Origin of the sequence: Corynebacterium sp. HMSC14B06, from assembly GCF_001807075.1 — a bacterium.
GTDB classification, from domain to species: Bacteria; Actinomycetota; Actinomycetes; order Mycobacteriales; family Mycobacteriaceae; genus Corynebacterium; species Corynebacterium jeikeium_D.
On sequence record NZ_KV787371.1, the window covers coordinates 1,467 to 58,655 of the forward strand.

Here is a 57,189-nt window from a genome sequence, read left to right on the forward strand (position 1 = left end):
TGGAAATGTTCACGCAGATAAGCCATACCGGGCACGGTGACCGCGCCCCGTGAGGGGGACACCATCACGGTAACGGATCGAACGGCGTCCGTGAATTCGCACCTCAACAACGCCTGCAACTTAGACACTTTTTCACCGGCTCCTTGTGCGGGATTGGCTTACTTTTCTTGAAGTTTTAAACCTAAATCGGCACTCTTCAGAAGTTGTAACTAAACCGAACGTTCGTTACAGTTACTGGAATGACAGGTACCGACCACGCCGCTTCCACGAGGGCTAATCCGCCCACTTCAGTCACCCACAGGTGGATCTTCCTCGCTATCATCAGCGCCGGCCTACTACTCATCGGCATAGATAACTCGGTGCTCTACACTGCTCTGCCGGTTCTGCGCGAGCAGCTCCACACAACCGAGTTGGAGGGCCTGTGGATCATCAACGCCTACCCACTGGTAATCTCCGCACTCCTCCTCGGCACAGGCACCCTGGGCGACCGCATCGGTCACCGCAAGATGTTTCTTGTGGGCCTGACAATTTTTGGCTTCTCATCCCTGGCCGCAGCCTTTGCGCCGCACGCCTGGGCGCTGGTCATCGCTCGCGGCTGTCTAGGACTGGGCGCCGCGACCATGATGCCGGCAACCCTCGCTTTGCTACGTGAGACCTTCCACCACCCTCGTGAACTTGCCACGGCTATTGGCATTTGGTCAGCCACAGCAACACTGGGTGCCGCTGCTGGCCCCGTCGTCGGCGGTTTCCTGTTGGAGCACTTTTGGTGGGGCTCAATCTTCCTTATCAACATCCCTGTCGTAGTTTTCGCAATCATTGGCACGCTGATTTTCGCTCCACCAAATCAGCCCAACCCAGCCAAACACTGGGACTTCCTCACCAGCCTCTACGCGATGCTGGCCATGCTGGGCCTGGTTTCACTCATCAAGGAACTCGCCGGCCATCGCTCCTCCACCGTCATCGTCGCAGCTATCGCCTGTGGGCTAGTGGGCGCGGCACTGTTTCAGCGTCGTCAGGCACGTCTTACCGAACCCCTCATCGACTTTTCGGTCTTCCGTTCGCCGATGTTTTCCGGTGGCGTGCTGGCAGCAGCGCTTGCCATGTTTGTCCTGGCAGGCGCCGAATTGATGACGACGCAGCGCTTCCAGATTTCCGTCGGATACACACCACTCGACGCGGGCTTGCTAGTTGCCACCGCGGCACTGGCATCCTTGCCAGTTGGTGTCATCGGCGGCATGGTGCTCCATCGAGTGGGTTTCCGCACACTCATCACCGGCGGCTTCCTCCTCAACGCCGTCGGACTGGCAGGCATGTACTACGGCGTTTCCTCGGGCAATTTCTCGCTCATGATCGCGGGATTGATACTGCTCGGCGCGGGCGCAGGTTCTGTGATGTCGGTGTCGTCGACTGCGATAATCGGCTCAGCGCCGAGGTCAAAGGCAGGTATGGCGGCGGCGATGGAATCCGTGTCCTACGAATTCGGCACACTGATTACCGTCGCAATCACAGGCAGTCTCCTGCCTATGTTCTACACCCTGTTTACGCCTGTCGACGCCAGCATCTCACTCACCGATGCACTTCACACGCCAGCGCTTAACGACGGCGCCCGCGCCGGCCTCGACAGTTCCTACCTGGCCATTTTGATTATCCTGGCTGTCGTTGCTGTCATTGCAGCGATTGCGACTGCGGTGGCATTCCGCGGCAACCCGAAGGAGACTGAATATGCGCACGAGTAAGCGCACTGCCATCCTCGACACAATCGTTGAGATTATCGAGACAAGCGGTTTTTCCGAGGTCACCTACGAAAATGTTGCAACTCAATGCGGAATGAGTAAATCAGGATTGATTTACCACTTCCCCTCCCGCGAAGACATGATCCGCAGCGTCCATGAGCACATGGCGCAGTTATGGGAGGAGGAGCTTATCGAAGCCGCAGGTGGGCCCGCAGAGGAGGTATCCCCCGCCAACCGCCTACGCGCAAACCTCCAGGTCTCGCTGGATACGGCAACGAGGGCCGAGCTACTCATGTCCATCGACTCTGCCGCCGACCCGGAGCTGCGCGAGATTTGGACGCGCCTTTTGCGCCGGTGGAATCCGCCGGTAGAACGGATTGCCACCGACCAGGATGCCTGCATGGCCTACGTTGTCCAAATGATTTCCGATGGCCTCTGGGCTAACGACTACCTCAACGGCAATCAGCTCACGAAAGCGCAGCGCAAGGCAATCGCCGAAGCCGCGGCAAAGCTAATTCCAGAGTCGATGGAGTAGCCAGCTCTAGACGCCCTTGCGCTGAACGTCCTTGAGCTCGGAGTCAGTGGCCAGGCCGTAGTTAGCACCCGCATAGACGGCCTTTGCTCGACTCGTTCCGGCGAGCACATACTCGCTAAAGGACAGCACCATCGAGCCGAGCACATTCTTGGACGGATCATCCAGGTAGGTGCCGTGGTAGGAACCGGTGACTACCGCTTCCCAGGCAGGCCCTGCAGCATCGCGGTAACCACGTCGATCTGCATCAAAAGGAACGATGTCCTCGTGTTCCGCAATGGCAACTAGGCTCGGAATCTCCGGCGGGGTGGAGATTAACCCAGCGTCGGAAGGCCCTGGGTTGATGGCAACCAGACCGCGGGTGACCATATCGATACCCGCAGCCTGGAAGGCCTTATCCATCCTGTTGTTCAGGAAGATTGCGGAGCCACCACCTGCAGAGTGCCCGACCAGCATCGTGCGGGAGAAATCGATCTTGCCTGCAAGTGGCGTGGACTCGTCCTCATTGGCCGCTGCGGCCACGGAGGCTGCCAGCACCATCTGCGGCGCGAACCAGTTAGTGAAGTTGTAGCCAAGAGCCACGACATATCCGTGGCTTGCATAGAGTCGCGCTTGCGCGTCGTACATACCTGGCTCAGTACCAATGCCAGGGCTCAGAACCATCAGCGGCGCGGACTCCATGGAGTCGATATCCGCCGGGTAAATGAGCTGCGCGCCAACTGGGGAGGCGTTAGCCGATTCCGGCAACACGTCATAGCAGCCGGTGGTGCCGTGGAGACCGTGGAGGTCCCGCAGTACGCGGTTGTAGATGGTGTAGACGACACCATCACATGGCATTGCTTCACGGGTTGCGGCAACTGGGTGGGAGCCCATCGCTCCGAACTCCTTGCGCAGGTACCCCGCCTCTGGGGCGAACGGCTCGGTGATATAGCCACTTTCACCACCGGAGATGGCGCGGTTCACGCCACCCATAACATCCACCAGACCACCGCCAATTTTGTCCACGGTTTCCGAGTTCTGGTAGTCAACAGTGCTTTCACGTGCAGTGATGTCCGGCAGCTGGCCAATGCGCGGTGCCGCCTGCGCTGGCGCCTGTCCGCCGAGAACCACACCAGCTGCGAGCGAGAGAGCAACCACCTTCGAGAACGTGCGCGCCCGCCCTTGACGGGATGCCGACACGGGCTTTCCGTCCGTCTTTAGTGAACCAATCATCGTTTTCCTTAACTCTTGCCAAGAACCTAGGAATACGAATTTACCTAATACGTAAATACATACGTAAAGACAGAAATAGCCTCCCCCATCTTTCACCCCTCAAACAATCATTCAGAGCGCTGAAAATGTTCACTCTCGCCCAAAATTAACACCATCACCCCCATTTCCTACCCCCTTTCCAAGAGTCCGTAGATTCAGAAAACCCACCTCACCACCGTTACCCACATATTTTTATTACCTTTTTCCACAAACGCCTCCGCTGCCTCCCCACCAGCGCATACCTTATTGACACCAAGGAGAAAGTGGCCACGCCCACACTCACTGTTAACCGACAACCGAGTGCGCATGGCCCTTAATAAAACCCCCGAACAGAAAAGAACTCCCACAATGAGAATCGGCATCCCTTTAGAACCCGATCCCCAGCAAACAATTGTGGCTGCGACCCCGGAGACCGTCGGCAAACTCGTCAAGCTTGGCTACGAGGTCGCCGTGCAGGCTGACGCCGGCCTGGCTGCTAAGTTCACCGACGCGGACTACGAATCCGCCGGTGCCACCATTGTCGACGAGTCTGTCTGGCACAGCGATATCGTCGTAACGCTCGACACTCCGCCGGAGCAGTTCCGTGCACTGCTTAACGACGGTGCCATGCTGATCAGCCGACTTGCGCCAGGCCGAAACGAAGAACTGGTCGAAGAGCTCGCGCAACGCAACATCACCGCCCTTGCTATGGATGCAGTTCCCCGCATTTCCAGGGCACAGTCGATGGACGTACTGTCGTCGATGGCCAACATCGGCGGCTACCGCGCAGTAGTCGAAGCGGCTTCTGCATATGGTCGCCTTTTCACTGGTCAGGTGACTGCCGCAGGAAAGATGCCACCAGCTACCGTTTACGTCATCGGCGCTGGTGTCGGCGGACTTGCGGCGATCGGTACGGCCAACTCTATGGGCGCGGTTGTTAAGGCAACAGACCTGCGCCCTGAAGCCGGTGAACAGGTCGAATCGATGGGTGCAGAGTTCATCCCGATTCCGGCCGCCACCGAGAAGTCCGAAGATGGCTACGCCAAGGAAATGACCAATGATCAGGCTGCCGCTGCCGCGAAGCTCTACTCCGAGCAGTCCGCGCAGGCTGACATTGTCATTACCACCGCGAATATCCCTGGCCGTCGCTCTCCACTGCTGCTGACTGCTGCCGATGTTGCAGCTATGAAGCCAGGCAGCGTCATCGTCGACATGGCTGCCGCCGGTGGCGGCAACTGCGAGATGACCGTTCCAGGCAAGACCATTGTCACTGACAACGGTGTGACCGTCATCGGTTACACCGACCTTGCAGGACGTCTGCCCGCGCAGGCATCGTCGCTGTACGGCCAGAACATTTTCAACCTGTTCAAGCTGATCACGCCGGAAAAGGATGGCTCTCCAGTTCTCAATCTCGAGGACGAGATTATCCGTGGCATCACGGTGACAAAGGCTCGCTCACAAAATGGCGCCGGCGCTACCGGAGCTGAGATTCTCTGGCCACCACCGCCAATCAAGGTCGCTGTCACCCCTGCTGCCCCACTGCAGGAGCAGCAGGCTCACCAGGCCGCATTAGAAGAGAATGCGCCGGAGAAGGTTTCCTTCATGGGATCTGGCCTGGGCTCGAAGATTGCTCTGGGCCTGACGGCACTGCTGGCAATTGTGGTTATGCTCAGCGCACCGCACAGCGTGAGCGCCAACTTCATGGTTCTCACCTTGGCTATCGTGCTTGGCTTCTACGTAATCTCCGCGGTCACGCCGCGCCTACACACACCGCTGATGTCTGAGACCAACGCGATTTCCGGCATTGTTCTGGTGGGTGCGATTCTCCAGGTGGGAAGCTCCAACCTGCTGGTTTCCGGTCTCGCGTTCGCGGCCATCGTGGTTAGCTCCATCAATATCTTCGGCGGTTTCGCCGTCACCGACCGCATGCTTGGCATGTTTGTGAAAGAGGAGGCATAAAGTCTAATGGCTAGCATTGATACTGCTTCGCTTCTGGACTGGACCTACCGCCTGTCCAACGTCGGCTACATTGTCGCCGCTGTCCTGTTCCTCGCTGCCCTCTCGGGCCTGTCCAAGCCGGAGACCGCTCGCCGCGGAAACGCCTTCGGTATTGCCGGCATGGCCGTCGCCGTTGTCATTGCCATCTTTCAGGCACTCGTCACCGCTGACACCAAGCCGGATACTCACTTCTCCCCGCTGATTACCCTGATTCTCATCGCTGTCGCTATCGGCATCGGTGGTGTCATCGGTATCACCCGCGCACGCAGCGTTGCCATGACTGGCATGCCGCAGCTGATTGCACTGTTCAATGGTCTGGTCGGACTCGGCGCTATCTTCATCGGCTTCAACTCCTACATCTTCGCCGAAGATGTCGCCCCCGATGCCCTGAAGTTCCACTTCGGCGAGGTCTACATTGGCGTCTTCATCGGCGCTGTGACCTTCACTGGTTCCATCGTCGCTGGCCTGAAGCTGTCTGAGAAGATCAAGGGCTCGCCGCTGCTGCTGCCAGGCCGCAATGCTCTGAACATTGCCATTCTGGTGGTCACTCTGGTTCTCCTGGCTGTCTTCATCGCAACCGGCACCGAGGGCGGCACCATCGCATGGGCATGCATGGTTGCTGTGACTGCTTTGGGCCTGTTTTTGGGCTGGCACTTGGTCATCGCCATCGGTGGCGGCGACATGCCGGTTGTCGTGTCCATCATGAACTCGTATTCCGGTTGGGCCGCTGCTTTCACCGGTCTCATGCTTGGCAACCCGCTGCTCATCATCACCGGTGCGCTGGTTGGTTCCTCCGGCGCCTACCTGTCGTACATCATGTGTGAGGCCATGAACCGCTCCTTTGCCAACGTTATTCTGGGTGGCTTTGGCTCCGAAGCTACGTCGGCAAGCGCTGTGGAAGGCTCCCACACTGAGGTCAACCACGAGGACACTGCAGAAATCCTGCGCAACGCGGACAAGATCCTCATCGCTCCGGGCTACGGTATGGCTGTGGCACAGGCTCAGTACGCCGTCGCCGATCTGGTACGCAATTTGCGTGCCGACGGTAAGGAAGTGGTCTTCGGTATCCACCCAGTCGCTGGCCGCCTGCCGGGTCACATGAACGTGCTGCTGGCTGAGGCCAAGGTTCCCTACGACATCGTGCTGGAGCTGGACGAGGTCAACGATGATTTCGCTGATGTGGATGTCACCCTGGTCATCGGTGCAAATGACACCGTCAACCCGATGGCAGAGCAGCCGGGCTCCCCGATTGCGGGTATGCCGGTGCTGAAGGTGTGGGAATCTGAGCGCGTGATTGTTCTCAAGCGGTCGATGGGTTCGGGCTACTCGGGCGTGCAGAACCCGCTGTTCTTCAACGAAAACACCGACATGCTTATCGGCGATGCGAAGGCCAGCATCGACTCCCTGAATCGCATCCTGGCGGATTCGAAGGTCAACGCTTAAACCCGAAAGTAAGCAACGCCGTACAAACCGGAGTCTAGGCGATTAATTCCTAGGCTTCGCCACGGGCTGCATCACGAACCATGGTGATGTGCTCAATGCCGGCTTCCATGAAGGTCTCCCCGACCTCATGGAAGCCGGCTTTTTCGTACACACCTTTCGCCTGCGTCTGGGCATGCAGAATTAGCCCCGTATCCGGGTGGTCAGCGATGACCTGCTGCAGCAGTTTCGAGGACAACCCCCTACCCCGGCTCGCAGCATCGACGACAACTCGGCCGATGGTGCGCGGGTAGCTCGAAGAGTACTCATCGAGCGTGTCAATTACACGCAAGTACGCAATAATCTTGCGGGAGTCATTGTCGTCGCGGATGAAATAGTGCTCTGCGGTATCTTCCAGGTCGCGCCAATCCATTTCCGGCTCCTCACAGGACTGCTCAAGATAGAACACGTCGGTACGCAGCGCCGAGATGGCATACGCATCGGTCGCACTGAGGTCGGAAAAGAAAGCTCTCTCAATCATGGGATTCGATACTAATGCGGTGGCTCCGCAATACGCGAGAGATTCACCGCTTTTGTGTCGCCACGGTCGTCGGCCACGGCCACAAGCAGTGTCGCGAAGAAGGCCGTGCTGATGGTGAGGAAGCCAGCGGCAGCACCGACCTCCCAATTAAATGCATCCTTTACCGCAAACGTAACCGCGAGAATAACCGCCAGACCGACGGAAGTACCGATGCGCTGGCCGGTCTGCAACACTGCACCTGCGGCACCGGCGTAGGTCAATGGCACATCACGCAGGGACAGTGCCTGATTTGGCGAAATAACCAATCCGCCCGAGGCGCCAACGAAGCACAAGGTGAGAATCATCCAGTACTCGCTGACACCGAATTTGCTGTGCAGCGCGATGACCCCCACGGTCAGCAGCAGCCCGGTAATCGAGATGGCGATGCCGCCGATGACAATCCTGCGGCCTCCCTTGTCCAAGTGGTGGCCAGCCCAGTTCGCAGAAAACGAGCTGAGTACCGCTGCGGGCAGACCGATCAAACCGGACACCAATGCCGAGTGCCCCAGCGCATTTTGGTAGTACTGCGCCACGAGCACCCAGATACTGGTCGTACCGAAGAACCATAATGTGGCAATAATCGCGCCGTTGCGGAAGTGGCGGAGCCGGAAAATATCCAAATCCACCATCGGCGCGGTCGGTGTGGATTTCATGTGCTTTTCCCACTTCAACCACACCGCAAGCAGCACTGCTGCCGCAGGAAGCATGGCCCATACCCATGCGGATCCGCGCGACTCCATAAACGGCAGCATGACCATGAGGACGGTGAGCCCCAGCAACAATGAACCAACTGGGTCAAGCGCGCGAATCGTGCGCAGAAGACCAATTGGTTTGCCGTCTGCATTGCGAAGTCGCCGCAGGTAGGGGCGCGGGAAGAATATGAGCCCAAGAATAATAGTGAGGATGCCAACCGGGACGTTGACCAGCATGGTCAGCCGCCAACCCAGGTCGGGGCCGCCGAGACGGATGAGCAATCCACCCAGCGGCGGGCCGATGGCCACTGCAACACCCACGACAGTGCCGAAATAGCCGAAAGCGATGGCTCGCTCACGTCCGTTGAAATACTGCTGAATCATGCCGACACCCTGCGGGTTAAAGAATCCGGCACCGATGCCCATAACAAAGCGAGCAACGTTCAACATCTCAATACTCGGGGCAAAGCCTGCAGCGATAGCGGCGAGGGTATAGATAACCATGCCAAGGATGTAGAGCCCGCCGCGGCCGAGCAAATCACCTGCTCTCCCCGCAGCCACCAGAACTACGCCAAATGACAAGGCATAGCCGCTGAGCACCCACTGCACATCCGCGTCACGTGCCTCAAGCCCGGTCTGGATGCTGGGCAGAGCCACATTGACGATGCTCACAGCAATCAGCGCCATAAAGATACCCGTCAGTAGAACTGAGAGTATTCGCCACCTTTGGGGATCTGGAGTCGTCTGATTTTGTTGCATCATTCCACTATTTATACGCGCTGAATATGTGAACTCAATCCCGCAAGTTTCTGAAGCTGGAAAGTATGCAGAGCGTAGGCACCCTACGGGTCGCACCCCGTACGCGTCGCATGCCCCAACGCTGCCGAACTCACCTACCATCGTGGAATGGCACACAATAACTCGACGTCTTACGCAATGATCATCAATCGCTTTGGCGGCCCCGAGGAGTTCACGCAGGTTCCCCGCACCCCTGCGGAGCCCGGTCCCGGCGAAATCCTGGTCAAGACCACAGCCATCGGCGCGAATCCGCTGGACTACAAGATGCGCGATGGCTCTTCCGGTCTGTGCGCAAAGTTCGCCCCTCCCGCAGTGCTCGGACGCGAAGCTGCTGGCGAAGTCGTTGCCGTCGGCGAAGGTGTGGACAGCTTCGCCCCCGGCGACCGTGTCTTCGGTATGCGCAGCTTCGACGACTTCCGCGGCACCTACGCAACGCACAACGTCTTCCCCGCCGACGGTGTGGTCCGAACGCCCGATTCGCTTGACGACGTTACCGCTGCGGGCCTTGCCCTAGTGGGAATCACGGCGACCGTGGCTGTCGAGCAGCTTGCAAAGGTAAAAAGCGGGGACACCGTACTCATCCATGGTGCCGGTGGCGGTGTTGGCCAGCTGATGACGCAGCTGGCGGTCGCCCGTGGCGCAACTGTGTTGGCCAGTGCGTCGTCACGCCATCATGAAAAACTAGTGGGCTTTGGTGCACAGCACATTGATTACACAGCGGAAGATGTATTCGAGGCTGTGCGACAACAGTTCCCCAAGGGCGTGGACGTTGTCCTTGACGGCGTGTATTTCGACACTTTCCTGCCCTCACTGGATGTGTTGGCATCGGATGGCCGGATTGTGGCGCTGCCTTCGCTGGCCGACCTGACACCGGCGAGGGAACGTGGCATTGAAGCACACATTCCGGCTATTTCGAATGACACGACTATTTATGCCGACCTGGCCGACCGCGTAGTTGCCGGTGAGATTTCACTTCCTATCGGCCTGACTAAGAATCTCACCGAGGTCGCGGAGGTCCACCGAGTATTGGAAGACGGACACGCTGACGGCAAGATTGTGATGACCGTCGACTAATTCAAGTGCGTTACTACAGCTCGCGACGAGCGTTCTGATATGTCTTCGTCAGCGAGCACCAGAGCTCGTCGGCATCAGAGATGGCTTCCACTAGCTCCCGGTTGGTCATAGTTTCGCGCTGCTCGCGCAGTCGGTTGTTTAGCTTTCGAGCACGAGATAGCTCACCGCGTAGTTCGATGAGCTCCGGCGTAGCCTCTCCGGAGGCAAATACATCTTTGTAGATGGTGCCGACACCCATTGTGGTGTTCACGTTGTCCCAGGCAGAGAGGATTGCGGTGAGCTGGTACTCGGTGTCCATGGCAATCTGTTGCAGCTCAGCGTGATTACGCTCGGCGAGCTCGTGCGCCTCAGCGCTGCGGCGCACACCGACCCACGCCTGGTATGCGATGAGAATCGCAAGCACCAAGCCCGCAACTGGCAATGCATATTGCAGAATCCACAGCGTGACACCGAAGAGCTGAACAATCAGGCCGAAGAAGAAAAATACGACAATGACCGTCGCGCACCCGTTGTCGGAGCCTGAGCGTTTACTCATCGCGGCGTCACCTCCGCCGCAGCATTCAAAATCGCATCGGCCCCCAGGTGGCTGGCGTAGCCAAGTCCGATGGCTGCTGCCAAAAGGAGTATTGCCAGCAACGTATAGACGATTGCCTCTTCGACGGTGCTAGTGACCTCAATGCGCTGCTCTTCGTAGTCCAGCAGTGCCCGCATGTCTTTGGTCGAGGCATTCAAGCGGCGTTCGAGATTAGCCATGTGTTCCTGCTGCTCAGCAGGCGAGATAGCGATGGCATTGAGTGGCACATCGACGCTCTCGACACTGGCATATGCATGTCGACGAGCACTTTTCACGCTGTCGAACGAAACTGACGGTGCGGGTGGCACTTTAGTTGGCCCAGTGAGATTCCGCGACACCTTATAGTAAGAGCGCGCTGCGGCCCTCGTCAGTTCGTTGTTGGAGTCGCCTTGATTGCCCATAGTGCCGAGTCTGCCACATGAATTTTCTTTGGCTCGGTATCGTCCACCTCATCGAGGATGGCAAAGACATGCATGCCTGCATATGGTGCGGCTTCGGCTCGGAGCACGGTCCCCGGTCCTACCCCTGATGTCGCCAAATAGCGCAGTAGTTCAGGGTCGGAGTCGTTAATGCGATCGACTACCACCATCGCGCCGGCTTCGATATCCGTCAGGTCGGTGCGCACTGCGCTGGCGATGGTACCGCTTGCGCTGGGAATTGGATCGCCATGCGGATCGCGCTCAGGGAATCCCAGCATTGCATCAATGCGACTAATGAAATCATCCGAGACCGCATGTTCAAGCTTTTCGGCTTCCTCGTGAACCTCATCCCAGGTGTATCCGAGAGTCGAGACCAAGAAGCTTTCAATCAGCCGGTGGCGCCGCACCATGATTAGCGCAATATCCCGCCCACGGTCCGACAGGCTAATGCCCCGATACGGCTCGTGGTTGACAAGGCCACGTGCAGCTAGCTTCTTCACGGCCTCGCTGGCGGTGGGCTTCTTTTCACCCATCCGCTCAGCGACATCGCCAAGTGCCACTTTTTCACCGGTGCGCTCGTGCAAATCCCAAATGACCTTGAGGTAGTCCTGGGTCTTTGCTGGTAAATCCTCCACGTGCATTCTTTAGACTTTAGCGTTATTGCGTGTTGCCGCAATCTTGAGGGGGACATAGAAACAGCCGGCGCACACGCCAATGCAGCCGCCAACTGACAGATTCGCCGCCACCGCAATGAATAGCCCCACCAGGCCAATCGCGATACCCATCAATGGCGCCAACACGAATAGCAAACGGGTATCGTCCACTACCCCAACGAGCGCAGCTGCCGGGGCAGCTAGCAGCGCGATGGATAGAATCGTGCCGACAGCCGGAATCAGCGCCACCAGAGTCAGAACGATTAGCCCGCTGATGACCAGCTGTGCTTTTCTCCTCGAATGCGCGACTCCGAAAGACTCCGGGTCGAATGTGAAGTAAATCAGCTGCCGCCACCGAGCAAGCAGCACCAACGCCACCAGCAGCAAGAGGCCACCCGACAGCGCAATATCAATCTTGTTCACGTTGAGTACGCTGCCGACCAGGAAGCTTTCTACCTTCACCGGCAACGGGGCGAACCACTTGTTCAGGAAGTAGCCCAGTGCGAACCCAAATGTCAGCACAATTCCCGCCGCCGAGGACGTTGTTCCCACCTTTGACAGACCAAACAGTGCCCCAATCGGAATACACATCAGAAATGCTCCGATAAAGAGGAACACCGAAATCCACGAGTGGCTCAGGCCGAGCGCTGCCGCAATTACAACGCCCACAACCGCGCCGGGAAAAGTCGCATGTGTAATCGCTTCTGCGAAGAACACTTGTTTTCCCAGCACCGCGAGCACCCCAACTACTCCAGCCAGGGCTCCTACCAGTATCAGTTCGATAATTGGCAAAATCAGGATGCTAGACACGGTCTCCTCCCAGCACAACGCGCAGCCCCAGTGCCATGAAATACAGTCCCACCGAGGTCAGCGCGACGACTGCCTGAGGAGACACCGGCCCCAAAGGCACCAGCGCCAAACCAACGATTCCGCTGAGGCAACCCACTGCAATCGCAATCGGCACCATCACATGCACTCGGCGAGTCAGCAGTCTCGCCGCCGCTCCCGGCACGACCAGATATCCGACTACCAGCAGCACGCCCACAGCGCTTGCCGACGACACCACCACCGCAGCAATCGCCGCATTAATGGTGAGGTCGATGCCCCACACATTGACTCCTGCGGCTTTGGCACCGAAGCGATCAAAGGCGACAAACACCTGCTGGCGCCAGGTCACTGCGATAAGAACCAAGGCGATGGCACAGACAATCAGGGCGCTGGTGAGTCGGGAGTCAGTGACTTCCAGCAGTCGCCCGAACATGAGCGCTTCCAGCTGTCCTGACTGGTCACCTTTCTTCAGCGAGAGAATCACACCGATGGAAAAGAAGCTGGTCAGTACAACTGCCACTCCGGCTTCCGACATGTGCGAGCGCGATACCAAGGTCAGTGCTACTGCCACTACCACCGCAAATGCTGCAGCCACCGGGATAATCATGTCGATGCCGCCGAATACGGCACCGGCCACAATTCCGGGAAAAATCGAATGCACCATGGCCTCGGCATTGAACTCGAGGCCACGCAGGTTCACGATGACACCGACCAGGCCAGAGACCGCCCCGAGGGCAATCAACAGCACTAGTGGCCTGAACATGAAAGGCGCTGCCCCAAGCTCATTCGCAAGCTCAGTCCACATAGGCTGGCACCAACTTCGAGGTTGCACCAAAAGCTGGCTGCTCTGCCACAATTAATGTGTTTTCGCAGGTGTCCTCGGCAAGCACGAGATCATGGGTGGCCGCGATAATTGCCGTGCCATTTTCCTTCAGTTCGTTGAGGAGATTCAGCAGCATCGCCCGATTTTCAGTGTCGAGGCCGTTGAACGGCTCGTCGAGAAGCACGAGTTGCGGACGTGCGACGATGGCACGCGCCAACAGAACGCGTTGCTGCTGACCACCGGAAAGGTTGCCGAAACGTTCACTGGTGCGGTCGGCAAGCCCGACTTTGGCTAGCGCTGCGTGGATGCGTTCTTTGCGGTGTCCAAGCGGTTGGAAGGGGCGCAGTTCGTGCAGCACCCCCATGGCGACGACATCGAACGCCGTGACCGGAAAAGTGCGATCGAGGTCTGCCGACTGCGGGACGTAGGACACAATCTTCGCGTTGTTGTGCATCTCACCAGTGAGAAGACGAGTCCCACCCAGGATTCCGCGCAGCACAGTCGTTTTTCCAGAGCCATTGGCGCCGATGAGTGCAAGCCCGGTACCCGGCGCGACATTGGCGGTGATGTGATTGACGATGGGTACCGCCGTGTAGCCGAATGAGGCATCGCGGAGCGTGACTATGGGCTCGGCAGACATGGGGTTGGCTAAGTGGTTACGGCTCATTTGATGCCCTCTGGCAGGGGCGCGACAGTTCCGTCCCATGCCGTCACAACCTGAGTGACGTTGTGGATGATGGAACCGATGTAGGTCTCGCCATCACTGCCAGCCGGACCAAGGGAGTCGCCGTAGAGTGCGTCCTCACCAACGATGGCCTTGACACCTGCGGCCTTGGCGATCGCCTCAATTGATTTCGAGTTGTTCGAGTTCTCCGCAAACAGCGCGGTTGCACCCGCATCCTTCACGGTCTTTGCCGCCTCGGCGATATGCGCGGCCGTGGCATCCTGCTGCTCGTTGAAATCAGACAGCGCTGCGCCGATGAAGTTGATATTGAACTCGTGGGAGAAGTATCCAAAGGCATCGTGGCTGGTAAACAGCACAGGGTCCGACACGGTGGCGATGGACTTATTTACCCACTCATCCAGCTGATTCAGCTTGTCCTGGTAGGCCGCAACGTGGTCGGCGATGGTGGACTTCAGCTCATTGTCGCCACGTTCCTCAGCAACCTGTTCCAGGGCGTAGCCGATATTGGCAACCTGGATCTTGGCGTTCTTCGGCGAGGTCCATACATGCGGATCGAAGCGGAATTCCGCCTCCTCACCGGGTTCTTCCGGCGGGAATGGCCATGGGGCGACATCAATCTTTTCCACCCCTCGGTCGATGGTGTAGTTACCATTCTTCGCCTTCTCTGGTGGCAGCGGCTTGGTTTTGTCCGTGTCCTTGGCTGCCTTCATGGCATCTACGTCACCTGCAGTGAGAACGCCACTGGTTACTGCCATCGTTCCGGAAAAGCCCGAGGACTCAATCGCCTGATCCAGGAAGTGCTCCAGGTCAACGCCGTTGACGAACAAGAGATCGGCGTTACCAGTCTTGGTCAGCTGCTCGTGGGTCATTTCCAGCTCATGTGCTGTTGCATTCGGCGCCAACAGGCAGGTCAAATCAACTGCATCGATGTCCAGTTGCTTCACGTAATCACAAATCTGCGTCGTGGAAGCCACGACGTTGATTGGGTTCTCGCCGCTGGCTCCCTCACTGCCATCGCCACACGCTGCAAGGCCGGCGCCCGCTAGCAAGATCGAAAGGCCCGCACACATGGACTTAGCTGATCGCGAAAGTTTTCCGGAAATTGTCATGTTGGTGTCCGCTCTTGATTATTTGTTATTGCTTTGCGACGGCTACGCTGACCGGCCGCTTCAGTAAATCTGGTCACCTTAGGGGCGGTTGGGGCGCACTTCGCCGTTCATCTATCACGTGTGAGAGTAAACCTAACGACAACTATTTTCAACCTATTGAACTTAAGTGTTTTTGGCGTTACATTTTTAAAGATAAACAGTGAACAGGATCTAACCGCAGGCGGTTTCACCACAGCGCTAACCTTCACACCACAACATCAGCCATGATGGAGGCATGGAAGCGAAGATTTATCACAACCCCCGCTGCTCAAAGTCCCGCCAGGCTCTCGCCGTATTACGCGAAGCCGGCATCGAGCCGGAAATCATCAAGTACCTAGACACTCCTCCAACCAAGGCCGAGCTGCGCTCGCTAATCGAGGCGGCAGGCCTGAACGTCATCGATGCCGTGCGCACCAAGGAAGCAGAGTTCAAGGAACTGGAACTCTCCAAGGACTCCAGCGACGAGGAACTTCTGGACGCAATGGTTGCGCACCCACGCCTGATTGAGCGCCCGTTTGTCGTCACCAATAAGGGGGTACGGATGGCGCGCCCCACCGAGGCTATTAACGACATTCTCTAACCAATGACATGCGTTAATCGCCTTTACACCAACCCCCTCCACAGGCCTCCAAGACCGGGAAGTTAACAACCCGTTAATAGGGGATAAAGTCGCTGTAAACTCACCGCTGAAACGATAAAGCTATCCGCCTGCCACCCTAGCCACCCACACAGGTTGCACCAGAGGCAACGGCGGCCTTCAGCGAAAGGACTCTCATCATGAGCAGTCAGAGGCTCGGCTGGCTCAGCGTCCCCGGCCCAGCAGCTCCCCTTCCCGAGGAAAAGATTGCCCCGACCTACCGGACCTGGCGGTTCAACGTCTTCATGGGCATCTTCATCGGCTACGCGGGCTTCTACCTCATCAGAAATAACATCCCCCTGGTGTCCGCTGTGCTGGAAAAGCACGACCTACTGGGTGCAGCCGGAATTGGCATCGTAGCCAATGCGGTTCTCTTCTCCTACGGCCTATCCAAGTTCTTCATGGCCATGCTCTCCGACAGGGCCAATGCCAGGTACTTCCTCCCGCTTGGCCTAGCACTGTCCGCGGTCGTAAACCTCTTTGTTGCGTTCGTCCCAGCGATCAGTGCCTCTGTTGCGATTTTCGCGACAGTCATGTTCATCAATGGCTGGTTCCAAGGCATGGGCTGGCCTCCTTCTGGACGCGTTGTCGTCCACTGGTTCTCGACATCCGAGCGCGGCACTTTGATGTCGATCTGGAACACTGCCCACAATGTCGGTGCCGCCGTCGGTGGTGCTCTGGCAGCCTGGGGCTTGCATTCGTTCGCCACTTCCGATGCCGACTGGACTCCCGCATTCTGGCTACCGGCGATTGTCGCGCTCGTGATTGCTGCCATCGCATTCCTGCTGATTCGAGACAACCCGCAATCCATGGGACTGCCTCCGGTAGAGGAATACCGTAACGACCCAGACAAGGTCGAAGGAACTAATGACGAGGCACAAGAACCCTGGTTCGCAATCGTCAAGAACCATGTTCTTACCAATCCGGTTATCGTCATGTTGGCGCTGGCCAATGTGTTCGTCTACGCACTTCGTTACGGCGTTCTCAACTGGATTCCGATTTACCTGACAAACGAATTGCACAAGACCAACGTCACGGGCGGAATCATCGGATTCATGCTCTACGAGGGCGCAGCAATTGTGGGCACCCTGCTGTGCGGATGGGTCTCCGACAAGGTCTTCAAGGGTTGGCGCTCAGGCGCCGGCATGCTCTTCCTGATCGGCACCGGCATCACCATTTTCGCATACTGGCAGCTACCCGCTACGGCACCATTGTGGATGTTCTATGTGCTCATCTCCCTGATCGGCGCACTCATTTACGGCCCAATCATGCTCATCGGACTGCAGGCCATCGACCTCTCGCCTAAGTATGTTGCGGGAACCGCAGCTGGTTTCACTGGATTGTTCGGATACCTTCTCGGCGCAACACTCGCCTCCACTGGTGTCGGTCTCTTGATCGACTTCGCAGGCTGGAATGTCACATTCGCAACCCTCATTGGAGTTGTCGCTATTGCGTTTGTCCTCATGATCTTCGTCGGCAAGTACGAGCGCGAAGTCATGCACAAGGCAGATGAAGCCCGCACCAAGACAGCTCAATAGCCACTCAATAGCCGTCAGTCACGGTGCTGCTAGTCGAATCCCGGATTCGCTCCGTGAGTCCAAAACGGTCGCAACGTCGCCAATTCATCGGTACACTCTATGCCGCAAACGAAAAAACGCGAATAGACATTAAAAATGGAAGGAGTCTTCACCATGGGACTTATGGACAAGGCCAAGGAAGCACTGAGCAACGAAGAGAACACCGACAAGGTTCTGGACAAGGCTGAGCAGCTGGGCAAGGACAAGCTCGGCGAGGACAAGGCCGACCAGATCAAGAAGGTTCGCGACATGGCAGACGAGCGCCTGGGCGACAAGAAGTAAGCTACAGAGCTTCTTCACCCCGCATTAGCACCCTGTTTTCACAAGGGAGCTGGTGCGGGGTTTTGCTGTTCTTAGGGGACCCCACAGCCCCACCGACACGCCTTTATTGACAATTATTTTCAAATTGTCCATCATTAACCAAGTGAAAACTATTGTCGATAGAGCTTCTCTTCCGCACACTCGAAAACAAAAACTTCGAGCCCGGCTCTTCGGCTTTCTACTTTTCCTGGCCGTCCCCGCCACAATCCTCTTGGCGATCTCCATAGGCCCCGCGGGAACAGGTTTCAGCAACGGCATCGTCGCGCTGCTCACCCCGCTCATCAAGACGCTTTCCGACGACCTCCCGGCTCTCAACCACCTTCTGCCAGAGATATCCCCTGCCACGCAATCACTTGTCTGGAGCATCCGGCTGCCCCGTGTCCTCCTTGCTGGACTGGTCGGTGCCTCGCTCGCTGTCGCAGGTGCAACCATGCAGGCAGTTTTTCGCAATCCGCTGGCCGAACCCGGTGTTACCGGTGTCTCCTCCGGTGCAGCAGTGGTAGCCGTCATTCTCATCGTCACTGGCGTGGCCGCGAAAGCACCGTGGGTTCTTTCGGCTGGCGCATTCATAGGCGCGTTGCTGGCTGTCATATTTGTCCAAATCGTCGCCGGTCTCAATGGCGGCAGTGGAGCCACCCTGTTGCTCGTCGGTATTGCACTCAACGCGTTCCTCGGCGCAGTCATCTCCGCCACCATCGCGAACGCGCCACACAGCGATGACGCTCAACAGGCCATGTTCTGGCTCAACGGCGATTTAACTGCTTCGAATTGGCAGGACATTGCACTGGCAGTCGGCCCCATTACCGTCGGCACGGTTATCTTGATGATGCTCATTCCCGAACTCAACCTGTTCCTCCTCGGCGAAGAACAGGCCGCTGCCACTGGTATGCGCACAGTGTGGATCCGGCAACTGCTGCTCGCCCTGGCTGCGTTAGTCACGGCAGCGGGCGTCGCTGTCACTGGCGTTATTTCCTTTGTCGGATTGGTCGTCCCGCACCTGATTCGCCTTGCCATCGGCCCCGATCACCGCAGCCTGCTGCCCATTTCTATGTGCCTCGGCGCAGTGTTTCTCATTCTCGCCGACCTCGTCGCCCGCAGTCTCTTTTCCCCAGTTGCTCTGCAAACTGGCACAGTCACCGCGTTCCTTGGCGCACCGGCGCTACTCGCGTTGATTCTTCGGCAAGGTGGCCGCCAGTCATGAGTCAGCAGACACAAAACCTCAGCGACCACGTCACTAAGCCAGACGCCGATAGCACCGCGCTGCTGCGGGCTACCGACCTCAGTGTCGGTTACCGCAATCGGACCGTCGTAAGTGGCGTGAACCTCGCTATTCGACCTGGCGAGGTCCACGGCATCATCGGTTCCAATGGCACCGGAAAATCCTCCTTGCTCCGTGCTATGGCGGGCATTGTGCCACCGAGTTCGGGGCAGGTTGAGCTCCTCGGTGCGCCGCTGACGAAGCTTCGTGCCCACGAACGCGCCACCCGGTTGGCGTACCTGCCGCAGCACACACCGGCCGATGCCGCTATTGACGTTCGAACTGTCGTGGCACTCGGCAGGTACGCGCACCACCGTCGGCGTGACCGTTTCCGCAGCTCACTAAACTCCACGGATCACGATATCGTCGCTTACGCCCTCGACCGCGTTGGTGTCACCGCACTCGCCGACCGTCCCATCACGGCTCTGTCCGGCGGGCAGCGGCAATTGGTGTTCATCGCAAAACTATTGGCACAACAGGCCAAGGTCATGCTTTTCGACGAACCCACTGCGGCCTTGGACATCGGGTTTCAGCTGGAAATCCTCGAGCTCCTCGGCGAGCTTGCCGACGAGGGCCACGGTATCGGAGTCGTCCTTCATGACCTCAACCTCGCGGCCCGCAGCTGCCACCGGCTCAGTGTGATTCACAACGGCGGATTGGAAGTCACTGGTTCCGCCGAAGAAGTGCTGACGCCTCCCCGAATAGATGCGATTTATCGCATCGCCAGCGCTGTCGATACCGATCCACATACCGGTTCGGTGCGAGTGACGGCGTTGGCTCGGGCTCGCCCGGCTGACTGATTCCAGCTAGCACCAACGCAACCGAAAACTCCCCAACAATCAAAACTCAACACTCAAGGAAGTACTTTCGTGTTTTCACCAACTTCTCCTATCTCTGCCTTGAAGCGAAACTCTAAAAAGGCCGTCACTCTGCCGTTGATTGCAGCACTCCCCCTCGCTGCGGTGGTCGCTTGTTCTTCCTCGGAGGAGACGGCGCAGCAGTCGTCGTCAAGCGAAACTTCGACAAACCAGCAGGCGCAGTGGCCGCGTACTGTGACCGTCGGCGATCACGACGTTACGGTGCAGAGTCAGCCGAAGCGCATCGTTGCACTGTCGACCGAGGTTGCGGATCTGGCGTTGGAACTGGTTGGGCCAGAGCGTGTCGTAGCCGTGACGAAGAATGCGCTCGATGAGAGCTCGGGTAATCAGGTTGAGCTGGCGCGTCAGGTGCCTAACGCGATTGCCAACTCCACGAAGCCGGATCCGGAGCAGATTCTGTCCTATGAGCCGGACATGGTGTTGATGACCAGCCGCCATGATCAGGAGCAGTCGGCAAGTGAGCTGCTGGGTGCCAGCGATGTTCCGACCGCGGCGTTTGCCAGCAGTGATTTCGCCTCGCCGAAGGCGCTGGCAGAGTCGGTGACCAAACTCGGCAAGTTGCTCGGAGCCGAAGATAAGGCGGCCGAGATGGTTGCCAAGATTGAATCGGAAACCGAAGAGATTCTCTCGGAAATTGACTCCACAACTAAGCCAAAGACGCTGGTCCTGTTTGCCCGCGGTGGTCAGAAGATGATTATGGGCATGCAGTCGGCGACGCCGAATCTCGTTGAGCTGGCCGGTGGCGAGCCGATTTCGCCAAAGGGTAAGCGCCCGGGTGCCGTTCCCGCTGATCCGGAAACAATTGTGCAGCTGAATCCGGATGTCATTTTGATTCAGGATTTCCACGGCCAGGGCAAGGCTCCATTCCAGGAGTTGCTGGATAATCCGGCGCTTGCCGACGTCGCTGCGGTCAAGAATGATCGAGTGCAACTAATTGATGCGAAGACGACCTCTGGCACCGCCGGAATGCACATGCCCGATGGACTGCGTGAGATCGCTGACGCACTGGCTAAATAGAAAATAGGTTTTCACGTCGCTATGTGGATTCATGAAGCACTGACTTCCCCACCCCGCCGAATGCACTGGGTTTTGTTATCCAGCTGGGGGCGCAGCTTTTTCTTCGCTCTCAGCGCCGTGTCTCTTGGATACACGCTCGATGCTCTAAGCAGTTTGTACGGCGGTGTCGCAGACACCAGTGGCGGCAACTGGTTTGGGCAGTGGGGACTTCATGAATCCCTGTCCGCTGCAATTGTGGCGGTCATTCTGGGAAGCCTCTGTGCTTATGTCACCGAGGCATTGCCACCACGGCTTGCTGGCGAGCAGGAAAAGCTGTGGCGCTCACATGTGGTTGGCAGTGTGCTGAAGCCGGAGTTTTCCGCTCCTGAACAAGCCCCGAAGCACGCGCATGGAAGAGGGCACGGTGGCGGGAAATCCGGTCACTCACACCGAAGCGCGTCCAACACTGGCGAAGGCCTACTCTTCGATGCCGCGACCACAAGCGTCGAACAGACCGCGAACTACCGAGCGACATTTCTCGCTCCCACGTTGGCCTCGTTTAGTGCTCCACTGATCATTTTGGCGGTCTGGGCTTTGTGGGTGGATACGAAAACCGCCTTGTGGCTGGCACTATTTTTCATTTCCACGCCGCTGATCATTATTGGTGCGGGAAAGATTCTGCGGAAATCCAATGCGACGTATCGCCGAAAGCAAGCGAAGGCCACGCATGCCTACTTGGAGATGCTCGAAGGGCTGGGAACATTCAAAGTTCTTGGAGCAATTGATCGGGTCATGACGCGTTTTGCCAGCCAAACTCGCACCGCGATGGCTGAGCTCACCGCCCTACTCGCCCGCAATCAGCTGATGATTATTGTCAACGACGCGGTTTTTGGTATTGCAATGTCGACGACCGCAATCGGTCTTGTCTTGCTGCGTTTGCAGGCAGATGCAATCAGCGTTGGCACAGCTCTCGCAGGCGTTTTCCTATCCGTTCTGCTCTACGAGCCCGTCAATCGCGTCGGCCGCACTTTCTACATCGGACTCGGCGGGCGCACGCATCGAAACGGAATAGTGGAGGTATTCGGTGAGCCTGCCGCTAAAGCGTTCACAACCGGAACAGCGCATTCCGCCAAAGCCTCCGCACCGCACGCACCGGAGATTTCCCTCCGCGATGTGAGCGTTGACATCGGCGAAAAGCGCATTCTCTCCGATATCAACCTGACAATTCCAGCCGGCAGCAGAGTCGGCATCGTTGGCCCCAGCGGTTCCGGAAAGAGCACACTCCTGCGTGTACTCGCAGGCCTACAGCCGCATTCCGGGGAAGTCTGCCTTGACAGCCACGCGCTTTCAACCCCGGAGTTGCTCGCCAACTCGCTGCTCATCTCCCAGCAACCAGCCATCTTCGGCACCACCGTCGCGGACAATCTTCGCATCGCATGCTCGGACGCAACGGCCGTCGATATGCGAAAAGCACTTCGCGACGTGCACTTACTCACCGAAATCGAGCAGCGCCCTGGTGGTCTCGATTCGGAGGTCGGCGATCAGGGCAATTGGCTCTCAGGCGGGCAACGACGCCGCCTGGCCATTGCGCGTGGTCTGCTCGGTACTGCTCCGATTGTGCTTCTCGACGAGCCGACAGCGGACATCGATCGTCGGACGGAAGGTCTCATCAAGGAGTCCTTGACCCGCCTTGCTGAAGGACGAACGAGCATCATGGTCGCTCACCGCATGGAAGCGCTATCGGACGTTGATCTGGTCATTGTCGTCGCCGAAGGCCGGATCGTGGCTGCGGGCAAACCCGACCAACTGAGCACAAGCAATGAGTATTACGCACGAGCGCTGACCGAGGAGAGCTGACATGAACAACATCATCTGGTTGCTGCGCTTTTCCGCACAGGCTCGCGGAGCGCTCAGTGCATCTATCCTCGCACGCGTGGCTGGGCACATTCTGGGTGCATTGATGCTGGCTGTGCCCGCCTGGGCAATTGCCACAATTGCGCTGTCGAAGTGGGACGCAACCGACTCGTCGCAAAGCTTGAGCATGCAGTGGACGTGGGCGGTCATTGGCGTGGTTGCAGGGCTGGCGCTGTTGAAAGCGATTCTGCGGTATGTCGAGCAGTACCTCGGGCATCTGGCTGCGTTTCGGCTGCTCGGCGAGCTGCGGCTATGGATCGTCGAGCGTCTTATCCCGCAGGCGCCCGCGGTAACCGATGGGCTGGGTACTGCCAGGATTCACACAATTGCGATTCGTGATGTTGACCGAGTGGAAGTCTTCTTCGCGCACACAATTGCGCCCGCGGTGACGGCCGTACTGATTCCGCTGATGGCGGTCGTGACAGCGGCATCGACTGCCGGAGCCCTGCCTGCGATTGCTCTGACGCTGACCTTCGCGGTTGGCTTTGTGATTGCGCTCGCAGGCTCTAAGAAGGCGACGACGGAGGCTTCCGCAACGAACTCCACACGCACGGACATTGCGCAGTACATTGCCGATACGCTGCGCCTTCGGGAGGAAATCCTCATCTACGGCGCAGCCGAGCAGCGGCTGCGGGGATTGCGTGAGCTCGATGAACAGCTTGCTCAGAAAATGCGTGCAGGCGGCAAGCGGGCTGGACTGCGCTCTGGCGCGACCGGACTTCGGATTTGGGGTGGCAGCATTGCCGTCTTTTGTGCTGGTATCCCGGCGCTTTCAGCCGACTACCGTATGCTCCCTGCTGTTTTGGTGACGACGTCCCTGGTGGCGGGAACTGCTTCATCAATGGATTCGATCGAGCGCCTGGCATCTTCTCTGCCAGCGGGACTCAATGCAGTCACTCGGATCAGGGAGCTGGCCGCGCAGCCGCCGACTGTGGAAGAGCCGAAGCAGCCGGAGTCGCTGGACCTGCACCACGCGCAGACCGCGAGGGCCAACTCCGGCGACTCAGTCCCTGCCCTCGAACTGAGCGATGTCAGCTACCGCTACCCTGGCGCCGATAACCCTGCACTGACCAAGATCAATCTGCGCATTGCCTCAGGCCAGTTCATCGGTGTGGTCGGCCCAACTGGTTCGGGCAAGTCCACACTCTCCCGGCTAATCCAGCGGCATGTCGATCCGGATGTCGGCGAGGTCATCATCAATGGCCACAATGCCCGTGACCTCGGCTCAACCAATGTCTGCCGAACGGTTGTTGTCGCAGATCAGAATCCCTTTCTCATGGAGGCCACCATCGCTGAGAATCTATGTCTCGGCGCGCCTGATGGCTGCGAGGTTCCCGAATCACTGATGCACTGGGCGCTCGAACTCGCCGCCATCAACCCTGCTGAGATGCCGCTGGACAGGCCCATTGGCCGCCGCGCGCAGCGGCTCAGCGGTGGTCAGCGTCAACGTCTGGCGCTGGCCCGCACCTACTTACGCGCGGTACTAGCCGACGGCACTAAGCCCAATGACCTCGCTGCACACCTCGCCGGAAAGATTGTTATTTTCGACGAAGCCACCAGCCACCAGGATCCACTGACGCAGGCTCGTATCGTAGACAATGCCCGCGCATGTGGAGCGACCTGCATCTTTATTGCGCACCGACTTCAGACACTGGCCGAGGCCGATGACATCCTGGTCATCGAAAACGGCCAGCTCATCGAACGCGGCACGTATGACAACCTCCTCAACGCAGACGGCGCATTTGCTCGACTTGCGCGCGCCGAGGTCTAGGCTCCTTCTAGCTCTCCGCGCAGGTCTTCCGCAGCACCACCACGGTGTCGACAACGTTCTTGCCATCGATTTGCTTGACGACGTCACGCTGCGCCACCACCGCTTCGAGACTCTGCGGCTCGTGCGCAAAGAAATCAGTGACCTCATCCGCGCTGTAGAGCAGCTCGGGGTCTCCCGGGCCGTGGACTTCGTTGTCCGGATGGTGTGAGACTGAGACAAAGTAGCCACCCGGAGTGAGAGCCTCAGCGACGGCTCGCCAGAGGTTCTCCCTGTCCCTGCGCGGCAGGTGAATAAATGCGGCGACTACCAGCTCAAAGCTTCCTGCTTCCGGCTGCCAGTCTGTTAAGTCTTGCTGGACCAGGTTCGCAGAGAGCCCTTCAGCTGCCAACGCGGCTCCAGTGTGTTCGAGCCCGACGCTGGAGAAATCCATGCCGGTGACATCCCAGCCCTGGCTGGCTAACCACACCGTGTGACGGCCACGGCCACAGCCTAGGTCGAGCGCACGTGAGGGGTCGGAGAAACCTTTCCGGATTACCTCAACATGCTGCGCGATTGTCGGATTCGGTTCGCCGCCAAAGAAAGAGGGCGAACCGTCACTTGCGGCCTCGCGATCTGCGGTGAATTTCCCATCCCAGAACTCTGCTGTCGACATGCTCACCAGGATAGACGGCACCGAGAGGCAATGCTGGACTACATGAGGTTCTGCGGAGGTTTGAAGTTCTACGGGGAGAGAATCTCCACCGGCAAACTGGCATCCTAGTGATCCTCGACGAGCTCGCGGAGCCGCGCGAAGATGGCCGCGCCGTCGTGGCGAATACCGTCATGCTGGAATGCATTGGTCACATGTGGCCGCAGGTCCCGGTAGCAGTTGGCTGTCTCCATGGAGTACTCGAACGGCACGAAAATATCGTCGAGGTAAACCGCGGCTGCCGAGGTTGGGGCGTCGGCAAGCAAGCGTGCGGAATCATACGGCGAGCTTTCCCAGGTGTGCTGCGCAAATGCTTCCGCCTTTTCCTTGAAAGGAACGAGCGCGGGGTCCTCGTCGAATTGCCAGGGGAAAACGTGCTCACCGGTGAGGTAGAACGGCTCGTCTCCTGCAGGATTGGCCTTTTCTTCAAAACCTGGGATTTCCTCGCGAATACGGTGAGCTGCCCAATTAGTTGTGGGCTGGTTTCCGACGCCACCATAAATGGATTCGTGAATCGCGGCGTATAGCGGACCGTCGGCGAAACTCACGCGGGATCCGACATCGACTAGGAAATCAGTGCGCAATTGCTTTTCACCATTGCGAATGTGGAATGGCTCTTCCAACAAATACGCCAGATTGTGGAATCCATCTCCACGACCCAATTCAATTCCGATGGTTCGGAATCGGCGAGAACTCAGACGCTCACCTGTGGGAAGAGTTTCTGCAGATTGCTCCAGGTGCGCGCAGATTTCTCGAATGCGGTTTTCGGCCCACGGATACTCGCGATAAAAGCGCTCGTGGCGGGTGCGCAGCTTCCCATATGTCGTGCGATAAAGGTCATCAGCGCCACGGTCCAGAACGGGCAAACCACCTGTGAGGTAAGCGTGCTCCACGGATTTCGGATAGCGGCTGAGATACGAAGTAATGCAAAAACCACCAAAGGACTGCCCATACAGCGACCATTTCGCAATGCTCAAATGCTTTCGCAATGCTTCCGCGTCTTCGACGATGTATTCCTGACGCAATTGTGCAAGCCGCTCGGCCGGAATATCCGCAATATTGGCCGCATCAATTCGATGCGAGCGCCCCGTGCCACGTTGATCCAAAAGAATCACGCGGAATTCCTTCAGCGCTTCGCCAATTACCCCGCTTGCGCTCACTGGACGCGGTGCCGGGAAGCCTGGACCTCCCTGCAAATAGACAATTGCCGGCGCGTCCTCTTTTCCTGGCGCATAGATCTCCCTTGCGAAGAGCTCAAATGTCGCAGCATCCGCAGCCCCGGTAAAAGGATCCCAGGGAACCTCAAGGGCGTGTTCCTTAATAATGTGCCCAAAATGCCTGCTTGCAATACTCGTCGATGCCATGTCTCTACCGCTCCTCTAATCCCGCTGGTCGTATTTCTTCATTAGCTTTGCGACGAGCAAATCGGTCGCCTCATCGTCAGCAAGAATTTGATCCAACATCTCCCGGTATTCCCGCTGCCGCAGCGCAGTATCTTCCCCGTAATCGTCATAGGAATCGCCGGATAGGTCCACACCGAAGTTGGATTCATCGCTTTCGTCTTGCTCTGTCTCCTGTTGTGCCGACGGAACTTCCAGATCCGCTGGGAAGTCCGCATTGAACTCCTCCAGGAATTCCTCCGCGTTGGCCTCGGCGTCGGAACGCGACACTCCCCTATCAACCTCAGCCTGAATGCGACGCTGCAGCGCTTTTTCCATCTGTCGGTGACGCCAGCTGCGGAGGCGTGCGGGCTCGAAACGTCGACCAACCTCGCGGCTCTTGCCCTCTGCTCGACGTGCGAGGACCGCAATCTGCGCCGCGGTGTCGTTCAGTGGCGCCCACTCCGAGTGTGCCGACACTCGCCAATTACCCCAGTACCCCAGCAGCGACAGCAGAATGCTGACGACGGGACCAATGACCATGGACACGGCCATAAATCCCAAATGGTGGCCTCCGATGACAATGACCGCGCAAGCCACGGCCGGGATGACCGTGGGCTGGTTGCCGCCGAAAACAGCGGGTACTCGCCCGGTCACAATGTCGCGGATCATGGAACCACCAGTGGCGGTGAAAACGCCCATCATGATGCACGGCAGAATGGGCAGACCATACGTGACGCCTTTGACCGTTCCCGTAGCTGCCCAGAGTCCCGAGACCACAGCGTCACCGTGGACCTGAACGTATTCCCAGGTCTTTCCTTTGAAATAGAAAAATCGCGCAATGAGCGCACCAGTAAACGCCAGGATTAGGTACTCCGGCTGGCTCATTGCGGCGACGGTGCCCTGGTTAATCAGAACATCGCGAATCATGCCGCCGCCCAGTGCGGAGAACAGCGCAATAAAGAAGAACCCGATGATGTCGTAGCCTCGTTGCCGGGCGATGGTGCCACCAATGATGCCCATGAGCAGGACACCACTGACATCGGACCACCGGTACATCGACTCGATGAGCGGATCTACTTCTGCGACGTTCATGATGTTCAAGCTTAGACGCTGCTATTTTTCAAGCATCAACGAAAGGTCGGGATACCCATGGAAAACGCTGACACCTTTGCTTCGGCACGCCCTAGCGACAGGCTCATGCGCGGCATCGCTATCGCCTCTCGCGCGCACGATGGGCACTACCGAAAGGGCTCGGGCGTTCCCTATATCAGCCATCCGATGTCGGTGATGTTGATTGCGGCGAGCGTGACTAACGACGAAGACGTGCTGTTGGCAGCCCTCTTCCACGACATTTTGGAAGACGTGCCGGAAAACTACTCACGTGCCGAGATGGAAGATGAGTTCGGGCCTCGCGTGGTTGAGATCGTCGAGGGCGTCACCAAAGACTCTTCCCTGCCCTCGTGGCAGGAGCGTGCCGATGCCTACCTGGAGCAGCTTTCTCATGGCAGCGAGGAATCTGTCATCGTGGCCGCTGCGGATAAGTTCCACAATCTCAGCCAGACTCTGGAGGATTTAGACCGCGATGGCCACGCTCTGTGGGAACGCTTTCGTTCAACTCCGAGCCAGCAACTGTGGTGGTACACAAGCGTCCGCAACGTGATCGCCGAACGACTGCCCGGCATGCCTCTGCTGGACGATTTGGACGTTCTAATTGAGCGCCTCGATTCCTGGGTACAAGCGGCATAACCTGCGTTTTTCCAATCGCTTTAAGTTATAAAAACATGTCTAGGCATAGCCTGAACCACTCCGGCAACGGTACAGTGGCAGCCTACGTGGCTCGGATATCTATCACGATATAGAGGCCACGCAACAACAATCTGACAATAGATCCAGGAATACGCAACAGGAGAAAAACAGTGACTTCCACTGATGCATCGTCCACAACCGAACTGCCCACCACCACTCAGCAGTGGGTTCTAGCTTCCCGACCGACCGGCCTGCCGACTGACGAGAATTTCCGCCTCGAGACCGTCGATTTGCCAGAGCTTAACGACGGCGACATTTTGGTAGCCAACTCGGTCGCTACCGTCGATCCCTACATGCGTGGCCGTATGAACGACACCAAGTCGTACGTTCCTCCTTTTCAGCTTGACCAGCCAATGACTGGCGGCGCTGTGGGCACTGTCCTTGCGTCCAAGTCGGATAAGTTCCAGGTTGGCGACGCTGTCCGCCACTCTTATGGCTGGCAGACCAATGCTGTTATTGCCGATTCCGAGGCAACACCGGTTGACCTGAACGTTGCACCGGCTGCTGCCTACCTGGGCATCCTTGGTCTTACTGGCCTTACTGCTTACGTTGGCCTGACTGCTGTCGGAGAGATGAAGGAAGGCGACGTCGTCTTTATCTCTGGCGCTGCTGGTGCGGTCGGCTCGGCTGCTGGTCAGTTTGCCAAGCAGATGGGCGCATCCCGTGTCATTGGTTCCGCCGGCTCGGACGAAAAGGTTGAGCGCCTACTCGAACTCGGCTTTGATGCCGCCTTCAACTACAACGACGGCCCGGTTGCAGAACAGCTGGCACAGGCAGCGCCGGAGGGCATCGACTTCTACTTCGACAACGTCGGTGGCGACCATCTCGAGGCAGCCATCGGCGCGATGCGCACCTTTGGCCGCGTTGCTATGTGTGGCGCAATCTCCCAGTACAACAACACTGGAGCGCCGACCGGACCACGTAACTTGGCTCTGGCGATTGGCAAGTGCATTACGCTGCGCGGCTTCGTCTTGGGCAAGTACCTGCACCTGGCAGGTGAATTCCAGGAGCGAATGGCTCCGCTGGTCGTCAGCGGTAAGGTCGCCTACGATGTCACCACTCGCCACGGTATCGAGAACATGCCAGCTGCATTCCTCGAACTGTTTAGCGGAGGCAATACCGGCAAGATGGTCGTAGAGTTCTAAATAACTGTCATCGAGTTTGGAGCTAATTCGTGAACACACAGAAACCTCGACTGCTTACGACCGACACACTGCTGATTCAAGAAACACGCAACGTTATGCGCAGTGAATACTCCATTTTCGATGACAACGGCACCCAGATTGCCCAAATTGCCCAAGCGGGATCACTGGGTCGCCGCATGTTGGGCATCGGTGTCAAGTACGACATCTTCGATGTGGACGAGGATGGCAAAGAGGGCGACAAGCTCCTCACCATCACCGACCCCGCGAACGTTTTCGGCGACACATACAAGGTTCTCACACCCAACGGCGCTAAGATCGCCACAGCCAAGACCAAACGATTCAGCCTAAAATCACGGCTAACTTTGTCCGTCAAAGGGCTTTCCGACGTCGATGTTGACGGCGGCTTCCGCGGTAAAAATTACGCACTGACCAGCAAGGGACGCCCGATTGCGAAGATTGACCGGAAGTACCGTGGTCTCAAAGGCGCTATTACCGGCAAGGACACGTACGCTCTGCATTTGGAGCCGAACTTGAACGAGGAAACGCGGGCTGCGGTGATCGGTACTGCGCTGGTTATTGACATTGTCAGGCGCAAGAACGATGAGGCTGTAGCGGTTAGTGTGAGCTAGTGCTTCCGCCTTGTTAAAGAACTGCCCTGCTAAGGCGTCACCTTGTGCGGCGCCGAGACTTCCTTCAGCCTGCTGGACATAGCGACACCAACCAGTCCCATTAGTGCCAGGAAGATTAAAGCTGCCGCAGGGCCGAAGCTGGCGATAACACCCGAAAGCGCACCGACGATGAGCAGGACAACGCCCATGATGGTGTTGGCTGCTCCGACATACTCGGTGCGCTTGTCGCCTTCTGCCATGTCCACAACATAGGTCGAACGAGCCACGCGAACACCGGCGTGGACGACGGACATCGCGAAGAAGCCGAGCGGGAAAATCCAAGCGTTCGCACCGGCGGAAAGCCAGTGAGCACTTGCGACCAACAAAAAGAGAACAATAGAACCGACCAGCGAAGAGTAGGTCAACACCTTCTTCGAGGATTTATCCGACCAGATTCCGGCGACTTTTCCACCAACCAAAGAGGCGAAGCCTGCGGCGAGCATGAAGATACCGACATTGGCGCTTACTCCCCCGCCGCTACCGTCAGAGGCTTCCAGATCAGCTCCCACCTGTGCACTTAGGGTTACGATGAACGACGTGGATAATGCTGTGACCAGCAACAAACTACGGACGATCACAAAGTCGCGGAAGTTCTTATCCTCTTTAAAGAGCCGCCAGGTGTCCTGCCACCAGGTTTTATTCGGTTCTTCCTTGTCCCCCTCGTTGGTGGGCTCAACAATCCCACGGAAAATCAAAACTGCTGCTACCCACGACAGTGCCGCAACAAAGATGAGCCCCGCCACGATTGGTTTGGTGACGTTGTCGCGGATAATCCACAACACTGCACCAACAATAATTGCGGCGACACCGCCCAACATCGCAGCTCGGCCACTAATCTGCCCGCGCTGCCCCTTCGGAATCGTGCGGCCCTGGACATCCTTTGAGGCCATCGAGCACAGGGCTCGGGCCGTCGCAAAGCCTGCAAGCGCGACGATGACAGCGACGCCGAGCGCGGTGCCTTCTAGGAACAACGCAGCCAGACCAATCAGCGCTGCTGCGATGGCTTGCCCCAAAGCACCAGCGATCCAGACGGTTGTGCGGCGCGGGCGAGATTTCACCCAAGGTGTGAGGGCGGCCTGCGGAAGCATCGAACCGGACTCGCGCACCGGCACAAGCATGGCGATGAAGAAGCCCGGCGCGCCAGCCGAATGCAGCAGCCATGGCAGCAGCGTCTTGGCCGCAACAATCTGGTCGCCGATATTCTGTAGTCCGTTCGCCCAGACGTAGCGCTTGGCATTCGCGCGGGCGTGTTTTTGCACCGACTCTGGGTTGTTCCCTGCGTCCGTGGGTTTGTCAGCTTCCGAGCTATCAGTCATGCCTCTCACGCTACCTTCCTGCAGCAACGGCGCTACCGCACACGGTCATTTGCCCCAGGCCGTTCCAGGAGCGAATCGCGCTGTCTCATCTGCCGCTACACTCGCGGGAAGAGCACCCAACTTCTCAACGAAAGTAGAAATATGCCCGCTGACCTTTATCGACGTCTCTCCAACCTCGATGGCAAGAGCTACGGCGCATACAAATCTCTTCGTGGCTCCCACGACCTGCCGGATCTGGACGCGACGCTGTTTGTCGACAAGGTCCAATCCGACCCTTACGCTCCAGCATCACGGGCACGCGTCCACATTCCGCTGTCAGTGCTGGACTATCGCGGAGCCTCCCGCTCACAACCCGGCAGGTTCAGCACGGCAGAGCTCGATTTGTTGAACCGCAGCCTCGTGCGAGCTTTTAAGAAGTATGGCCGCGGGCTGTTTATCGATTCTCCGGGGCAGCAGGTCTTGCGCCGAACAGCTGTCGCTGAGCTCCGTGGGGATGCGCACGACGTCGATAAGCATGATGATGCCCTCCAGATCTGCCTGGAAATCCAGCTGCCCGCCCGCGGCCGGCGCATTCTCGGGCGTGAGGCGGCGCGCTTGATCTGTGAGGATTTGTTGGACGCGCTTGACGACGCCATTGTAAACGCACCCATCGATGCGCTCGAGGCAGCCGCGGAATTGGAGTATGACCAGCTCTTTTTGCGCCGTGCGGTAGCGGACGCGGACCTGATTGGGTTTGTGACAGACGGGTCGGTGTTGCCCCGTCAGGCGGGCAATAGCCAGCTGCCGAAGCCCGGCGCGACTGCGTTTACCTCGCCGGAATCGTTGCAGCACAGTTTTCAGTTGCCGTCGGGTAAAATGGTGCACGGCATGGGCATTCCGCGGGGCGTGACGTTGATTGTCGGCGGTGGCTACCACGGCAAGTCCACGCTACTGTCCTCCCTGGTCACTGGCGTGTATGACCATGTCGCTGGCGACGGCCGCGAGTTTGTGGTCGCTGACGAGACTGCGGTTGCGCTGCGTGCCGAGGACGGCCGGGCCATCACTGGTGTGGATATCTCGCCGTTTATCAACGGTCTTCCCTCCGGTGATGACACGACCCGGTTTTCCACGGCGAACGCGTCGGGGTCGACCTCCCAAGCTGCGGGTCTGATGGAGGCGCTGGGTTCCGGTGCGCGCGTGTTGCTCATCGATGAGGACACCTCCGCAACTAACTTCATGATTCGTGATGAGCGCATGCGCCGACTCATCCCCGATGACCGGGAGCCGATTACTCCACTGGTCGCACGGGTCCGCGAGCTCTGGGAGGACCACGGGATCTCCACGGTCATCGTCGCTGGTGGTTCTGGTGCGTTCATCGATGTCGCGGACACCGTGATTGCTATGGATGCGTACACGCCTTACGACGTCACCGAGCGCGCCCGTGAGCTCCGAGAATCTGCCACTCCGGCTGCACCTTCGCCAGCTTTTGCGCAGATCGGTGAGCGTTTTCTGCAGGCTGACTTCCCTGCCGGTGAGAGCCGTGGTGGACATGGTGGTCGTGGTGGTCATGGGCATGGCAGTCGCGGTGGGCGCGGTGGTCGTGGCAGTCGCGGCGGGCGCGGTAGCGGCGCGAAACCGCCTAAGCCACCGCGTGCTCGTTGCCTCGAACTGATTCAGGTGGGCAAGGACAATCTTGACCTGCGCGCTGTCGGCCAATTGATGGATTCCTCCCAAACAGAAGCCATTGCCCGGATTCTGGGCGCCGTTGTAAAGCAGCTCGATGGACGTACTGACCTCACCGAGCTAATTCAGCGTGAGTACTACAACTTTTGTCATTCGCTCTTCGACGCGGCAGCTGCGTCTACCAATTCTGGTCATCTGGCGGAGCCTCGTTTCCAGGAGGTTGTGGCGGCAATCAACAGGCTTCGGCTCTTGCGGTCGGGCCCCGCAGATTGACAGTCGCGGGAACGGCACACCTACGGCTGCCGCAACTAACTTCTTCGACGGATTTCGGCGTCGGGTCTTGACCTTGACGCGACGTCAAACAGAAAGATGATTCCCGTGAGCAACAACGACAACGAGTACACCATCGGCGAGGCAGCCGAGCTCCTGGGCGTTACCACGCGCACGCTGCGACATTGGGATGCCATCGGGCTGCTCAGCCCGCAGTATCGCACGTGGTCCGACTACCGCCTCTACACCGATGAGGACATCGACACCGCGCTGGAGATCCTGGTCTATCGCGCCGCTGGTGTGCCGTTGAAGACTATCGAGGAGTTCATTCACGGCGATTCCTCCCCGAGAAGTCGGAAAGATCGTTTGCTCGCTCAGCGAACTGTTCTCACAGAGAAGATCGCTGACCTGCACCACATGGTGCAGTCTCTGGACAAACTGATTGAGGAAGGACACACAATGGAAGCAAAGACGAAGGCAGAGCTCTTGGGCCGCGATTGGCAGAATCTAGAAGCCGAAGCTGAGGAACGCTGGGGCGACACCACCGAGTGGGAGCAATCCCAGCAGGCTCAGGAAAAGATGGACGACAGCGACTGGGCCGCTCTTGAGGCAGAGGCTAAGGATTTTGCCGATGCGCTTGCCGACGCTGCTGAGCGACACGTGGAGCCAGGTTCCGAAGAGGCGGCCGAGCTAGTTGACCGTCACTTGGCCTCTATTACCCGCTTCTACGAGGCCGGTCGAGAAAAGCAGATTCTGCTGGCTCGCATGTACGTCGCTGATTCCCGGTTTGACCGGTATTACCGCGGCAATGCTGGCTACCTGCTGGAGTTGATTGAAGCTCAGGCCCGTAAGGAAGGTATTGACCCGGCAAGTGCCGAGTGGCGGTAGGTAGCGCTAGACACCGGACGGCAGCCGTTCATCCAGGCCTTTCCACTCGGGACGAAATCCGCTTAGAATTGGCTCATGAAATTCATCGAAGCCGCAGACTTCACCGCTGATCGCCCGTGGGGTGCACTGAATGTTGTCACTATGACTGGCGCCACAAGCGTCCGGCTCCACTGGAGCGATCAGCCATACAAGTGGCACATCAATGATGGCGAAGAGGTCTTTGTGGTTGTCGACGGAGCCGTCGACATGCACTACCGCGATGCGGGACAGGAATGCGTACGCACATTAACGCCTGGCACTATCTGTTTTGCAGAAGCCGGCGACGAGCATGTCGCGCACCCGCAGGGCGAGGCGCGCATGCTTGTCATTGAAAAAGAAGGCTCAGTCTAGCCCACAGCAACAGCAGCCGACAGTGCGCACTTCGGCATCCCCATAACTGCGTCATAACCCCGACTCGGGAAGGAATTAACTATGAAGTTCTCTCGCTCTCTCGCCGCTGTTATCATCGGCGCCGCTGCCGTACTTGGCTCCGTCGTGGCTTCCCCGACAATTGCACAGGCGATTAACTGCCCATTTGCTCCGGTGCACAAATACGAACAGCACCGTTTCTCAGGATCTTCGACTTCGGCCGATGCTTTCCAGGTTTGGTTTGACGGTGGCGTGTACGTTGAACCAATTGTCGAAACACTGGATTTGGTTGAGCTTCAGGTCAACGATACCCAAGTCGCTCAAGCTGGTGACATCATCTACAAGGACGAAGACGGCAATTTCTGGGTGAAGTAGCCCAGGGCCAGAAACAATACGCCCCCAACACACTCAGAGTAACGCCAACTGTGGCGTTGCCCTGAGTGTTTTTCGTTGCCCGGAAGAAGTTGATAAACAAGAAAAACAGAGTGTAATTACAGGAATTAACCAATGGCAGATTAACCTCATCTGAATAGGGTTATAGCGCTTAGCGTTGTGGAGTCACTGGTACTCTGTCTCGCACCTTTTGCAATTTCTGCCACGAGCCCTCGTTTTCAGGAGTGTTCCACCATGGAAATCATCATCGTCGATTCTGAGGCCGAAATCGCGAGCATCGCTTCGGACTACCTCGCTCACTACGCCAACAAAGGTGGAAACCTCGGTGTAGCAACAGGATCGACCCCGCTTGCGACGTATCGGGAACTGATTCGTCGCCATCGGGCTGGTGAAGTCACCTTCAAAGACTGCAGTTTCTTCGCACTCGACGAGTACGTGGGCCTGCCGATCGAGCATGAGCAGAGCTACTACCACGTGATTCACAATGAGTTTTCCGATCACGTGGATGTTGACCCGGCGAGGGTCCATATTCCCGATGGCCTCGCGGACGATATCGGCGCGGCCTGCGAGGATTACGAGCGAAAGATTATCGAGGCCGGCGGCATTGACATTCAGTTGCTGGGCATCGGCACCAATGGGCATGTTGGTTTTAACGAGCCCGCCAGCTCTTTTGGCTCTCTGACTCGCATTAAGACGCTGCACCCGCAGACCGTGCTGGATAACGCCCGGTTCTTCGACTCTGCAGAAGACGTGCCGTACCACGTGGTCACCCAAGGGCTTGGCACCATTTCACGTGCGGGGCACCTCCTGCTGCTGGCCACCGGCACCGCAAAGGCGCACGCTATTGCCGCCTCCATCGAGGGCCCACTGAGCGCTTCCATGCCGGCTTCCGTGTTGCAGCTGCACCCGCGAGCCACGGTTGTGATTGACCAAGCTGCAGCCAGTGAGCTGAAGAACAAGGAATACTACGAGTTCACCTACGCTCATAAGCCGCAGTGGCAGAAGGATATGTGGAAGTAGGCCCCGGCCCTCCCCGGCCCCTTCCCAACCTTCGCTCCCCCCGGACTAGCCAGCGCTAGTCGTCATCATCCATCTCTAGCTCGGGGTCTTCGGCACGCGCCTGCTCGTAAACTTCCTTCGCGGCCGTCAGGTTGATGACGCCGATGACAAGTCCCACGACGATGTCCGGCCATGCGCTGAACCAGAAAATGGTGACCACTCCGGCGGCGAGAATGAGCAGGTTCGCCAGGACGTCGTTACGCGCCGCCAACCATGCGCCCCGCATAAGCGCACTGTCGGCCTTGCGCAGGTTCATCAGCAAAATCGCGCAAACCAGGTTGATAACCATCGCGATAATCGCCGTCACCGACAGTGTTAGCGGCTCTGGCGGCTCACCGCTGATCATCTTCCAGATGGCAGTGCCGAACGCCGCGATTGCCGGAATCAGGATCAATCCGGCGAGGCCGAAGCTCGCTTTACGACGGCTCGCCAGCGACCAACCCAATGCGGTGAGAACCAGCAGGTTGATGAGGAAATCTTCAAGAAAGTCCGCAGCGTCAGCAAACAGGGCTGCGGAGCCAATAATCGAGGCGACAATTAATTCAACGAAGAATCCGAGAAGATTCAAGCCCGCTACCCACGCGACAATTTTGCGGGCGCGGTGATCCAAAGTCGATGAGGTAAACACGGGGGATATCGTAACGCCCGCCGCGAGTACCATCGAAACCTATGACCTCCGCACAGAAATTCCACTCAGAGATGAAGGTTCCCGGCGGCAAATTGGTTGTCGCCGACTGCGAGACCACAGGCGACACTATTTCGTCGATAAGCATTTCGGGCGACTTTTTCCTCGAACCCGATGAAGCCTACGACATCATTAATGACGCGCTCCTCGGTGCACCTGCCGAGGACAATACAGAGCGCCTGCAGGCTCGCCTCGATGCGGCGCTGAAGGATTTTGAGGATCAGTCTGGCCGCGAGGTGCGACTGCACGGTTTTGATACCCACATCATTGCGCAAGTCGTTCGACGTGCACTGACACAGGCCGTCGACTTCACTGATTTGGAGTGGGAGGTTTTGCAGCCGGGTGTCCTGCCGACGGTGATGAATGTTGCGCTCGACGAGGTCCTTCTTGATCAAGTCAATTCCGGGCAGCGCGGACCGACTCTGCGTTTCTGGGATTGGGATGATCGTGCCACTGTGATCGGTTCATATCAGTCTTATGTCAACGAACTCGAGCCCGAGGGTGTAGAGAAGCACGATGTGCAAGTGGTGCGTCGTCTCTCCGGCGGTGGCGCGATGTTCATGGAGGGCGGCAACTGCGTCACCTACTCGATCTATGTACCAGAGAAGCTGGTCGCTGGTCTTAGCTACGTCGAATCCTATGAATTCCTCGACCGCTGGGTCATCGCTGCACTTGCGCAGCTCGGGGTCAATGCGTGGTATGTCCCCATCAATGACATCACCTCCGATGGCGGCAAGATTGGTGGTGCCGCACAGAAGCGCCGTGGCTCAACAGTGCTTCACCACGTCACCATGAGTTATGACATCGACGCTGACAAAATGATGGAAGTCCTGCGCATTGGCAAGGCCAAGATTGCCGATAAGGGCCTGCGCAGCGCGAAGAAGCGCGTCGATCCGCTCCGTCGCCAGACCGGTGCCAGCCGCGCGGAAGTCATTGACACGATGAAGCAGACATTCATCAACCGCTACGGTGCCGCCGAGGCATCGCTTTCCGATGAGGACTTCGCTGCGGCGCAGCATCTTATTGACACCAAATACGGCACGGAGGGCTGGACTCACCGAGTCCCCTAATGCCCACGCCAACTATCTAAATGAAGAAAATCTTCGGGAAAGAGAGTTAACTGGATAAAAAGTAAACCAAGGAGACTCGGCGTGGACGACGAGAAGAAACGGCGTCAAGTGGAAAGAAATCTGACGATACGTCCACTCATTAGTGAGTGCGTCGCCGAATATTAGCTCTCCATGCCCACCAGTTTCTCCGCCAACTCCGCAACATCGTTTGGGTGATACTGCGCGGGCCGGTTTCGCTTCGGCGAGCAGGAATCAATGACATCCCGCCACCGCTGCGGAATGCCGGAGGCCCCAAAGACGCCACCGAGAAAAGCACCAACAATGGCCGCGTTAGTGTCGGTGTCGCCGCCACGGCCAATGACTCGGACCAGAGAGTCCTCAAAGGTCGTGGTTTTGTCTTCTACCCGGCGCAGTTCTTCATGCAGTGCCCACAGCGCAAAGCGCAGCCATCCCTGATGCACCGAGAAATCCGGCTCCCCGCTATCCACCACGGCACCGCTGGCCTGCCACTCGGTTTCCCACTGCGCGCGCTGGGAAGCCAGCCACTCCATCAGCGCACTCACGCCAATGCCGCGGCGCGGCTGGTGGAGGCCGCCGCTGATGACGTCGGCAAGCGCGGATGCGTAACGTGAATTGGCCTCTATGCACACTGGGTGCGGGTGCGTGATGGCGGCGTCCTTGCGTGCGAGTTCGCCAGCGCGTGCGGGATTGCGCCAGTATGCGACGGCCAGCGGTGAGATGCGCATGAGCGCGCCGTTGGCCTGGGAGTTCGGGTTCGGTGCGTGTCGTAACAGCGCCGCCGTGGTGGCCTCTCCGATGTCGAAAGCGTCGGAGTTTGCCCAGCGCACATAGGACTCGCGGACATCGGCGGCATCGTAGCCTTCGCAGCGCACCAGTGAGCGTGCCAGCGCCAGCGCCATTTCGGAGTCATCAGTGGGCTGGCCGGCGGCGATGTTGTGGGTGCCGCCATCGGCAAGTTCACAGACACCGTGTGGGTAGCGCTGTGCAATCTCCTCGGCACTACAAAACTCCACTAGCGCGCCGAGGTTATCGCCGATGACCTGGCCATAGAGCACGCCGCGGGCACGGTCGACTACGCGGGCGAAAGCATCGGAATTGTGATTCACAGGCACCTCTTACAGAGCTTGACGGCGTTGGCGGCTTGAATGGCATCGGCGAATTCACCGAGACACCTGTACAACGCCGCTACAATCCCCGCGAGAGGTTCCAGCGCAGAACCGCAGGTCGGTCATGGTAGCGACCGAGCACGGACAGGGATGCGGTATTCAATGGGAAGGACTGGCCAAGTGCAATGGGCAGTTCCAACCAGGCTGTGGTGAGCGCACGCAGCGAGTGACCGTGGGCGAACAGAATCGCCTTGTCTTCGCCCGATTCACGCACCCTTTTCACCACTCGCTCAACTCGCTCACGGACTTCCTCCGCGGTTTCGCCATTGGGCACACCGTGAGTCCAAATCTGCCAATCGGGAACGGTCTTTTGCACTTCCTTCGAGGTAATCCCCTCGTAGTCGCCATAGAACCATTCCGCGAGATCCTCTTCGACCTCGAAGTCGTGGAACCCCGCCAATCGAGCGGTCTCCTGGGCGCGCTGACGGGGTGATGCCAGCACTAGCCCAAAGTCCTTCGGATCCAGCCAGCCGTTGAGGGCCTTGGCTTCTTCCCGACCGTTGTCAGTCAGCGGAAGATCAGTTACCGATGTGTGCTGCCCAGTGCGCGACCACTCAGTTTCACCGTGCCGCACGAGATATAAATCAGTCATAGTTCCAGCTTAGGCTTATTTGAAAATGCTGTTAGCCGCGGTAACCCTGCTAGCCCATCACGGGGTCACGGACTTCCAAGCCATGCTCCGGGTCCTCACACACCGTTACCGCTCCCAACTCCTCAGACCTCGCCGCCGTCGGAGAGCTACAGGTCCAGTCCCCTACTTGAGCGGTCAGGGTGTTGCCACCGCCCTCAGTGTCCTTGATTGCGTCGTACCGATCCAACACATCCATGGCCTCAGCGCAGGTCATCTCACCCTTGACCACTTCCGCCAGACGATGGCCCTCCATGGCACCGCACATCATCGGCCCCTGAACAAGTGCATCCGTGCCCTGACTGTAGCCCCTCGCCGGCTCACTCCCCTGGGCCATGAGTTCCTCGGCGGAATCGAAAACCTTGCCGGAGGTGCGAATATTCTTGTCCTTGCCTTCGATGGTAAAGGCCGCGTTATCCGACTGGCACACCAGCTTGTTCGCATCCGTCTTCGCACACGCAGCGGTGCCGAAGCTCGTCCATTGGCCGTCGTCAAGCTCTTCCTGAGCCGGCGGTACCCCTTCGACGAGCGTGTACGCGGCACCTGAAGTATTCAGCATGATTGCGCCCGGCGACTGTGGTGGGAACGGCGGAACCTCCACGTCGGGAATCGACGAATCAGCCTTACCGATGCACGTCACCGCGCCGTCTGAGTAGAAACACTCGCTCTTTTTCCCGTCTAGCGTGACGTAGAACGCCTTGATTCCGTTCTGGCTAAACCGCTGAACGTCAATTTTCTGGTAGGCGCTTTCATCAAATCCGATGCTGTCGACGCTTGTCCCCTTCGTCGGCGACGGCATCTTCGGATTATCGCCCTCGCTTGCCGACGTCGATTGCGACTGTACCTCACTCTGATCATTGTTGCTTTGTGATGCGGCGGCATCTTCGGAATCTGAAGATGAGCAGCCGACGAGAGTTCCGAGCATGACAACAGCAAGGCCCGCGGTCATCCGAAACATCGCACTGCGACTGGATCGAATAGGACTCGCGGGCATCTGGTTTTGGGTGACTGACATGAAATCAGCTTATCGCCGAACGAATCGGCTGGCTTGTTGTTTGCCGTATTTAACGGATGCGACTAAGACCGCTGCTTAAGCGTCTCCACTGCACGGTCGGCGAGCTCCTCGCCAGCACCGTCGTAGAGGTAGACGGCCATGTCGGCACCAACGTTGAGAAGCTGATCCTTAAACCTCTGCACCTTAGTGGTGGTAGCAACCACGGCTTCGGTGTCCTGCTTACGGATGTTCTGAATCATCGCGTAGGTCTCAGCGTGCTCAGACAGCGCCAACACGTACAGCGCTGGTTTCTTCTCCAGCTCGATGTGGTGCCAGAGCTCTGGGTCTGTCACATCGCCTGGGATGACCTGGTAGCCCTGCTCGCGCAGCTCTTCGATGCGATCCTCGTCGAAATCAACACCGAAGACGTTCATGCCGTACTCGTTGACCAACCTGCCGTAGACACCAACGCCGACTCGCCCCATACCCATGATGAGAGCATCGGCGCTATCAATAATGACCTTTGCCTCTTCTGGCACCAGGCGGTCCTCTGGGGTTTCTGGGACGAACTTCTGCAGGAAGCTGACAATCTTGTCTTCGTGCGGGGCCATCAGCGAGCTGGCAATGAAGCTACCCGCCACGGCGACTGCCATAATCGAGGTCCATTCTTCCGGCAGAATGTCCTGTTGCGTCGCCGCCGCCATCACAATTAGGCCGAACTCCGAGTAGTTACTCAACGTCAGCCCCGCCAGCGCACTCGTGCGCAGCGACAGTCCCATGCGCTTGAGAATCCAGATGAAGATAGTGGCCTTGAGCACCAGGAACAGCACCATAATCGCAGCGATGACGTAGCCGCCCGCGCTTGGCAGACCACCGAGACCAATCTCGATAAAGAACGCGACCAGCAGTAGCTCACGAATACTAATCAGTGCTTCCGACAGACGGTCAGAAATTGGGTGCGAAGACAGCAGAATACCGGCGACCAGGGACCCCAGCGAGCCAGAGAGCCCTGCCAGTTCGAAAGCCGAGTAAGAAGCCACTGCAATACCAATACCGGTGAGAACCAGCAGCTCAGTGCGGAACATGCGGTTGGGAAGCCGCGCCGCCAGCGGGCGAATGAAGAACAATAGTGGCAGCGCCAGCGCCCACAGCTCCGGGGTCTTACCCGACGATGCCACCAGCACGCCGACCGCAATGATGTCCTGCAGAATGAGTACACCAATCGCGATACGTCCGATGGCCGAAGCACCGCGGTTCTGCTCCTCCAAGTGGCTCATCACAAACACCGTCGACGAAAATGAAGTCGCGATGCCGATGTAAATTAGCGCGGTCACCGACAGTCCCGTGAGCTCACGCAGCGGCAAGAAACTGGCGACACCGAACAGCACGGCAAAAACTACCGTGTTTAAAAACGCGTGGCCAAGCCCCGAAAAGACCACTCGTGGCGCCACGATATCCTTCGGATTTAGCTTCAGACCGATTGTGAACAGCAAGGTGGTAACACCAAGCTCGGCCAGCGAATCAATGAACGGGATTTCCTCAAGCCCCATTGCATGAACGGCAAAACCGGCCCCAAGGAAACCAATCAGCGGCGGCAGCCGAAGCAACGACGCACCGAGTCCGCCGATAATCGAAAACAGTATTGCTGTTAGGTATACGGATTCCACCCATCAAAGATATCAGCTGACACTACCGATTGATGCAGTGGCTAACCATTAACAGATTTTTAACACCAAACCGGGGTTAGCTTCTTGGGAGTTAGCGCCGGTACGGGACCTCGCCCAACGCAATCGGCTGCGGGTGCTCTGTAACCCACTCGATTGTCGCCTCCGTCAGCGCATCAATGTCCGCCTCACCAGCTTTGCGCTGCTTTACGACGGCCATGGCATCCTCGGCGGCCCCAACCGTCTCCAGCCAGAAGTCGATCATCTTGGCATAGTCTTCGTCCCAGTTGACGTAGCCCATCTCCAGCGCTTCGTACCCGAGCCGGCCCACGATGCGGATAACTTCGCCCTGCACAGTCGCGGCTGGGCCACCACCCGGCACCAGGTAGTTCCAGAGGTATCGGAACTGGCCGTTGATCGACTTGTCTGCGGGGACAATAATGTCGCTGTGGCCGTCGTGAGGCGTGATTTCCTGCGGGCGGTCAGCACCGATGCGCTCATATAGTCGATCCATGACTGGCTGGTACTTGTCGCGCTGCTTGTCTGACAGGCGGTTGTAGCGGCGACCGAACTTAGTGAACTCTTCGCGAGCTTCGTCGTCGATTTCCGAACCCGCGTCCAGGAGCACCTCGATACTCGCTAGGACTCGACTGAGGGAATCGATATCGGCGGTAGCGACGGCCTCTTTGAACGCTGTCCGGCCGTGACCGAGGCGGTTCTCGCGGTGAAGGTCAGCGCCATTTTCCAACAGCAACGCAATGGCCTTGGGCTGATGGCTCTTCGCTGCCTGGAATAGAGGCCAGTGTTTGCCAGCTTCGATGTCAGCACCGCATTCGAGCAGGACTTTCATCTTGTCGGTATCGCCCCGGCTTGCGTGCTCTGCCAGGGCGGTTTTACCGAAGCGGTTCTCGGTGTTGACGTCGATTCCCTGGTCGATTAGCCAGCGCATGAGCTCCGGCGGGGTGCCACGGAGCGCTAGTGCAGTGTCCTTGCTGTATCCGAAAACTGCGTTGAGTGCGCAAGCGTCATAGACGGCCTTCAGCGCATCCATGTCACCGGCTTCGAGCAGCTCTTCGAAGTCCTCGACCAGTTTCTTCCGCTTCCGTGGCATGCAGTTTCCCCTTTACTTACCGCCCTCATCGGTGGACAGCGCAGCCACGAATGCCTCCTGCGGCACCGAGACCGAACCGATGTTCTTCATGCGCTTCTTACCGGCCTTCTGCTTCTCCAGCAGCTTGCGCTTACGGGAGATGTCACCGCCGTAGCACTTAGCAAGGACGTCCTTGCGCAGTGCACGGATGTTCTCGCGGGCGATAATCTTCGAACCGATTGCGGCCTGAACTGGGACCTCGAACTGCTGGCGAGGGATTAGCTCACGCAGCTTCTTGGTCATCTTGTTGCCGTACCACTGCGCGTTGTCGCGGTGGACGATAGCGGAGAACGCATCGACGGCCTCGCCCTGCAAGAGGATGTCCACCTTGACCAGATCCGCAATCTGCTCGCCGGCGTCTTCGTAGTTCAGCGAAGCATAACCCCTGGTGCGGGACTTCAGCATATCGAAGAAGTCGAAGATAATCTCGCCCAGCGGCATCTTGTAGCGCAGTTCCACGCGGTCCTCAGACAGGTAGTCCATACCACCCATCTCACCGCGCTTCTGCTGGCACAGCTCCATGGTGGGGCCAACGAACTCGCTTGGCACGACGATGGTGCACTTAACCATCGGCTCGTAAATCTCGCGGAGCTTCCCCTCCGGCCAGTCACTCGGATTGTGAACAGTGACCTCGGTGCCATCCTCAGTGACCACGCGGTAGACAACGTTCGGGGCCGTCGAAATGAGATCCAGGTCGAACTCGCGCTCCAGTCGGGCGCGGGTGATCTCCATGTGCAACAGGCCCAGGAAGCCCCCGCGGAAACCGAATCCGAGGGCCACCGAAGTCTCAGGTTCGAATGTCAACGAAGCGTCGTTAAGCTGGAGCTTTTCCAACGCATCACGCAGGTCAGGATAGTCCTGCTGAGAGATTGGGAACAGACCGGAGTAGACCATCGGCTTTGGCTCTGCGTAGCCTTCCAGCGGCTCCTCCGCCGGTGTGGCGTTCAGCGTGACGGTGTCACCGACCTTGGACTGACGGACGTCCTTCACACCGGTGATGAGGTAACCGACCTCGCCGACGCCGAGGCCCTTACACTTCTTCGGCTGCGGCGAGACGATGCCGATTTCCAACAGCTCGTGCTTAGTTCCGGTGGACATCATCTGAATGACTTCACGCGGCTTGAGCTGCCCATCAACAACACGGATGTACGTGACCACACCACGGTAGGTGTCGTAGACCGAGTCAAAAATCAGCGCACGAGCAGGTGCCTCCGGATCGCCGACCGGTGCCGGGACGAGCTCACAGACTCGGTCGAGCATTTCCGCAACGCCCTCACCGGTCTTGCCCGACACACGCATGACATCCTCCGGCTCACAGCCGATGATGTGCGCGATTTCCTCCGCGTACTTATCCGGATCCGCGGCCGGCAGGTCAATCTTGTTCAGAACCGGAATGATCTCCAGGTCGTTTTCCATGGCCAGGTACAGGTTGGCCAGCGTCTGCGCTTCGATGCCCTGAGCAGCGTCGACAAGCAGAATCGCGCCTTCACACGCCTCTAGCGCACGCGAGACTTCGTAGGTGAAGTCGACGTGACCAGGCGTATCAATCAGATGCAGGACAATCTCTTCGCCCGCGTGCTCGCCGGTGCGCGGAACCCACGGCAGGCGCACGTTCTGAGCCTTAATGGTGATGCCGCGCTCGCGCTCAATATCCATGTTGTCGAGGTACTGATCGCGCATATCGCGTGCTTCAACAACGCCCGAGAGCTGCAGAATTCGGTCCGCCAGGGTGGACTTACCGTGGTCAATGTGCGCAATAATGCAGAAATTTCGAATCCGTGAGGGGTCCGTAAAAGTCTGCTCCGCAAAATTCTTGGTCACGTTGGGTCTACTCCGAAAAATAAAGACGTTATGGGCATTGGGGCGCGGCGTTGGCCGACCCATATGCGCCGGCCTCGAAAACCGACCAGCCGGGCTTAAATACAATCACGCACAATCTTACCTATCGATTCCCTCCGCACTAAACCTCTAGACTTAGATTCCATGAGCTCCACTTCGTCCACCGATAAAAATGAACGCGAAAGCTGGCCACGCCGCCTGCGCAATCGCATCAGCGCGCGTCTTTTCGCCGGTACCGAGTGGTTCCGCGGCCCCGACACCCTCGATGAGGCACTGTTTAAGCTCAACACGCAACTTGGGCTCGCTCAGGACACCTCGCTTTCCGACGAGTCCAAGGAGGCTCTACTTCGACTGCGAGATTCGGTGACCATCGCGCGCCCAACCGCGGAGTTGGCCCGCACAATCGTCTACAGCCCCGACATGGATGGTCAGGCCGACCCCGGCGAAGTGGTATGGATTCCGCTGCAGCTCGAAGGTGAAAATGCTGCCCTGCGCGAGCGCGCTGTGGTCGTGGTTGGGCGCCATGACCAGTACCTATTGGGCATGCTGATTTCCACCCGCAGCGAGCACAGTGAGCACCCGGAGTGGCTGTTTATCGGCAGCGGGTTCTGGAATGAAGACCCCAAGCCATCGTGGGTTCGCATGGACCGTATCTTGCTCATCCCAGAATCGGGTATTCGCCGCGCAGGTGCGATGATGCCCCGTAGGCGCTTTGAGCTCATCGCCGCCCGACTTCGCGGAGATTACGGCTGGAATTAGGCAGTAGCTGGAGTTAGGCAGCGGCTGGTATTAGGCAGCGCTGTTTGCTAGAATTCTGCAAGTTGTTTACCGTTGCGTTCCTTTGCGGCGAGCGCGGGCAGGACCTTGGGTTCGCGTTTTCATCGTCGTATAAGCGCAGTGGGCGGTTTTAACTCGCTGGTTAATTAGTTTGACCAGCAGAGGTTCGACCCGAAATTTGCACTGTGATCAGGACTTTTCTTGGTGGCGGGCGGTAACAATTCCAACTACTACGGATACAAGAGGTATTCACGATGGCAAACATCAAGTCCCAGATCAAGCGCAACAAGACCAACGAGAAGGCTCGCCTGCGTAACCAGGCTATCCGCTCCGCAGTCCGCACTGAGATCCGCAAGTTCCAGGCTGCTGTTGAGGCTGGCGACAAGGCTGCTGCTGAGGCTCAGCTGCGCGTTGCTTCCCGCAAGCTGGACAAGGCTGTCACCAAGGGCGTCTTCCACCGCAACACTGCGGCTAACAAGAAGTCCGGTATGGCTAAGGCTTTCAACAAGCTGGAGGGCTAATTCCCTTTTGGCGCTGTGCCGTTCTTGTGGCGCTTGTGCCGTGAAATTAACCGCTTCCTGCTATTTTCCGATTTCATTTCGGATGTGGCGGGAGGCGGTTTTTATTATTTAACCCCAACGCGAGTTAGTGACTGCGTTTATGGCTGGCGGCGGTGGGGCGATGCGAGTTACTGACTACGTTTATGACAAAATGACCCAAAAAATGGCCTGAAAGTGTCATAAACTCACACAGTTTCACATTTGCAGCCCTTTGAGCAGGGCCTGGGCCCCGCCGCCCACACTGTTGGTTGTTGATTTCCATCGCTTCGGTTCCAGCACACCGACATGCAGCCACCAACACACGGCCAGCGAATGCGGTTGCGACTCCGGTGGATTGACCGGAAAACGGGTTTGAATCAGGCCCAGACACGTATTCGCAGAACCGAGCCCCTATTCAAGCGCGATTTACATAACGTGACCTGCTGGAATGTCTTGAATCTGACAGACTTCTTGTCTATTAACCCTAAAATTGCTGCGCATTATCTGAGTATCCACGAGAATCGACTACGCCAGCACAATTTCTACAGGAAGGAACGTCATGCCGAAGACAACTTTCACAACGGTCGCGCATGCCCCAACCAACCTCGAAACCACGGTGACCTCTCGAGACATGAGCTTCACTTTGGACGAGCCTACTGACCTCGGGGGAACCAACGCGGGCATGAACCCGGTCGAGGCGCTGCTCGGAGCCCTCGGCGCCTGCAAGTGCATCGTTGTCCGCTCATTCGCCGCTGCCCACGGCATCAAGCTCAACGATGTCAAGGTTGAGTGCTCCGGTGTGCTCGATCCAGACGGTTTCATGGGGAAAAACCCGGAAGCAAAGATCGGTTTCTCCGAGATTCACACCCGCTTCCACATTGATGCAGACAACACGAGGGAGGAACTGGTCGCATTCCTCGGCTTTGTTGAATCCCACTGCCCGGTTCAGGACACGCTGTCTAACCCTGCGGCCTCGTCCTTCGAACTCGCATAGCGGAAAATCGCTGGTTTTCGCCACGGCCTCTCAAGGCTTAACGCCTATGGGACGAATGGGCCAGCTCCGCGATACGAAGCACCGACTGTTCCAGCGATAGTTCCGGCGTCGATGAGGCTCCCTTGGTGTCCGCATCCAGCTGTGCCGCAACAACCACAGCGCGAGCGACCGCCGGAGTTGACCAGGCCGAAGCCAACCGCTGAGTTTTCTCCAACTTCCACGGCGGCATGCCATAGCGGTGGGCATCCCTGCGAGCATTAACGCCACGTGCGCCGTGGAGCCGAGCTACATCACCGACCATTCCCGTGATTGCAGCCGACAGCAGTGCCGGTGCCATTCCCAGCTGCAAAGCACGGCGCATCTTCGCCAACGCTTCCCCACCCCGGCCGCGCAGTGCGAGCTCGGCAATCTCAAAGCCCGAAACCTCCGCCGAAGCACCGTAGTAGGTGCGCACTGCTTCCGAGGTGACCTTGCCCGCGGTATCCGCACACAGCTGGGAAATGGCGGTGGCCAGCTCGCGGAGGTCTGAACCGACCGCATCCAGGACGGTATCGATGACGTCGCGACGCACCTTAACCCCGTGTGAGGCGAACTCTTCGCCAACAAAACCGGGCAAGTCGTTTCGCTTGAGCGGTTGAGCTTCGAAAAAGCGGACCCCCAACTTGCGCAGGTCAGCGACCATCTTTTTCTGACGCCCCTCACCGCTGTGAAGGAGAATCAACGTGATGCCCGGCGCGGGATCCTTAACCGAATCCATCAACAGCTTGGCAGGCTCTTTGCCGGCGTCTTGGCAGTCGGTGACAACCACGATCCGGTCATCTCCAAACAACGAAGGGCTGAAGAGCTCCACGGCATCGACAGTGGTCATGTCCCCTGCGCGGATGGTGGTCACAGGCACCGAGCGTCCACCCGGATCGGACTCCGTTGCTGCCTGCGCGCGGACGGCAGCGACAATGGCGAGGCGGGCGCGGTCTTTCAGCAGCTCCTCTTTGCCCACAATCAAATTCACGGGTGCGACGGCGCTCAATCCCGACCTCTTTTCCGCGTTAATTCCTGCGACTGTTGTTTCTAGCCTACGGGACAGCCCGGATTTCACCTTCCTCGCCAGACTTCACCATTGGAATACAGGGCTTGCGGCCCATCTCGCTGCGGGCACACCACAGGAATCTGCTCGGGTGTCATTACGGTTTCTCGCACGCGCGGACCACACTCGCGAGCGATAAACCACTGGGGTGAGCGGCCTGATTGGGACGGTTGGCCGCTCACGGATTCAGCGATGTACGACGGGGACTCCACCGCCACGGTTTCTGTCGTGGGGTTGTTGGTGGTGTCATCGAGCACCTGGACGTACCCCGCCTCTTCCTCGGTGAGTCCGAGTGCAATTCGGCACTGCCGGCTGAGCGAGGTCGGTGCAGGGTAACCAACCGATGCCACATGGTTGGCGGGTTCTCCGACAGCCTCCGCGTGAATGAGAACAATCTGGGTCTTCTCCGCACAGGCCGCAACCTTCCACCCCTGTGGGGCACGCGCAATGTCCAGCCCGAACACCCAAATAACCGCGTAACTACAGACGGCAAGTACCACTGCGAAGCAACCAGCGCGGAGCGCAAGACGGGGCCACGCCCAGAGCGCCGTCAAGCATGCGAACGTGAGCGTGCAGGAGATGACCAACGTGACCGTCCCAGTGGCGGGCGCGACGATTCCCGCAGCGAGGCGTGCGACCTGATGAATCCACCATGCGCACGGCGCGGCGCACCAGAGCAGCGCACTGACCAGCCAATTGAGATGCAGTGCGGCGGCAACGGCAGCGAGCGAACCAGCGATAGTAACCGGTGCGACGGCGGGCGCGGCGAGGAGATTGGCGAGCAGTGAGACATGACTAATTTCGCCGATGAGAAGCGCCAATACGGGCATGGTGACCACGTGTGCGGCAATCGATACGGCGATGGCGCGGACTACTGGGGCGGGCCAGGTACCCATAACGGTGGTGGCGGACAGGCGTCTGGCAAGGGGCTCGGCAAGAAGAATTAGCCCAGCGGTGGCTGCGACCGACAGGGCGAAGCCCACTGATACCGATAGGTCTGGTGCCAGGAGAATCAACCCAATAATGCCAGCCGATAGCGCCGCGATGGCTTGGCCAGCTCGTCCTACGAGAATCGCCAACAGCCCAATGCAGCCGGTGACCACCGCGCGTAGCACTGACGGTTCGGTGCCCACAATTGCTACAAAGCCATACAGGGCAAGCGCGGCGACTGCGACGCGCACCCGCGGTCCAGCCCACGAGAACACGGCTACAACAGCCCCGACAACAAGCGCAACGTTCGCTCCAGAGACCGCTGATAGATGCGAAAGCCCAGAAGCAGTCATCACGTCGCCGTCGGTGAGGCTAAAGCCGCGCTCATCGCCGATGGCCATGGCGGGAATCAGGCGGTCGGGACCAACGGGAAGGTTTTGCGCCGAGTCAAAGAGCTGCTGGCGCACCTGAGCTGCCAGCCCCTGTGGTGGCGCGATGACCTCAACATCGCCGCGCAGATTCAGCTGGATACCACTAATGCAGGGTTTGCTGGCCACACGTATACCGGCTGTGGATTCAACTACGGCGTCTCTCGTGACCGCCAACAGTTGCTCGTCGCCGAAAACCGACACCTGCCCCGGAAGGCCCTCGATGCGGGCCTTCGCGCTGGCCCCGAACTCGGTAGCTTTCGGCTCGGTGACGAGGCGCAATTGCACTTTCGACATCCCGCCAATGTCGTCATAGAGCTCGTGGGCTCGGGCTTGCGCTATGCGGATTCGCGTGGCCACCGCAACACTGGCCACCGCCACAGCTGGCACCACGATAGTGGCGATTGCTCGCCAGCCGGAGGTCACCGCACCTCTTCCCCATCGCCACGACCAACGCTGCCACGCCCACGGCAACACCACCGCAGTCACGATCGCGCACGGTGCCACAACTATCGCCCATTCTGGGCGCATGATCACTGCCACCGCAGTCGCCCACGCCAGCACCGCTCCTGGCACTAGCCGCACATCGAGCCCAGCACGAGCGCGCAGGTCAGACGGTGGCGGCATCGCGCAGAGCCTCTACCTTCGCCGGGCCGATTCCCGGAACCTCCTCAAGTGCGTCGATGCTCGCAAAAGGCCCGTTCTTTTCACGAAAGTCGATGATTTTGGTCGCCGTTGCGGGTCCGATTCCAGGCAGTTCCTCCAACTGAGTAGCAGTAGCGGTGTTGATGTTGATCTGTCCGTCAGAGCCGCCCGGGCCAGCCCCGCCAGCCGCACCAGAGTCGGCAGAATCGGCGCCAGAACCATCTGCACCGCCAGAACCACCCGCGATCTCCCCTGCTGGGAGCGCCTCCGTCCCGACCACAATCTGTTGACCATCAACCAACGGCGCCGCCAGGTTCACACTGGCAGGATTAGCCTCCGGCAAAAGCCCACCCACACGCTCAATTGCCTCCACCACCCGCGCGCCCGCTGGCACCTCCACCACGCCTGGATTCACGACCACCCCCCCCACCGACACAATCAACGGCCCCGCCTGTGCCTGAGCGTTAGTCTCCTTCCCCGGACCGCCCGGTGTCTCCGCTGAGGTTTCGGTCGTCTCCGGTGTCGTCCCCGCGACAGCCGCGTCTTGCACCGCAGGCATCTCTACCTGCGGCGACGACGGCCATACCACCGCCGCAATTGCTCCCAGGGCCAACACCGCAATCACAATGCACGCAGCCATTGCCACCCGCGGCGTCACCACCGCCCGGCGCACGGAGAGGTCCACCGCCATGCGCTTGTCTTGATCAATCGGTTCCAGGTAGTCCGCCAGCCGATTCCGCAAATTCGTCACGATGCGCACACTAGCGCCCCGCCCCACACCGCACTCCCGCGAAAGCACCTATCGAAGCGTCATCTGTGGATAAAAAATGACCTGTGGAGGTTATCCACAGGTCACATCATCTGCTCAGTTCAGCCGCTATATCTTCGTCTCATCGCCGTCATCATCACGCTTGTCGCTTGACGACGACTCCTGCAATTTCTCCCCTTCGTTGCCAAATACAGCTCCCTCGGGATCGGACTTATCGCGCAGCGCCAAATCAGAGATAGCCTTCGCCAGGCGCTCAGCTTTATCCAGGGCTGCTTGGCGGTTCTCACTCCACGTTGGCAATTTAGAAACAGCCGTGGTGAAAAGCGGAATTCCCTGTTCATTAGTCACGACTGTGCGATGGATACGCTTATTGCGGTTGCGACTAGCCGCCGGATTCTCAGCTACCTTCACCACAGCCTGATCGGTGATTGGTTCATCCGAGTCAGTGGCGTCAGCGGTTTCAGCTGAACCAACGGAGCCATCCGCCCCTTCCATGTCAGCAGAGTCACCGGAATTGCCTATGTTCCCGGAATCATCTTCCACTGCGTCGGTAACCTCACCTTCAACAGCAGCCGCGTCACTCTCCTCCACACTGTGGAGCAGCGCTGTCACACCCATCTCTGCTTCAAAATCCATGGCATCCGAATCAATCGAGCCACCGGAAACCATGCCAACTGCATAGGCTCCCTGCCCGACATGAGCAGCAAGCGACTCCGGCAAATCCAGGATTCTAAACCGGGTATCGTCGGGTAGCTCTTCGGCAAGCATGGCCTGGAGCTCGTGGACGTCGTCAAGCGCGTCGGAATGATGCAGCAATACTGCAGGCGGACGGTTCGCCGATGACGCAGACCGCACCATCTTCGTGGCAAAATCCACCATCCGCTGCTTGACCTTCGCTTCTGTGCGGCACTTGGCGACGAGTGCCAGTGAGCCATCTTTAATGCCGACGATGGGCTTGATAGCGAGAGCCGTAGAGAGCATCGCTTGGCCCGCGGAGATGCGACCACCACGGCGCAGCGAATCAAGCTTTGGTACGAACAACCAGAGTCGATAGCGCTGCAGCACATCACGGGCGACGTCGGCAACCTCATCACGACTGGCCCTGGCCCTCGCAGCCTTGGCCGCTGCGATGGCAGCGGCACCGACTCCAGCTCCGACGGTGTCGGTATCGATGACGGTCACACGGTCCAGCGCACCAGCAGCGGTGACAGCGTTAGACCAGGTAGCGGACATTCCCTTGCCAAGATGCAGGGCGACAACGCCAGCGTCAGAACCATCCTTGTTGGAGCGTTCCAGCGCACGCGCATATGCGGCGCACAGCTTCAGCGGACTGACTGCCGACGTGGTGACGGCGTCTTCATTGATGTCATGGCCGATGGGAACCACGGTGATGTCGAGCTTGCGGGCAACCTCGGGCATCAGGCACGCGGTGTCATCGACAACAATGCGAACGCGACCGTCACCGGGCATGGCAGCCTCCTGAAGAATGAGAAACCTGCAACTCCCGCTCACGGACCTTCGCGTTAAAAGCATTCAGATACCAGGAGGTCTCACCATTGACGCGCGTGCGCTGCTCCATTTCGACCCACGCAGTGTTGCCCAGTCCGTTGAACGTGCTGAAGTAGTCGCGCGGCATCTGCAGCAGGGCTGCGGTAGCGGCAGCAATGGCACCACCGTGGGACACGAGCACAAAGGTATCCGACTCCCAATCGGGGTTGGCCGCTAGCTCAGCAATGACCGCCAGCATTCGGTTGGAAACCTCAAAGCGGGTCTCGCCGCCCTTGGGAGCCCAGTTAAGATTATGGCGCCAGTGGTCACGCATACCGGGAAACGCGGAGTCAATCTCGTCGTAGGTGCGCTCTTGCCATTCACCGAGGTTGGTCTCACGCAGGCGCTTATCAAAACTCAACTCTGCACCGGTGGCCTCAGCTAGCGCACGGGCGGTGTCGGCTGCCCGGGTCAGGTCGGAGGACACGATTTTTGTGATTCGCGGTTCAGCCTCCGCCAGGTACCGCGCCGCAGTACGGGCTTGCTCGCGACCAACGTCGGAAAGCTGCGTGTCCAGCTGTCCCTGAATGCGGCCGGTAGCGTTATACGATGTCTGCCCGTGCCGCAGCATAATCAGGCGACGTCGTGCAGCAACATGTGCCTCGCGTGAGCCCGCCACAATTAAAACTCGTCCGTGTCCGGGTTTTCGGCAGCCAGCGGAATCTCGTCGATAGAACGAGCATTGCGGGCGGAATCTTCGCCGTCCTCGTTGCTCGGCTGCTCGATGCCCTCGACCTCGATGCGCGGGCAATCGCGCCACAGTCGATCCAGGCCGTAGAAGTCGCGTTCTTCACTGCGGAAGACATGCACGACAATGTCGCCGTAATCCAGCAGCGCCCAACGTCCCTCACGGACACCTTCGCGGCGAACCGGCTTTGCGCCGAGGTCACGCAGATCGTCCTCAATTTCGTCGACGATTGCGGCAACCAGACGCTCATTGTCAGCACTGACCAGGACGAATGCGTCCGTAATCACCACCGGGCCAGAGACATCGAGAACAACGACGTCCTCACCCTTTTTGCTATCGGCGGCCTTCGCCGCGGCGGTCGCCAGCTCAATGGCGCGTGGTTGTGCAGTCACGAAAGACTTCAGCTCCTTGTGATTAAAAGTCGTGAAAAACAGCGTTTGTACTTGTAACTTACCGTCTCAGCGGGATTTTGCTAACTTTCAGTCCGCGGTATCGGACTTCGCATCCACCGATGCCGCATCCTCGGAGGTCGAGTTCACCGATGCGGGGCCCACAGAACCAACCGTGCCCTCAGCAGACTGGTACAGACCCCGCTTAGCGATGTACTGCACCACGCCATCCGGCACCAAGTACCAAACAGGGCGTCCTGCCTCCGCACGCTTTCGACAATCGGTAGAAGAAATAGCCATGGCGGGAATCTCGATGAGGTGCAACCGTGAAGCGTCGATTCCTTCCAGGTCCTCTGCCCGCAGGTGAACCCCTGGACGAGTGACACCGACGAACGTTGCTGCGTCGAACATCTCCTCCCAGTCCCGCCACGTCATAATCTTCTGCAGCGCATCGGCACCGGTAATGAAGAACAGATCCGCGTTGGGATAGATGACCTTCAAATCCCGCAGCGTATCGACGGTATAGGTCGCACCCGGCCGATCAATATCAACCCGCGAGACCGAAAACTGCGGGTTCGACGCAGTGGCAATGACCGTCATCAGGTAGCGGTCTTCGCTGTGAGAGACCTTCCGGCCGCGCTTTTGCCACGGTTCACCCGTGGGCACGAAAAGCACAAAGTCGAGGTCAAAACGGTCTGCCACCTCGCTGGCGGCAACCAGGTGACCATTGTGAATGGGGTCAAAAGTGCCACCCATTACGCCAATGCGCTGCCGGGGCGCTTCCGCCGACTTCGCTGTCAACGCGGCGTGTACTCGCGACCGCACACTTTTCTTGCGCTTAATCATGACTGGCACTTTACCCGGGCACTACGGACGAGTCTGTCCACGACCAGCCAGAACCCACTTGCTGCTGGTCAACTCCGGCAGCCCCATGGGCCCACGGGCGTGCAGCTTCTGGGTGGAAATACCAATCTCTGCGCCGAAACCGTACTGCTCACCATCGGTGAACGCAGTGGAGGCATTGACGCTGACAGCGGCAGCATCAACACGGTCGACGAACTCCTGGCACACGCCCCAGTCACGTGCAGAGATAGCTTCCGTGTGACCCGAGGAGTACTCAGTGATGTGATCCGTCGCGGCCACCACACCGTCGACAATGCGTGCGGCAATGTCTAGCGAAAGGTACTCATCCGACCAGTCTTCTTCCGTCGCAGGAATGACCTCACCGGTCCACCCAGAGGCCGCCAGATTATCGACATCGCCGTGGACCGCAATGCCCGCGTCGGCAAGCGCGTCCAAAATGCGGACCTGATCCTGCGTGGACAGCGCCGAGTCAATGAGAACCGTTTCAGTGGCGTTACAGACGCTCGGACGGCGGGTCTTGCCGTTAATCATCAGCGCAATCGCCTCGTCGATATCGGCGGAAGCATCGATGTAGATGTGGCAGTTACCGGTACCGGTCTCAATGGTCGGCACCGTTGCCTTCGTCACGACGGCCTCAATCAGACCGGCACCGCCGCGCGGAATCACTACGTCAACCAGGCCGCGGGCAGTGATGAGATCTTGCACGGAATCGTGGGTCTCACACGGCAGCAGCTGAACAAGGTCCTCCGGTGCATCGTGGTTGGCCAGCACCTCACGCAAAACCGCGACCAGCTGCGTGTTGGAGTGGACGGCCGACTTGGAGCCGCGCAGCAAGGCCACGTTGCCCGACTTCAGCGCCAGACCAAAGGCATCGACAGTAACGTTCGGGCGAGCCTCGTAGACCATGCCCATCACGCCCAGCGGAACGCTGACCTGGGAAAGCTTAATGCCGTTAGGAAGAGTGCTGCCCCGCAGCACCTCGCCTACCGGATCCGGCAGGGCCGCAACCTGGCGCAACCCACCGGCAATCCCCTCAACACGATCGGCGTCAAGACGCAGGCGATCCAGCAGGGAGTCACTAAAACCACGGGCCTTACCGGCCTCGATGTCCTTGGCGTTGGCTACCAGAATCTCTTCAGTACGGGCGACCAGCGCATCTGCTGCGGCCAGCAGGAGCTCGTTCTTGCGTGCCGACGTAAAGCGAGCCAGCTCTCCCGCGACAGCCTTGGCACGCTGTGCCTTATCTAAAACCTCGGCGCGCTCAGCAGCACGCTCCGGGCTAAGAGCCGAATCCTCGGCAATGCCCTGTTGATTGGTGTTAGCAGTTTCGTTCGTTTGAGCAGTCATGCCTACCAGCATAACTAGAGTGAGACATCATTTGAGGGAATTAGCTCAGCAACCCAAGGAAAGATGTAATTCATCAACAGCAGGAACACGATGACGGCAATCACGATGGTGATGATCGCTTTCACCCACCACGGACCCGGCAGGGATCGCCAAAAAGCTGCGTACATCTAGTTGACCTCCTTGGTCTCAACACCGGCGAGAACCGCGTGAATAATGAGCCGATGAGTGTTGTCCCACTGCGGATGGCAGGTAGTCAGCGTAAGTAGAGTCGCGTTACCGACCGGATTGAGGACATCGGCGCGGTCTGGAGTGACAATGTGCTGGCCGGGAATCTCGGGGACGTTAGTTCCTTCTGGCACGCAGTCGAAGCTTTCCCCTGCGCCAGCCATACCGTCGACCGGTAATACCTTGTAGCGGTAAATAGCATCACGCGTCTCTACAGTGATGTCATCGCACGTCTGCAGGCGGTCAATGTTGTCAAAGGGAGCTCCGTGGCCGTCACGATGGGCGGCATAAGAACTGTTGCCCACCTGCCCCGGAAGGGCTGTGCTCGGATAATGGCCGGGGCCACCGCGCAAAACTTCCTGAGAGACACCTTCGAATACGACCAAATCGCTAAAACCGGCCTTTGGAGCGGAAATCATCGCCACCGCAGAGCCAGGCACCCAAGAGCCCTCAACAGCTGGCTCCGTGCCTTCTGGCGCCTGAGCTGAGGCCGATGCCGGTGCGGACCATGCCTGCTGCAGC

56 protein-coding genes (1 of these 56 cut by a window edge) are annotated in these 57,189 nt (G+C 58.5%); 25 read left to right on the plus strand and 31 right to left on the minus strand.

The window, feature by feature from the left end:
- Positions 1-239 precede the first annotated feature (239 nt).
- Both HMPREF3130_RS05240 and HMPREF3130_RS05245 read left to right on the plus strand, forming a co-directional pair.
- Positions 240-1,736 (plus strand): MFS transporter, encoded by a 1,497-nt coding sequence (locus tag HMPREF3130_RS05240; RefSeq protein ID WP_048734909.1) that lies wholly within the window; start codon positions 240-242, stop codon positions 1,734-1,736.
- Positions 1,723-2,268 carry a TetR/AcrR family transcriptional regulator gene (locus HMPREF3130_RS05245; RefSeq protein WP_049189337.1) on the plus strand — a complete coding sequence of 182 codons (546 nt, stop codon included), beginning with the start codon at positions 1,723-1,725 and terminating at the stop codon, positions 2,266-2,268. The genes HMPREF3130_RS05240 and HMPREF3130_RS05245 overlap by 14 nt, the downstream gene beginning before the upstream one ends.
- Before the next feature lie 6 nt (positions 2,269-2,274).
- Here HMPREF3130_RS05245 and HMPREF3130_RS05250 read toward each other — a convergent pair whose 3' ends face one another.
- Positions 2,275-3,477: an alpha/beta hydrolase gene (locus HMPREF3130_RS05250; protein WP_070429463.1), complete on the minus strand. Its 1,203-nt coding sequence runs from the start codon at positions 3,475-3,477 to the stop codon at positions 2,275-2,277.
- 387 nt (positions 3,478-3,864) lie between these two features.
- Between HMPREF3130_RS05250 and HMPREF3130_RS05255 the strand changes: the two genes are divergently transcribed.
- Complete coding sequence (locus tag HMPREF3130_RS05255) at positions 3,865-5,454, plus strand: Re/Si-specific NAD(P)(+) transhydrogenase subunit alpha (protein ID WP_070429464.1); 1,590 nt, start codon at positions 3,865-3,867, stop codon at positions 5,452-5,454.
- Between the two features lie 6 nt (positions 5,455-5,460).
- Positions 5,461-6,936, plus strand: a complete 1,476-nt coding sequence (locus HMPREF3130_RS05260; protein ID WP_070429465.1) for an NAD(P)(+) transhydrogenase (Re/Si-specific) subunit beta — start codon at positions 5,461-5,463, stop codon at positions 6,934-6,936.
- 49 nt (positions 6,937-6,985) lie between these two features.
- On the opposite strand, the gene HMPREF3130_RS05265 is transcribed toward HMPREF3130_RS05260, so the two are convergent.
- Both HMPREF3130_RS05265 and HMPREF3130_RS05270 read right to left on the minus strand, forming a co-directional pair.
- Positions 6,986-7,453, minus strand: a complete 468-nt coding sequence (locus HMPREF3130_RS05265; RefSeq protein ID WP_070429466.1) for a GNAT family N-acetyltransferase — start codon at positions 7,451-7,453, stop codon at positions 6,986-6,988.
- A gap of 11 nt (positions 7,454-7,464) precedes the next feature.
- Positions 7,465-8,946, minus strand: coding sequence for an MFS transporter (locus HMPREF3130_RS05270; RefSeq protein ID WP_070429467.1), 1,482 nt, complete (start codon positions 8,944-8,946; stop codon positions 7,465-7,467).
- A 144-nt stretch (positions 8,947-9,090) separates the two neighbouring features.
- Between HMPREF3130_RS05270 and HMPREF3130_RS05275 the strand changes: the two genes are divergently transcribed.
- A complete protein-coding gene (locus HMPREF3130_RS05275) occupies positions 9,091-10,056 on the plus strand; it encodes a quinone oxidoreductase family protein (RefSeq protein WP_070429468.1) in 966 nt (321 codons plus the stop codon).
- 13 nt (positions 10,057-10,069) lie between these two features.
- Here the strand turns inward: HMPREF3130_RS05275 and HMPREF3130_RS05280 are convergent, their stop codons facing one another.
- From HMPREF3130_RS05280 to HMPREF3130_RS05310, 7 genes are all read right to left on the minus strand, one after another.
- Positions 10,070-10,591, minus strand: coding sequence for a hypothetical protein (locus HMPREF3130_RS05280; protein WP_038628219.1), 522 nt, complete (start codon positions 10,589-10,591; stop codon positions 10,070-10,072).
- A complete protein-coding gene (locus tag HMPREF3130_RS05285) occupies positions 10,588-10,905 on the minus strand; it encodes a hypothetical protein (RefSeq protein WP_070429469.1) in 318 nt (105 codons plus the stop codon). The genes HMPREF3130_RS05280 and HMPREF3130_RS05285 overlap by 4 nt, the downstream gene beginning before the upstream one ends.
- A 92-nt stretch (positions 10,906-10,997) precedes the next feature.
- Positions 10,998-11,690, minus strand: coding sequence for a metal-dependent transcriptional regulator (locus HMPREF3130_RS05290; protein WP_038628213.1), 693 nt, complete (start codon positions 11,688-11,690; stop codon positions 10,998-11,000).
- 3 nt (positions 11,691-11,693) lie between these two features.
- A complete protein-coding gene (locus HMPREF3130_RS05295) occupies positions 11,694-12,512 on the minus strand; it encodes a metal ABC transporter permease (protein WP_070429470.1) in 819 nt (272 codons plus the stop codon).
- Positions 12,505-13,335, minus strand: coding sequence for a metal ABC transporter permease (locus HMPREF3130_RS05300; RefSeq protein WP_070429471.1), 831 nt, complete (start codon positions 13,333-13,335; stop codon positions 12,505-12,507). Before HMPREF3130_RS05300 ends, HMPREF3130_RS05295 begins: the two co-directional genes overlap by 8 nt.
- Positions 13,325-14,020 (minus strand): metal ABC transporter ATP-binding protein, encoded by a 696-nt coding sequence (locus tag HMPREF3130_RS05305; RefSeq protein WP_070429472.1) that lies wholly within the window; start codon positions 14,018-14,020, stop codon positions 13,325-13,327. Before HMPREF3130_RS05305 ends, HMPREF3130_RS05300 begins: the two co-directional genes overlap by 11 nt.
- On the minus strand, positions 14,017-15,147 hold the full coding sequence (locus HMPREF3130_RS05310) for a metal ABC transporter substrate-binding protein (protein WP_070429473.1): 1,131 nt from the start codon (positions 15,145-15,147) through the stop codon (positions 14,017-14,019). The genes HMPREF3130_RS05305 and HMPREF3130_RS05310 overlap by 4 nt, the downstream gene beginning before the upstream one ends.
- A gap of 274 nt (positions 15,148-15,421) precedes the next feature.
- On the opposite strand from HMPREF3130_RS05310, the gene arsC reads away from it, so the two are divergent.
- The 8 genes from arsC to HMPREF3130_RS05350 all read left to right on the plus strand — a co-directional run bounded on the left by arsC (position 15,422) and on the right by HMPREF3130_RS05350 (position 24,538).
- Positions 15,422-15,766 carry an arsenate reductase (glutaredoxin) gene (gene arsC, locus HMPREF3130_RS05315; protein WP_069359604.1) on the plus strand — a complete coding sequence of 115 codons (345 nt, stop codon included), beginning with the start codon at positions 15,422-15,424 and terminating at the stop codon, positions 15,764-15,766.
- A gap of 197 nt (positions 15,767-15,963) precedes the next feature.
- Positions 15,964-17,361, plus strand: coding sequence for an MFS transporter (locus HMPREF3130_RS05320; RefSeq protein WP_070429474.1), 1,398 nt, complete (start codon positions 15,964-15,966; stop codon positions 17,359-17,361).
- A gap of 153 nt (positions 17,362-17,514) precedes the next feature.
- Complete coding sequence (locus HMPREF3130_RS05325; protein WP_016422348.1) at positions 17,515-17,682, plus strand: antitoxin; 168 nt, start codon at positions 17,515-17,517, stop codon at positions 17,680-17,682.
- A 250-nt stretch (positions 17,683-17,932) separates the two neighbouring features.
- A complete protein-coding gene (locus tag HMPREF3130_RS05330; RefSeq protein ID WP_231367182.1) occupies positions 17,933-18,922 on the plus strand; it encodes a FecCD family ABC transporter permease in 990 nt (329 codons plus the stop codon).
- A complete protein-coding gene (locus tag HMPREF3130_RS05335; protein WP_070429476.1) occupies positions 18,919-19,779 on the plus strand; it encodes an ABC transporter ATP-binding protein in 861 nt (286 codons plus the stop codon). The genes HMPREF3130_RS05330 and HMPREF3130_RS05335 overlap by 4 nt, the downstream gene beginning before the upstream one ends.
- Positions 19,780-19,848: 69 nt before the next feature.
- Complete coding sequence (locus tag HMPREF3130_RS05340) at positions 19,849-20,874, plus strand: ABC transporter substrate-binding protein (protein ID WP_070429477.1); 1,026 nt, start codon at positions 19,849-19,851, stop codon at positions 20,872-20,874.
- 117 nt (positions 20,875-20,991) lie between these two features.
- Complete coding sequence (locus HMPREF3130_RS05345; RefSeq protein WP_246815115.1) at positions 20,992-22,710, plus strand: ATP-binding cassette domain-containing protein; 1,719 nt, start codon at positions 20,992-20,994, stop codon at positions 22,708-22,710.
- A gap of 1 nt (position 22,711) precedes the next feature.
- Positions 22,712-24,538 carry an amino acid ABC transporter ATP-binding/permease protein gene (locus tag HMPREF3130_RS05350; RefSeq protein WP_070429479.1) on the plus strand — a complete coding sequence of 609 codons (1,827 nt, stop codon included), beginning with the start codon at positions 22,712-22,714 and terminating at the stop codon, positions 24,536-24,538.
- A 7-nt stretch (positions 24,539-24,545) separates the two neighbouring features.
- Here HMPREF3130_RS05350 and HMPREF3130_RS05355 read toward each other — a convergent pair whose 3' ends face one another.
- From HMPREF3130_RS05355 to HMPREF3130_RS05365, 3 genes are all read right to left on the minus strand, one after another.
- Positions 24,546-25,190 carry a class I SAM-dependent methyltransferase gene (locus HMPREF3130_RS05355; RefSeq protein WP_069359606.1) on the minus strand — a complete coding sequence of 215 codons (645 nt, stop codon included), beginning with the start codon at positions 25,188-25,190 and terminating at the stop codon, positions 24,546-24,548.
- A 104-nt stretch (positions 25,191-25,294) separates the two neighbouring features.
- Entirely contained in the window at positions 25,295-26,590 is a 1,296-nt protein-coding gene (locus HMPREF3130_RS05360) for an alpha/beta fold hydrolase (RefSeq protein WP_070429480.1), read from the minus strand.
- 15 nt (positions 26,591-26,605) lie between these two features.
- A complete protein-coding gene (locus tag HMPREF3130_RS05365) occupies positions 26,606-27,700 on the minus strand; it encodes a trimeric intracellular cation channel family protein (protein WP_070429481.1) in 1,095 nt (364 codons plus the stop codon).
- Positions 27,701-27,757: 57 nt separating this feature from the next.
- Here HMPREF3130_RS05365 and HMPREF3130_RS05370 point away from each other — a divergent pair, with 57 nt between their 5' ends.
- From HMPREF3130_RS05370 to HMPREF3130_RS05380, 3 genes are all read left to right on the plus strand, one after another.
- Positions 27,758-28,354, plus strand: coding sequence for an HD domain-containing protein (locus HMPREF3130_RS05370; protein WP_070429482.1), 597 nt, complete (start codon positions 27,758-27,760; stop codon positions 28,352-28,354).
- A 170-nt stretch (positions 28,355-28,524) separates the two neighbouring features.
- Entirely contained in the window at positions 28,525-29,559 is a 1,035-nt protein-coding gene (locus HMPREF3130_RS05375) for an NADP-dependent oxidoreductase (RefSeq protein ID WP_016422338.1), read from the plus strand.
- A 29-nt stretch (positions 29,560-29,588) separates the two neighbouring features.
- The gene (locus tag HMPREF3130_RS05380) at positions 29,589-30,188 is read left to right on the plus strand and encodes an LURP-one-related/scramblase family protein (RefSeq protein WP_016422337.1); all 600 of its coding nucleotides are present in this window, start codon (positions 29,589-29,591) and stop codon (positions 30,186-30,188) included.
- 29 nt (positions 30,189-30,217) lie between these two features.
- On the opposite strand, the gene HMPREF3130_RS05385 is transcribed toward HMPREF3130_RS05380, so the two are convergent.
- On the minus strand, positions 30,218-31,543 hold the full coding sequence (locus tag HMPREF3130_RS05385; RefSeq protein WP_222865698.1) for an MFS transporter: 1,326 nt from the start codon (positions 31,541-31,543) through the stop codon (positions 30,218-30,220).
- Positions 31,544-31,684: 141 nt separating this feature from the next.
- Here HMPREF3130_RS05385 and HMPREF3130_RS05390 point away from each other — a divergent pair, with 141 nt between their 5' ends.
- The 5 genes from HMPREF3130_RS05390 to nagB all read left to right on the plus strand — a co-directional run bounded on the left by HMPREF3130_RS05390 (position 31,685) and on the right by nagB (position 36,184).
- Positions 31,685-33,478 carry an ABC-ATPase domain-containing protein gene (locus tag HMPREF3130_RS05390; RefSeq protein ID WP_016422335.1) on the plus strand — a complete coding sequence of 598 codons (1,794 nt, stop codon included), beginning with the start codon at positions 31,685-31,687 and terminating at the stop codon, positions 33,476-33,478.
- Between the two features lie 96 nt (positions 33,479-33,574).
- A complete protein-coding gene (locus HMPREF3130_RS05395) occupies positions 33,575-34,363 on the plus strand; it encodes a MerR family transcriptional regulator (protein ID WP_070429483.1) in 789 nt (262 codons plus the stop codon).
- 75 nt (positions 34,364-34,438) lie between these two features.
- Positions 34,439-34,753, plus strand: coding sequence for a cupin domain-containing protein (locus HMPREF3130_RS05400; RefSeq protein WP_070429484.1), 315 nt, complete (start codon positions 34,439-34,441; stop codon positions 34,751-34,753).
- 81 nt (positions 34,754-34,834) lie between these two features.
- Positions 34,835-35,146: a hypothetical protein gene (locus tag HMPREF3130_RS05405; protein ID WP_016422332.1), complete on the plus strand. Its 312-nt coding sequence runs from the start codon at positions 34,835-34,837 to the stop codon at positions 35,144-35,146.
- 252 nt (positions 35,147-35,398) lie between these two features.
- Positions 35,399-36,184 (plus strand): glucosamine-6-phosphate deaminase, encoded by a 786-nt coding sequence (gene nagB / locus HMPREF3130_RS05410; protein ID WP_070429485.1) that lies wholly within the window; start codon positions 35,399-35,401, stop codon positions 36,182-36,184.
- A 55-nt stretch (positions 36,185-36,239) separates the two neighbouring features.
- Here nagB and HMPREF3130_RS05415 read toward each other — a convergent pair whose 3' ends face one another.
- Positions 36,240-36,884, minus strand: a complete 645-nt coding sequence (locus HMPREF3130_RS05415; protein WP_070429486.1) for a cation efflux transmembrane domain-containing protein — start codon at positions 36,882-36,884, stop codon at positions 36,240-36,242.
- Positions 36,885-36,892: 8 nt separating this feature from the next.
- Between HMPREF3130_RS05415 and HMPREF3130_RS05420 the strand changes: the two genes are divergently transcribed.
- The gene (locus HMPREF3130_RS05420) at positions 36,893-37,978 is read left to right on the plus strand and encodes a lipoate--protein ligase family protein (RefSeq protein ID WP_070429487.1); all 1,086 of its coding nucleotides are present in this window, start codon (positions 36,893-36,895) and stop codon (positions 37,976-37,978) included.
- 161 nt (positions 37,979-38,139) lie between these two features.
- On the opposite strand, the gene HMPREF3130_RS05425 is transcribed toward HMPREF3130_RS05420, so the two are convergent.
- The 6 genes from HMPREF3130_RS05425 to lepA form a co-directional block, all read right to left on the minus strand.
- Entirely contained in the window at positions 38,140-39,105 is a 966-nt protein-coding gene (locus HMPREF3130_RS05425) for an ADP-ribosylglycohydrolase family protein (RefSeq protein ID WP_083276341.1), read from the minus strand.
- Positions 39,106-39,184: 79 nt separating this feature from the next.
- A complete protein-coding gene (locus HMPREF3130_RS05430; RefSeq protein WP_005511515.1) occupies positions 39,185-39,757 on the minus strand; it encodes a histidine phosphatase family protein in 573 nt (190 codons plus the stop codon).
- Positions 39,758-39,806: 49 nt separating this feature from the next.
- The gene (locus tag HMPREF3130_RS05435) at positions 39,807-40,742 is read right to left on the minus strand and encodes a hypothetical protein (RefSeq protein ID WP_224786603.1); all 936 of its coding nucleotides are present in this window, start codon (positions 40,740-40,742) and stop codon (positions 39,807-39,809) included.
- Between the two features lie 128 nt (positions 40,743-40,870).
- Positions 40,871-42,454, minus strand: coding sequence for a cation:proton antiporter family protein (locus HMPREF3130_RS05440; RefSeq protein ID WP_070429489.1), 1,584 nt, complete (start codon positions 42,452-42,454; stop codon positions 40,871-40,873).
- Between the two features lie 91 nt (positions 42,455-42,545).
- Positions 42,546-43,562, minus strand: a complete 1,017-nt coding sequence (locus tag HMPREF3130_RS05445; protein WP_038628151.1) for an ankyrin repeat domain-containing protein — start codon at positions 43,560-43,562, stop codon at positions 42,546-42,548.
- Between the two features lie 12 nt (positions 43,563-43,574).
- Positions 43,575-45,422: a translation elongation factor 4 gene (gene lepA / locus HMPREF3130_RS05450; RefSeq protein ID WP_070429490.1), complete on the minus strand. Its 1,848-nt coding sequence runs from the start codon at positions 45,420-45,422 to the stop codon at positions 43,575-43,577.
- A 162-nt stretch (positions 45,423-45,584) separates the two neighbouring features.
- On the opposite strand from lepA, the gene HMPREF3130_RS05455 reads away from it, so the two are divergent.
- From HMPREF3130_RS05455 to HMPREF3130_RS05465, 3 genes are all read left to right on the plus strand, one after another.
- Positions 45,585-46,199: a type II toxin-antitoxin system PemK/MazF family toxin gene (locus HMPREF3130_RS05455; RefSeq protein WP_069359618.1), complete on the plus strand. Its 615-nt coding sequence runs from the start codon at positions 45,585-45,587 to the stop codon at positions 46,197-46,199.
- Positions 46,200-46,471: 272 nt separating this feature from the next.
- Positions 46,472-46,738: a 30S ribosomal protein S20 gene (rpsT, locus tag HMPREF3130_RS05460; protein ID WP_016422323.1), complete on the plus strand. Its 267-nt coding sequence runs from the start codon at positions 46,472-46,474 to the stop codon at positions 46,736-46,738.
- Positions 46,739-47,315: 577 nt separating this feature from the next.
- Complete coding sequence (locus HMPREF3130_RS05465) at positions 47,316-47,750, plus strand: OsmC family protein (RefSeq protein ID WP_049190829.1); 435 nt, start codon at positions 47,316-47,318, stop codon at positions 47,748-47,750.
- A gap of 37 nt (positions 47,751-47,787) precedes the next feature.
- Here the strand turns inward: HMPREF3130_RS05465 and holA are convergent, their stop codons facing one another.
- From holA to HMPREF3130_RS05510, 10 genes are all read right to left on the minus strand, one after another.
- Entirely contained in the window at positions 47,788-48,846 is a 1,059-nt protein-coding gene (holA, locus tag HMPREF3130_RS05470; RefSeq protein WP_005511539.1) for a DNA polymerase III subunit delta, read from the minus strand.
- Positions 48,843-50,819 carry a ComEC/Rec2 family competence protein gene (locus HMPREF3130_RS05475; protein WP_070429491.1) on the minus strand — a complete coding sequence of 659 codons (1,977 nt, stop codon included), beginning with the start codon at positions 50,817-50,819 and terminating at the stop codon, positions 48,843-48,845. Before HMPREF3130_RS05475 ends, holA begins: the two co-directional genes overlap by 4 nt.
- Positions 50,803-51,588: a ComEA family DNA-binding protein gene (locus tag HMPREF3130_RS05480; protein ID WP_246815116.1), complete on the minus strand. Its 786-nt coding sequence runs from the start codon at positions 51,586-51,588 to the stop codon at positions 50,803-50,805. Before HMPREF3130_RS05480 ends, HMPREF3130_RS05475 begins: the two co-directional genes overlap by 17 nt.
- A gap of 126 nt (positions 51,589-51,714) precedes the next feature.
- The gene (locus tag HMPREF3130_RS05485; RefSeq protein ID WP_070429493.1) at positions 51,715-53,076 is read right to left on the minus strand and encodes a DegV family protein; all 1,362 of its coding nucleotides are present in this window, start codon (positions 53,074-53,076) and stop codon (positions 51,715-51,717) included.
- Positions 53,066-53,773 carry a histidine phosphatase family protein gene (locus HMPREF3130_RS05490; protein WP_070429494.1) on the minus strand — a complete coding sequence of 236 codons (708 nt, stop codon included), beginning with the start codon at positions 53,771-53,773 and terminating at the stop codon, positions 53,066-53,068. The genes HMPREF3130_RS05485 and HMPREF3130_RS05490 overlap by 11 nt, the downstream gene beginning before the upstream one ends.
- Positions 53,774-53,775: 2 nt before the next feature.
- Entirely contained in the window at positions 53,776-54,234 is a 459-nt protein-coding gene (gene rsfS / locus HMPREF3130_RS05495) for a ribosome silencing factor (RefSeq protein WP_005511538.1), read from the minus strand.
- Positions 54,235-54,321: 87 nt separating this feature from the next.
- On the minus strand, positions 54,322-55,077 hold the full coding sequence (gene nadD, locus HMPREF3130_RS05500) for a nicotinate-nucleotide adenylyltransferase (protein WP_049171017.1): 756 nt from the start codon (positions 55,075-55,077) through the stop codon (positions 54,322-54,324).
- Between the two features lie 21 nt (positions 55,078-55,098).
- Positions 55,099-56,442: a glutamate-5-semialdehyde dehydrogenase gene (locus tag HMPREF3130_RS05505; protein ID WP_246815117.1), complete on the minus strand. Its 1,344-nt coding sequence runs from the start codon at positions 56,440-56,442 to the stop codon at positions 55,099-55,101.
- A gap of 14 nt (positions 56,443-56,456) precedes the next feature.
- A complete protein-coding gene (locus HMPREF3130_RS11340) occupies positions 56,457-56,609 on the minus strand; it encodes a hypothetical protein (protein ID WP_016422316.1) in 153 nt (50 codons plus the stop codon).
- Positions 56,610-57,189, minus strand: partial view of a class E sortase gene (locus HMPREF3130_RS05510; RefSeq protein WP_016422315.1) — the 3' portion only. 134 nt of this gene lie beyond the right edge of the window; only the last 580 of its 714 coding nucleotides appear in the window; its start codon lies off the right edge, out of view; its stop codon occupies positions 56,610-56,612. It lies immediately after the preceding gene.

Coding starts and splice junctions, on each gene's coding strand:
- HMPREF3130_RS05240 (WP_048734909.1), top strand. CDS start 240: ATGACAGGTACCGACCACGCCGCTTCCACGAGGGCTAATCCGCCCACT.
- HMPREF3130_RS05245 (WP_049189337.1), top strand. CDS start 1,723: ATGCGCACGAGTAAGCGCACTGCCATCCTCGACACAATCGTTGAGATT.
- HMPREF3130_RS05250 (WP_070429463.1), bottom strand. CDS start 3,477: ATGATTGGTTCACTAAAGACGGACGGAAAGCCCGTGTCGGCATCCCGT.
- HMPREF3130_RS05255 (WP_070429464.1), top strand. CDS start 3,865: ATGAGAATCGGCATCCCTTTAGAACCCGATCCCCAGCAAACAATTGTG.
- HMPREF3130_RS05260 (WP_070429465.1), top strand. CDS start 5,461: ATGGCTAGCATTGATACTGCTTCGCTTCTGGACTGGACCTACCGCCTG.
- HMPREF3130_RS05265 (WP_070429466.1), bottom strand. CDS start 7,453: ATGATTGAGAGAGCTTTCTTTTCCGACCTCAGTGCGACCGATGCGTAT.
- HMPREF3130_RS05270 (WP_070429467.1), bottom strand. CDS start 8,946: ATGATGCAACAAAATCAGACGACTCCAGATCCCCAAAGGTGGCGAATA.
- HMPREF3130_RS05275 (WP_070429468.1), top strand. CDS start 9,091: ATGGCACACAATAACTCGACGTCTTACGCAATGATCATCAATCGCTTT.
- HMPREF3130_RS05280 (WP_038628219.1), bottom strand. CDS start 10,591: ATGAGTAAACGCTCAGGCTCCGACAACGGGTGCGCGACGGTCATTGTC.
- HMPREF3130_RS05290 (WP_038628213.1), bottom strand. CDS start 11,690: ATGCACGTGGAGGATTTACCAGCAAAGACCCAGGACTACCTCAAGGTC.
- HMPREF3130_RS05300 (WP_070429471.1), bottom strand. CDS start 13,335: ATGTGGACTGAGCTTGCGAATGAGCTTGGGGCAGCGCCTTTCATGTTC.
- HMPREF3130_RS05305 (WP_070429472.1), bottom strand. CDS start 14,020: ATGAGCCGTAACCACTTAGCCAACCCCATGTCTGCCGAGCCCATAGTC.
- HMPREF3130_RS05310 (WP_070429473.1), bottom strand. CDS start 15,147: ATGACAATTTCCGGAAAACTTTCGCGATCAGCTAAGTCCATGTGTGCG.
- arsC (WP_069359604.1), top strand. CDS start 15,422: ATGGAAGCGAAGATTTATCACAACCCCCGCTGCTCAAAGTCCCGCCAG.
- HMPREF3130_RS05320 (WP_070429474.1), top strand. CDS start 15,964: ATGAGCAGTCAGAGGCTCGGCTGGCTCAGCGTCCCCGGCCCAGCAGCT.
- HMPREF3130_RS05325 (WP_016422348.1), top strand. CDS start 17,515: ATGGGACTTATGGACAAGGCCAAGGAAGCACTGAGCAACGAAGAGAAC.
- HMPREF3130_RS05335 (WP_070429476.1), top strand. CDS start 18,919: ATGAGTCAGCAGACACAAAACCTCAGCGACCACGTCACTAAGCCAGAC.
- HMPREF3130_RS05350 (WP_070429479.1), top strand. CDS start 22,712: ATGAACAACATCATCTGGTTGCTGCGCTTTTCCGCACAGGCTCGCGGA.
- HMPREF3130_RS05355 (WP_069359606.1), bottom strand. CDS start 25,190: ATGTCGACAGCAGAGTTCTGGGATGGGAAATTCACCGCAGATCGCGAG.
- HMPREF3130_RS05360 (WP_070429480.1), bottom strand. CDS start 26,590: ATGGCATCGACGAGTATTGCAAGCAGGCATTTTGGGCACATTATTAAG.
- HMPREF3130_RS05365 (WP_070429481.1), bottom strand. CDS start 27,700: ATGAACGTCGCAGAAGTAGATCCGCTCATCGAGTCGATGTACCGGTGG.
- HMPREF3130_RS05370 (WP_070429482.1), top strand. CDS start 27,758: ATGGAAAACGCTGACACCTTTGCTTCGGCACGCCCTAGCGACAGGCTC.
- HMPREF3130_RS05385 (WP_222865698.1), bottom strand. CDS start 31,543: ATGACTGATAGCTCGGAAGCTGACAAACCCACGGACGCAGGGAACAAC.
- HMPREF3130_RS05390 (WP_016422335.1), top strand. CDS start 31,685: ATGCCCGCTGACCTTTATCGACGTCTCTCCAACCTCGATGGCAAGAGC.
- HMPREF3130_RS05395 (WP_070429483.1), top strand. CDS start 33,575: ATGATTCCCGTGAGCAACAACGACAACGAGTACACCATCGGCGAGGCA.
- HMPREF3130_RS05400 (WP_070429484.1), top strand. CDS start 34,439: ATGAAATTCATCGAAGCCGCAGACTTCACCGCTGATCGCCCGTGGGGT.
- HMPREF3130_RS05405 (WP_016422332.1), top strand. CDS start 34,835: ATGAAGTTCTCTCGCTCTCTCGCCGCTGTTATCATCGGCGCCGCTGCC.
- nagB (WP_070429485.1), top strand. CDS start 35,399: ATGGAAATCATCATCGTCGATTCTGAGGCCGAAATCGCGAGCATCGCT.
- HMPREF3130_RS05415 (WP_070429486.1), bottom strand. CDS start 36,884: ATGGTACTCGCGGCGGGCGTTACGATATCCCCCGTGTTTACCTCATCG.
- HMPREF3130_RS05420 (WP_070429487.1), top strand. CDS start 36,893: ATGACCTCCGCACAGAAATTCCACTCAGAGATGAAGGTTCCCGGCGGC.
- HMPREF3130_RS05430 (WP_005511515.1), bottom strand. CDS start 39,757: ATGACTGATTTATATCTCGTGCGGCACGGTGAAACTGAGTGGTCGCGC.
- HMPREF3130_RS05435 (WP_224786603.1), bottom strand. CDS start 40,742: ATGACCGCGGGCCTTGCTGTTGTCATGCTCGGAACTCTCGTCGGCTGC.
- HMPREF3130_RS05445 (WP_038628151.1), bottom strand. CDS start 43,562: ATGCCACGGAAGCGGAAGAAACTGGTCGAGGACTTCGAAGAGCTGCTC.
- HMPREF3130_RS05455 (WP_069359618.1), top strand. CDS start 45,585: ATGAGCTCCACTTCGTCCACCGATAAAAATGAACGCGAAAGCTGGCCA.
- rpsT (WP_016422323.1), top strand. CDS start 46,472: ATGGCAAACATCAAGTCCCAGATCAAGCGCAACAAGACCAACGAGAAG.
- HMPREF3130_RS05465 (WP_049190829.1), top strand. CDS start 47,316: ATGCCGAAGACAACTTTCACAACGGTCGCGCATGCCCCAACCAACCTC.
- HMPREF3130_RS05475 (WP_070429491.1), bottom strand. CDS start 50,819: ATGCCGCCACCGTCTGACCTGCGCGCTCGTGCTGGGCTCGATGTGCGG.
- HMPREF3130_RS05485 (WP_070429493.1), bottom strand. CDS start 53,076: ATGCCCGGTGACGGTCGCGTTCGCATTGTTGTCGATGACACCGCGTGC.
- nadD (WP_049171017.1), bottom strand. CDS start 55,077: ATGATTAAGCGCAAGAAAAGTGTGCGGTCGCGAGTACACGCCGCGTTG.
- HMPREF3130_RS05505 (WP_246815117.1), bottom strand. CDS start 56,442: ATGACTGCTCAAACGAACGAAACTGCTAACACCAATCAACAGGGCATT.
- HMPREF3130_RS11340 (WP_016422316.1), bottom strand. CDS start 56,609: ATGTACGCAGCTTTTTGGCGATCCCTGCCGGGTCCGTGGTGGGTGAAA.